Annotated in this window: 40 protein-coding genes, 3 tRNA genes, 3 rRNA genes and 1 other annotated feature; of the genes, 27 read left to right on the top strand and 19 right to left on the bottom strand. The window is 44.5% G+C overall.

Going from position 1 to position 57671, the window contains the following annotated elements; all coding sequences use genetic code 11:
- The first annotated feature begins 229 nt into the window (after positions 1-229).
- The 6 genes from murJ to ispH all read left to right on the top strand — a co-directional run bounded on the left by murJ (position 230) and on the right by ispH (position 8180).
- Positions 230-1792, top strand: a complete 1563-nt coding sequence (gene murJ, locus AACU28_RS21950; RefSeq protein WP_054542819.1) for a murein biosynthesis integral membrane protein MurJ — start codon at positions 230-232, stop codon at positions 1790-1792.
- 70 nt (positions 1793-1862) lie between these two features.
- Positions 1863-2798: a bifunctional riboflavin kinase/FAD synthetase gene (gene ribF, locus AACU28_RS21945; RefSeq protein WP_017077722.1), complete on the top strand. Its 936-nt coding sequence runs from the start codon at positions 1863-1865 to the stop codon at positions 2796-2798.
- A 63-nt stretch (positions 2799-2861) separates the two neighbouring features.
- The gene (ileS, locus tag AACU28_RS21940; protein ID WP_121603592.1) at positions 2862-5720 is read left to right on the top strand and encodes an isoleucine--tRNA ligase; all 2859 of its coding nucleotides are present in this window, start codon (positions 2862-2864) and stop codon (positions 5718-5720) included.
- A 160-nt stretch (positions 5721-5880) separates the two neighbouring features.
- A complete protein-coding gene (gene lspA, locus AACU28_RS21935; RefSeq protein ID WP_004735054.1) occupies positions 5881-6381 on the top strand; it encodes a signal peptidase II in 501 nt (166 codons plus the stop codon).
- 194 nt (positions 6382-6575) lie between these two features.
- Complete coding sequence (gene fkpB, locus AACU28_RS21930; RefSeq protein ID WP_012603277.1) at positions 6576-7007, top strand: FKBP-type peptidyl-prolyl cis-trans isomerase; 432 nt, start codon at positions 6576-6578, stop codon at positions 7005-7007.
- A gap of 216 nt (positions 7008-7223) precedes the next feature.
- Entirely contained in the window at positions 7224-8180 is a 957-nt protein-coding gene (gene ispH / locus AACU28_RS21925; protein ID WP_012603278.1) for a 4-hydroxy-3-methylbut-2-enyl diphosphate reductase, read from the top strand.
- Positions 8181-8337: 157 nt separating this feature from the next.
- Here ispH and btsR read toward each other — a convergent pair whose 3' ends face one another.
- The 3 genes from btsR to AACU28_RS21910 all read right to left on the bottom strand — a co-directional run bounded on the left by btsR (position 8338) and on the right by AACU28_RS21910 (position 12634).
- Positions 8338-9069 carry a two-component system response regulator BtsR gene (btsR, locus tag AACU28_RS21920; protein WP_017077726.1) on the bottom strand — a complete coding sequence of 244 codons (732 nt, stop codon included), beginning with the start codon at positions 9067-9069 and terminating at the stop codon, positions 8338-8340.
- 105 nt (positions 9070-9174) lie between these two features.
- Positions 9175-10845 (bottom strand): sensor histidine kinase, encoded by a 1671-nt coding sequence (locus tag AACU28_RS21915; protein WP_017091340.1) that lies wholly within the window; start codon positions 10843-10845, stop codon positions 9175-9177.
- Positions 10846-11143: 298 nt separating this feature from the next.
- The gene (locus AACU28_RS21910; RefSeq protein WP_017077728.1) at positions 11144-12634 is read right to left on the bottom strand and encodes a carbon starvation CstA family protein; all 1491 of its coding nucleotides are present in this window, start codon (positions 12632-12634) and stop codon (positions 11144-11146) included.
- A gap of 252 nt (positions 12635-12886) precedes the next feature.
- Here AACU28_RS21910 and AACU28_RS21905 point away from each other — a divergent pair, with 252 nt between their 5' ends.
- On the top strand, positions 12887-13237 hold the full coding sequence (locus tag AACU28_RS21905) for a DUF2799 domain-containing protein (protein WP_004735048.1): 351 nt from the start codon (positions 12887-12889) through the stop codon (positions 13235-13237).
- A 94-nt stretch (positions 13238-13331) separates the two neighbouring features.
- Here AACU28_RS21905 and murQ read toward each other — a convergent pair whose 3' ends face one another.
- Positions 13332-14252 (bottom strand): N-acetylmuramic acid 6-phosphate etherase, encoded by a 921-nt coding sequence (murQ, locus tag AACU28_RS21900; RefSeq protein ID WP_121603591.1) that lies wholly within the window; start codon positions 14250-14252, stop codon positions 13332-13334.
- Positions 14253-14297: 45 nt separating this feature from the next.
- Entirely contained in the window at positions 14298-15413 is a 1116-nt protein-coding gene (locus tag AACU28_RS21895) for an anhydro-N-acetylmuramic acid kinase (RefSeq protein WP_054542814.1), read from the bottom strand.
- A gap of 121 nt (positions 15414-15534) precedes the next feature.
- Here AACU28_RS21895 and nagZ point away from each other — a divergent pair, with 121 nt between their 5' ends.
- The 3 genes from nagZ (at position 15535) to tyrA (ending at position 19089) form a co-directional block, all read left to right on the top strand.
- Positions 15535-16524, top strand: a complete 990-nt coding sequence (gene nagZ, locus AACU28_RS21890; RefSeq protein ID WP_004735045.1) for a beta-N-acetylhexosaminidase — start codon at positions 15535-15537, stop codon at positions 16522-16524.
- 246 nt (positions 16525-16770) lie between these two features.
- Complete coding sequence (locus tag AACU28_RS21885) at positions 16771-17844, top strand: 3-deoxy-7-phosphoheptulonate synthase (protein WP_017077736.1); 1074 nt, start codon at positions 16771-16773, stop codon at positions 17842-17844.
- 117 nt (positions 17845-17961) lie between these two features.
- Positions 17962-19089 carry a bifunctional chorismate mutase/prephenate dehydrogenase gene (tyrA, locus tag AACU28_RS21880; RefSeq protein WP_017084805.1) on the top strand — a complete coding sequence of 376 codons (1128 nt, stop codon included), beginning with the start codon at positions 17962-17964 and terminating at the stop codon, positions 19087-19089.
- A 144-nt stretch (positions 19090-19233) separates the two neighbouring features.
- Here the strand turns inward: tyrA and AACU28_RS21875 are convergent, their stop codons facing one another.
- The 3 genes from AACU28_RS21875 to ettA all read right to left on the bottom strand — a co-directional run bounded on the left by AACU28_RS21875 (position 19234) and on the right by ettA (position 22419).
- A complete protein-coding gene (locus AACU28_RS21875; protein WP_121603590.1) occupies positions 19234-20244 on the bottom strand; it encodes a M23 family metallopeptidase in 1011 nt (336 codons plus the stop codon).
- A 48-nt stretch (positions 20245-20292) separates the two neighbouring features.
- Positions 20293-20661, bottom strand: a complete 369-nt coding sequence (locus tag AACU28_RS21870; RefSeq protein WP_004735041.1) for a PilZ domain-containing protein — start codon at positions 20659-20661, stop codon at positions 20293-20295.
- 90 nt (positions 20662-20751) lie between these two features.
- Entirely contained in the window at positions 20752-22419 is a 1668-nt protein-coding gene (gene ettA / locus AACU28_RS21865) for an energy-dependent translational throttle protein EttA (RefSeq protein ID WP_004735040.1), read from the bottom strand.
- 264 nt (positions 22420-22683) lie between these two features.
- On the opposite strand from ettA, the gene sltY reads away from it, so the two are divergent.
- Together sltY and trpR are read left to right on the top strand one after the other, a co-directional pair.
- Positions 22684-24633, top strand: coding sequence for a murein transglycosylase (gene sltY / locus AACU28_RS21860; protein ID WP_121603589.1), 1950 nt, complete (start codon positions 22684-22686; stop codon positions 24631-24633).
- A gap of 172 nt (positions 24634-24805) precedes the next feature.
- Positions 24806-25099, top strand: a complete 294-nt coding sequence (gene trpR / locus AACU28_RS21855; protein ID WP_121603588.1) for a trp operon repressor — start codon at positions 24806-24808, stop codon at positions 25097-25099.
- Between the two features lie 123 nt (positions 25100-25222).
- On the opposite strand, the gene yjjX is transcribed toward trpR, so the two are convergent.
- The 6 genes from yjjX to AACU28_RS21825 all read right to left on the bottom strand — a co-directional run bounded on the left by yjjX (position 25223) and on the right by AACU28_RS21825 (position 33008).
- Positions 25223-25744 carry an inosine/xanthosine triphosphatase gene (gene yjjX / locus AACU28_RS21850; RefSeq protein ID WP_017087561.1) on the bottom strand — a complete coding sequence of 174 codons (522 nt, stop codon included), beginning with the start codon at positions 25742-25744 and terminating at the stop codon, positions 25223-25225.
- The gene (locus AACU28_RS21845; protein WP_061024580.1) at positions 25707-28085 is read right to left on the bottom strand and encodes a putative bifunctional diguanylate cyclase/phosphodiesterase; all 2379 of its coding nucleotides are present in this window, start codon (positions 28083-28085) and stop codon (positions 25707-25709) included. The genes yjjX and AACU28_RS21845 overlap by 38 nt, the downstream gene beginning before the upstream one ends.
- Positions 28086-28521: 436 nt before the next feature.
- Positions 28522-29697, bottom strand: coding sequence for a prephenate dehydratase (gene pheA, locus AACU28_RS21840; RefSeq protein ID WP_004735035.1), 1176 nt, complete (start codon positions 29695-29697; stop codon positions 28522-28524).
- 12 nt (positions 29698-29709) lie between these two features.
- Positions 29710-29831 (bottom strand) — a sequence feature (Phe leader region).
- 110 nt (positions 29832-29941) lie between these two features.
- Positions 29942-30277, bottom strand: coding sequence for a ribosome hibernation-promoting factor, HPF/YfiA family (gene hpf / locus AACU28_RS21835; RefSeq protein WP_004735034.1), 336 nt, complete (start codon positions 30275-30277; stop codon positions 29942-29944).
- A gap of 440 nt (positions 30278-30717) precedes the next feature.
- Positions 30718-32142: an MltF family protein gene (locus AACU28_RS21830; protein ID WP_310794056.1), complete on the bottom strand. Its 1425-nt coding sequence runs from the start codon at positions 32140-32142 to the stop codon at positions 30718-30720.
- Positions 32143-32279: 137 nt separating this feature from the next.
- Positions 32280-33008 (bottom strand): outer membrane protein assembly factor BamD, encoded by a 729-nt coding sequence (locus AACU28_RS21825; RefSeq protein WP_004735032.1) that lies wholly within the window; start codon positions 33006-33008, stop codon positions 32280-32282.
- Positions 33009-33145: 137 nt separating this feature from the next.
- On the opposite strand from AACU28_RS21825, the gene rluD reads away from it, so the two are divergent.
- The 11 genes from rluD to AACU28_RS21770 all read left to right on the top strand — a co-directional run bounded on the left by rluD (position 33146) and on the right by AACU28_RS21770 (position 45392).
- Positions 33146-34120, top strand: coding sequence for a 23S rRNA pseudouridine(1911/1915/1917) synthase RluD (rluD, locus tag AACU28_RS21820; RefSeq protein ID WP_009848467.1), 975 nt, complete (start codon positions 33146-33148; stop codon positions 34118-34120).
- 8 nt (positions 34121-34128) lie between these two features.
- Positions 34129-34863: a peptidoglycan editing factor PgeF gene (pgeF, locus tag AACU28_RS21815; RefSeq protein ID WP_121603587.1), complete on the top strand. Its 735-nt coding sequence runs from the start codon at positions 34129-34131 to the stop codon at positions 34861-34863.
- Positions 34864-35005: 142 nt separating this feature from the next.
- Entirely contained in the window at positions 35006-37579 is a 2574-nt protein-coding gene (gene clpB, locus AACU28_RS21810) for an ATP-dependent chaperone ClpB (protein WP_017077748.1), read from the top strand.
- Positions 37580-38215: 636 nt separating this feature from the next.
- Positions 38216-39770, top strand: a 16S ribosomal RNA gene (locus AACU28_RS21805).
- 77 nt (positions 39771-39847) lie between these two features.
- Positions 39848-39923: transfer RNA gene (locus AACU28_RS21800), tRNA-Ala, on the top strand.
- Between the two features lie 370 nt (positions 39924-40293).
- A 23S ribosomal RNA gene (locus AACU28_RS21795) occupies positions 40294-43187 on the top strand.
- A gap of 102 nt (positions 43188-43289) precedes the next feature.
- Positions 43290-43405: ribosomal RNA gene (rrf, locus tag AACU28_RS21790) — 5S ribosomal RNA — on the top strand.
- Together the 16S, 23S and 5S rRNA genes with 3 tRNA genes alongside form the textbook arrangement of a ribosomal RNA operon.
- Positions 43406-43472: 67 nt before the next feature.
- Positions 43473-43549, top strand: a tRNA-Asp gene (locus AACU28_RS21785).
- Between the two features lie 34 nt (positions 43550-43583).
- Positions 43584-43660 (top strand) — tRNA-Trp (locus tag AACU28_RS21780).
- A gap of 308 nt (positions 43661-43968) precedes the next feature.
- Positions 43969-44808, top strand: coding sequence for a penicillin-insensitive murein endopeptidase (gene mepA / locus AACU28_RS21775; RefSeq protein WP_017095424.1), 840 nt, complete (start codon positions 43969-43971; stop codon positions 44806-44808).
- Positions 44809-45083: 275 nt separating this feature from the next.
- A complete protein-coding gene (locus AACU28_RS21770) occupies positions 45084-45392 on the top strand; it encodes a hypothetical protein (protein WP_017079848.1) in 309 nt (102 codons plus the stop codon).
- Between the two features lie 42 nt (positions 45393-45434).
- Here the strand turns inward: AACU28_RS21770 and AACU28_RS21765 are convergent, their stop codons facing one another.
- The 3 genes from AACU28_RS21765 to rdgC form a co-directional block, all read right to left on the bottom strand.
- Positions 45435-45689 carry a YfhL family 4Fe-4S dicluster ferredoxin gene (locus AACU28_RS21765; RefSeq protein WP_004735061.1) on the bottom strand — a complete coding sequence of 85 codons (255 nt, stop codon included), beginning with the start codon at positions 45687-45689 and terminating at the stop codon, positions 45435-45437.
- 32 nt (positions 45690-45721) lie between these two features.
- Complete coding sequence (gene trhP / locus AACU28_RS21760; protein WP_121603586.1) at positions 45722-47140, bottom strand: prephenate-dependent tRNA uridine(34) hydroxylase TrhP; 1419 nt, start codon at positions 47138-47140, stop codon at positions 45722-45724.
- Positions 47141-47346: 206 nt separating this feature from the next.
- Positions 47347-48261: a recombination-associated protein RdgC gene (gene rdgC / locus AACU28_RS21755; RefSeq protein ID WP_004735063.1), complete on the bottom strand. Its 915-nt coding sequence runs from the start codon at positions 48259-48261 to the stop codon at positions 47347-47349.
- A 193-nt stretch (positions 48262-48454) separates the two neighbouring features.
- On the opposite strand from rdgC, the gene phoB reads away from it, so the two are divergent.
- The 3 genes from phoB to AACU28_RS21740 are packed head-to-tail and all read left to right on the top strand — an operon-like array spanning position 48455 to position 51450.
- On the top strand, positions 48455-49144 hold the full coding sequence (gene phoB / locus AACU28_RS21750; protein WP_004735064.1) for a phosphate regulon transcriptional regulator PhoB: 690 nt from the start codon (positions 48455-48457) through the stop codon (positions 49142-49144).
- Positions 49145-49177: 33 nt separating this feature from the next.
- Complete coding sequence (phoR, locus tag AACU28_RS21745; RefSeq protein ID WP_004735065.1) at positions 49178-50476, top strand: phosphate regulon sensor histidine kinase PhoR; 1299 nt, start codon at positions 49178-49180, stop codon at positions 50474-50476.
- Positions 50473-51450: a PstS family phosphate ABC transporter substrate-binding protein gene (locus tag AACU28_RS21740; RefSeq protein ID WP_061023898.1), complete on the top strand. Its 978-nt coding sequence runs from the start codon at positions 50473-50475 to the stop codon at positions 51448-51450. Before phoR ends, AACU28_RS21740 begins: the two co-directional genes overlap by 4 nt.
- Positions 51451-51539: 89 nt before the next feature.
- Here the strand turns inward: AACU28_RS21740 and ppx are convergent, their stop codons facing one another.
- Together ppx and ppk1 are read right to left on the bottom strand one after the other, a co-directional pair.
- Complete coding sequence (gene ppx / locus AACU28_RS21735) at positions 51540-53051, bottom strand: exopolyphosphatase (protein WP_121603585.1); 1512 nt, start codon at positions 53049-53051, stop codon at positions 51540-51542.
- Positions 53042-55138 carry a polyphosphate kinase 1 gene (ppk1, locus tag AACU28_RS21730; RefSeq protein WP_102487363.1) on the bottom strand — a complete coding sequence of 699 codons (2097 nt, stop codon included), beginning with the start codon at positions 55136-55138 and terminating at the stop codon, positions 53042-53044. Before ppk1 ends, ppx begins: the two co-directional genes overlap by 10 nt.
- Positions 55139-55338: 200 nt before the next feature.
- On the opposite strand from ppk1, the gene AACU28_RS21725 reads away from it, so the two are divergent.
- Positions 55339-57555, top strand: a complete 2217-nt coding sequence (locus tag AACU28_RS21725; protein ID WP_065682641.1) for an ABC transporter permease subunit — start codon at positions 55339-55341, stop codon at positions 57553-57555.
- The last annotated feature ends 116 nt before the right edge of the window (positions 57556-57671 follow it).

The following is a 57671-nucleotide window of genomic DNA, read 5'->3' as shown; positions in this document are numbered from 1 at the left end:
TTCGGTGACAATTTAAGGGCGAGGACTATCCCTCATAGGCGCTTAATTGTCAAATGATTTGTGCAAAAACCAATCTCAGCCAAAACAAATTTTGGTATGGAAAGGTCATCGCGGTTAAGATGGCGGGGATTCTAACAGCATTTTTAGACCAATGCTAATAATTATGCTTCTAAGGACAGGATAGTATTTATCCTTGCTTGAAAGTAATCAACCAGTGTCAGAGGTTTCTGTGAGTAAACGACTATTAAAGTCAGGCCTGATTGTCAGTGCAATGACTTTTGTTTCCCGTGTGTTGGGGCTAGTACGTGATGTAGTAGTAGCAAATTTGATGGGAGCAGGAGCGAGTGCCGACGTATTTTTCTTCGCTAATAAAATTCCTAATTTCTTACGTCGACTTTTTGCAGAAGGTGCGTTTTCTCAAGCGTTTGTTCCTGTATTAACAGAATATCACGCCGCAGGTGATAAAGATAAGACACGAGATTTAATTGCTAAAGTGTCGGGTACGCTCGGGGTTTTAGTGTCTATAGTGACCGTTCTCGGAGTCTTGGGCTCGGGCGTGATCACTGCGATGTTTGGTGCAGGTTGGTTTATCGATTGGTTGAATGATGGCCCAGCAGCCCCTAAATTCGAGCTGGCGAGCTTTATGCTCAAGATTACCTTTCCTTATTTATGGTTTATTACCTTTGTTGCCTTATCTGGTGCAATCCTCAATACCATGGGTAAATTTGCGGTTTCGTCATTTACACCTGTTTTCTTGAACGTAATGATCATTGCTTGTGCTTGGTTTCTTGCTCCTAATTTAGAACAGCCTGAAATTGGCTTGGCAATTGGTGTGTTTCTTGGTGGTTTAGTCCAATTTCTTTTCCAAATGCCTTTCTTGATAAAAGCGGGTGTTCTGGTTAAGCCGAAGTGGGGCTGGAGAGATCCGGGTGTGGTTAAGATCCGCACGCTAATGATCCCAGCTCTGTTCGGTGTATCGGTCAGCCAAATTAACTTATTGTTTGATACCTTTATTGCTAGCTTCCTAGCGACCGGTTCGATCAGTTGGTTGTATTATTCAGACCGACTGCTTGAATTCCCACTAGGTCTATTCGGTATTGCGATTGCGACTGTCATTCTTCCTGCTTTGTCTCGTAAACACGTTGAAGCTCAAGGTGAAGGGTTTGCGCACACCATGGACTGGGGTGTGCGTATGGTGTTGCTGCTTGGTATTCCTGCGATGTTAGGCTTGATAGTTTTAGCTAAGCCGATGCTGATGGTGCTCTTCATGCGTGGTGAGTTTTCGCCACATGATGTACAGCAGGCATCAATGTCATTAGTTGCTTACGCATCGGGTTTGCTTAACTTCATGCTGATTAAAGTGTTAGCTCCGGGCTATTACTCTCGCCAAGATACTAAAACCCCTGTGAAGTACGGCATTATCGCCATGGTCACCAACATGGTGTTCAACGCGATTTTTGCGTATTTCTATGGTTATGTTGGTTTGGCGATAGCGACGGCATTATCTGCCTTTGTGAATATGGCCTTGTTGTATCGTGGATTGCATCTTGCAGGTGTGTATCAATTATCTAAGACAACCTTGTTGTTCAGTGCCAAATTGATTATCTCAGGCGTAGTGATGGTTGCGGCGATTTTATGGCAGTTGGATAATATGCAACATTGGCTTGAATGGAGCTTTAGCCAGAGAGCACTAACATTAACAGGCTTGATTGGACTTGGTGGCTTTGTTTATATTGTTTCGGTACTGATTTTAGGTATCCGAGTAAAACATTTAAAAGCAGCGACAGATTAATACTGATTAGTATATAATCCGTCGGTTTCACACAATAAATGATGCAAATAACAGGTTTTAGCTGATCATAATGGAACTGATCCGAGGTATACACAATATTAAAGCGCAGCATCATGGCTGTGTATTAACCATAGGTAACTTCGATGGTGTTCATTTAGGACATCAAGAGGTTCTGAGTCAGGTTTCTAAACAAGCTGCAGCATTAGGGCTCCCTTCTGTTGTCATGACGTTTGAACCACAGCCTATGGAGCTGTTTGCCCGAGGTAAAGCGCCAGCACGTTTAACTCGCTTACGAGATAAATATGTGCAACTGAGTAAGCTAGATATCAGTCGGTTGTTGTGTGTGAATTTCAATCAGTATTTTGCAAGCTTATCCGCAGAAGCATTCATTAAGGATCTTTTGGTTGATAAGCTTGGTGTGAAATTCTTGGTGGTTGGTGACGATTTTTGCTTTGGCAAAGGTCGAACAGGTAATTTCGCGATGCTTAAAGAAGCGGGCGAAAAATATGGTTTTGAGGTGGTAAGCACCCAAAGCTATTGCTTAAATCAATTACGAGTAAGCAGCACTGAGATACGGAATGCACTAGCGGTCGATGATTTGGCTGCAAGTGCTACCATGTTAGGCCGTGACTACAGTATTAGTGGTCGTGTGTCTCATGGTCGAAAACTAGGGAGAACTATCGGTTTCCCTACCGCTAACATTCCATTGAAGCGTTGTGTTTCTCCTGTATCGGGAGTGTATGTTGTTGAAGCATTGGATATCGACGGTGTTCCTGTCGGTGGCGTTGCTAATATTGGACAACGACCAACGGTTAATGGTGTAAGGCAGCAATTAGAAGTGCACTTTTTTGACTTTAAAGCCAATTTATATGGTAAACAGTTAGAAGTACGACTTTTGCACAAACTGCGCGACGAGATAAAATTTGAATCGTTCGACGCACTAAAGAATCAAATAGAATTGGATGCTGAAGCCGCAAGGGTGTGGCTGCTTCAGCTAAAGAATTAGTCGGATGATTCCACCGATTAACATAATGTCTAACTTCGCCCAATATAACGGAATTAAGAATCGATGAGTGATTATAAAGATACCCTGAACTTACCAGAAACAGGGTTCCCAATGCGCGGCAATCTGGCAAATCGTGAACCAGAAATGCTGAAGCGTTGGTACAAAGAAGATCTTTACGGCGAAATCCGTAAGGCAAAGAAAGGTAAAAAATCTTTCGTGCTGCATGATGGCCCTCCATACGCGAACGGCGACATTCACATTGGCCACGCGCTGAATAAGATTCTTAAAGACATTATTATCAAATCTAAGACCCTTTCTGGTTTTGATGCACCGTACATCCCAGGTTGGGACTGTCACGGTCTTCCAATCGAGTTAATGGTTGAGAAGAAGAAAGGTAAGCCTGGTCAGAAGATTTCGGCTGCTGAATTCCGCGAAGAGTGTCGTAAGTACGCTGCGGGCCAAGTTGAAGGTCAGAAAGAGAGCTTCAAACGTCTTGGTATCATGGGCGAGTGGGATAAACCTTACCGCACTATGGATTTCGGCACTGAAGCGAACATCATTCGTTCTCTAGGCAAAATCGCAGACAAAGGTCACCTTCTTAAAGGTTTTAAACCCGTTCACTGGTGTACTGACTGTGGTTCTGCTTTGGCTGAAGCTGAAGTTGAATATAAAGATAAAGTTTCTCCATCTATCGATGTGAAATTTACAGCAGCTGACGAAGCGGCGCTTCTAGAGAAATTTACTCTAGCGGAAGGTCACGCGGGTCAGGGCGAAATCTCTATCGTTATCTGGACGACAACACCGTGGACTCTGCCTGCTAACCGCGCAGTATGTCTACGTGATGATCTTGAATACGTACTTATCCAAGTTGAAGCGAATGGCGAACAGCCAGCTCAACGTATCGTTGTTGCTTCTGAACTAGCAAAAGACGTAATGGATCGTACAGGTATCGAGCACTTCCATAACCTTGGTTTTGCGACTGGTGCTGATCTTGAGCTTTCTCAGTTCAACCACCCGTTCTACGATTTTACTGTTCCTGCTGTTCTTGGCGACCACGTTACAACGGATTCAGGTACTGGTGTGGTTCACACTGCGCCTGGTCATGGTCAAGAGGATTTCGTGGTTGGTAAGAAGTACGACCTAGAAATCGCTAACCCAGTAGGCTCAAACGGCGTTTACCTGCCAGATACTGAGCTATTTGCTGGTCAGCATGTATTCAAAGCGAACGATTCTGTTTTAGAAGTTCTAAAACAGAAAGGTGCACTACTGCATCACCACGCTTACGAGCACAGCTACCCACACTGTTGGAGACATAAAACTCCAATCATCTTCCGTGCAACACCGCAGTGGTTCATCTCTATGGATCAAGCTGGCCTACGTGCAAAAGCACTAGAGTCAACGAAGAGTGTTGAATGGATGCCAGAATGGGGTCAAAGCCGTATCGAAGGTATGATCGAAGGTCGCCCTGAGTGGTGTATCTCTCGTCAACGTACTTGGGGTGTGCCAATTGCTCTGTTCGTTCATAAAGAAACATCAGAACTTCACCCAGATAGCCCAGCTCTTATTGAAAAAGTAGCGAAGCTTGTGGAAGAAAAAGGTATTCAAGCTTGGTGGGATGTAGATGCTGCTGAACTTATGGGTGCTGAAGACGCTGACAAGTACGAGAAAGTACTTGATACGTTAGACGTATGGTTCGACTCAGGTGTAACGCACTTCTCTGTTGTGGATTCTCGTGAAGAGTACAACTTCCCGAATGAAGAAAGAACGCACAGTGCTGATCTGTACCTTGAAGGTTCTGACCAACACCGTGGCTGGTTCCAGTCATCTTTGATTTCATCTATCGCGATGAAAGACGAAGCACCATACAAGCAAGTGCTAACGCACGGTTTCGTGGTTGATGGTAACGGCCGTAAGATGTCTAAATCTATCGGTAACGTTGTTGCTCCTAAAGATGTAACCAACAAGCTAGGCGCAGATATCCTACGTCTATGGGTTGCTTCTACGGATTACACTAACGAAGTTGCGGTTTCTGACGAGATCCTTAAGCGTTCTGCTGATGCATACCGTCGTATTCGTAACACGGCTCGTTTCTTCCTAGCGAACTTGAACGGTTTCAACCCTGAAACTGACCTAGTGCCTGCTGAAGAAATGGTAGCACTTGATCGCTGGGCTGTTGGCCGTGCTCAAGCTGCACAAGAAGAGATTGTTAAAGCATACGGTGAGTACAACACTCACGGTGTGACTCAGCGTCTAATGCAGTTCTGTTCTATCGAAATGGGTTCTTTCTACCTAGACGTAATTAAAGACCGTCAGTACACAGCGAAACAGGGCAGCCATGCTCAACGTAGCTGTCAAACGGCGCTTTACTACATCGTAGAAGCTCTAGTTCGTTGGATGGCGCCTATCATGTCGTTCACTGCAGATGAAATCTGGAACGAGATGCCTGGCGAACGCGACACGTTTGTATTCACAGGCGAGTGGTTCGAAGGCCTATTTGGTCTTGCTGACGACGAAGAGCTAAGCAACGAATTCTGGACTGAAATCCAGTCTGTTCGTGGCGCAGTGAACAAGCTTCTTGAAGATGCTCGTAAAGAGAAAACGATCGGTGGTGCATTGCAGGCTGAAGTGACTCTATACGCTGACGACGCACTGGCTGCTAAAATCAACAAGCTAGAAGATGAGCTACGTTTCGTACTTATCACCTCTGCTGCTGTTGTTAAGCCGCTTAGCGACAAGTCTGATACAGCTCAAGCGACAGACGTTGCAGGTCTATACGTTGAAGTTGCAGCAACTGAAGCTGAGAAGTGTGACCGTTGCTGGCACCACACTCCAGATGTAGGCACAATCGAAGGTCACGAGAAAATTTGTGGTCGTTGTGTGTCGAACATCGACGGTGAAGGCGAAGTGCGTAAATACGCATAACGACTCAGAGAAAGACTGAACTTTTTGTAAAAATCATAGCCCCAGTATCAACTGGGGTTATTTTTAATTATAGGAAATGTGTTTAACCGAGTTGAGCGCTCATCATCTCTTAAACAGGATGATTAAATGGGTACTGGCTTCGTAAATACTAGGAATAGAAATGAGTGAAGTTTCGTTAAAACAATCTGGTGTGCGTTGGTTATGGCTGGCTCTGTTGGTCTTCCTTGCCGATATTGGCATCAAGCTATTCGTCATGGACAATATGGGTTATGGCTGGGCAAACCGTATTGAGGTGTTGCCATTCTTTAACTTTTTGTATGTCCATAACTATGGTGCAGCATTTAGCTTTCTGAGCGATCAGAGTGGCTGGCAGCGTTGGTTATTTACGGGTATCGCTTTTGCGGTAACGGGCATGCTGACATACTGGATGAGTAAACTACCTGCGGCAGAGAAGTGGAATAACATTGCTTATGCGATCATCATTGGTGGCGCTGTTGGTAACGTATTTGACCGAGTAGTACACGGCTTTGTTGTCGATTACTTAGATTTCTATTGGGGTACTTACCATTGGCCTGCGTTTAACTTAGCGGATATGGGGATCTGTATCGGTGCTGCGATGATCATCCTAGATGGCTTCCGCAAGAAAGATGAAAGCAAATAGGCGACTCAGGTATTAATGAGTATTAACTAAATCGCTTTGAATTAGATTGCTCTAAAGTCAGTCTATGACTCACAGAATAGAATAGCCCTAAGCGCTGTCGGTTGATTCCGGCGGCGCTTTTTTTTATGCTTCAGTCAACAAGGAAGCAAAGCACAGCGCATCCTCAAATAATAAAGAAATCTAAGGAAAGTAACGTGGCAGCAATTAAAAATGATTCAGCAGTAACTCTACATTTTACGATTAAAATGAAGGATGGTTCAGTTGCCGATAGCACCGAAAATATGGGTAAGCCTGCGAAGTTCGTTATGGGTGATGGCAGCCTAAGTGAGAACTTTGAACAGTGCCTGATTGGTCTTGAAACGGGGACTGAAAAGTCTATCGAATTGAAGGCGCAAGACGCGTTTGGTATGCCAAATCCAGATCACATTCATCATATGGATCGTGCTAAGTTTGTTGGCGACTCTGAAGTCGAAGTTGGCACTATTATGGCTTTCTCTGGTCCTGATGGTATGGAAATTCCAGGTATTATCACTGAGATCGCGGGCGATTCAGTGACGGTTGATTTTAATCATCCATTAGCAGGCCAAGACGTTACGTTCGACGTTAACATCTTAGCGGTGGACTAACTATTTTAGCGGTGGATTAACTATCTTAGCGTTAGAATAGCTATCTTAACGTTAGAATCGCTATCTTGACGTTAGAATCGCTATCTTGACGGTTGAATAACATCACCTTACAGCTGTGATGTAACCCAGAGCTTCACTGTCTAGGCGCTTCACTGTAGAATGCGAGCCTCGCTGACAGCGAACTCTATAGAAGCAACCTTAGTACCGCGGTAAATGATGAGCAATGAAATGAAAATAATGTTAGCTAACCCTCGTGGCTTTTGTGCCGGTGTCGATCGTGCGATCAGTATTGTTGAGCGTGCACTCGAAATGTACCAGCCACCGATCTATGTTCGTCATGAAGTGGTACACAACCGCTTTGTTGTTGAAGGGCTAAAGCAACGTGGTGCTATTTTTGTCGAAGAGTTAAGTGAAGTGCCAGACGATAACATCGTGATCTTCTCTGCTCACGGTGTTTCTCAAGCCGTTCGTAAAGAAGCGAAAGAGCGCGAACTCACCGTATTTGATGCAACGTGTCCTTTGGTAACCAAAGTTCATATGGAAGTTGCTCGTGCGAGCCGCAAGCATATGGAAGTGGTTCTGATTGGTCACGCAGGTCACCCTGAGGTTGAAGGCACCATGGGTCAGTACGCTAGCCAAACTGGTGGTATGTACTTGGTTGAAAGACCAGAGGATGTACAGAACCTCGTGGTGAATGATCCAAGTAACTTGCATTATGTTAGCCAAACCACTTTGTCAGTTGATGAAACGGCGGATGTGATTGAAGAGCTGCGTCGAGTGTTCCCTGAGATCCAAGGCCCACGTAAAGACGACATTTGCTACGCGACTCAAAACCGTCAGGATGCTATCCGTGAGATGGCCGGTGATGTTGATGTCGTGATAGTTGTTGGTTCTAAGAACTCATCGAACTCAACACGTTTGAAAGAGCTAGCTGAAAAGCTAGGCACGCCAGGTTATCTAACAGACTGCCCTGAAGACATTCAAACTGAATGGGTTGAAGGGAAAAAGAAAATCGGTGTAACAGCCGGTGCTTCTGCTCCTGAAGAGTTGGTAAACCAAATCTTAGATCGTATTCGTGAGCTGGGTGCTACCGAGGTTGAAGAGATTCAAGGTCGTGAAGAGAACATGTTCTTCGAAGTGCCGAAAGAGCTGCAGATTAAGCAAGTCGACTAATCGCTATTGATTGGTGACAAGATCGATTCGTAACTCTATCGATTCGCAAACACTATCGATTTGTAAACACTATTGATTTGTAAACAGCAGGAAGCCAACGTTGATGCGTTGGCTTTTTTGATCGTGCTTTGGAACAAGGCGTCGAATTTCTAACAGGTTACTGGAGACCGAGTTGCTCTTTTAAAGTCTTTAAATAACGACGACTGACAGGTACTTCAAAGCCAGTCAGCGTGATGATCTCCGCTAATCCATTTTCCAACAGTTTGATCTCTTGGATCGATTTTATGTTGATCAAATACTGTCGATGACAACGGATCAAATCGGTTTTTTCTTCCAAGATCTTCAGGGTTAACTGTGAGGTCGCCGTTTGTGAGGAGCTACGAACATGCACACCACTGATATCTGAATAAGCGCACTCGACCGTTTGGCTTGCCATGATCACAATGCGGTTGTGGCCGATACACGGGATCTGCTCTAAACGGCACGGAGCAATCGCTGAGATGTCTTGTTCCGGTGCTTTGTGGTTCTGCTTGATGACCTTATTCAGACGACAAACACTCTTGTTTAACCGACAAGGTTCAACCGGTTTGAGTAGGTAGTCAAAAGCGTTATCTTCAAAGGCTTGAATCGCATATTGGTCGTAGGCGGTGACGAATACCACGTAAGGCATGGTGTCAGGGTCAAGCATGCTTAACAGTTCAATTCCGGTAACCTGCGGCATTTGGATATCCAAATACACCACATCAGGCTTGAGCAGATTGATCTGTTTAAGTCCTTCGATCGCGTTACTTGCTTGGCCGATGATTTCCACTTCTCCTGTTTCGGTCAGTAGTTCAATCAGTTCTTCGCGAGCAAAAAGCTCATCATCGACAACTAATGCCTTTAACATCCTACAATCTTCATCTTGGTTCTATCCCTGCTTGATTCACGCTTATCTTTTAAATGTCAGCTTCTAAATGTTTCAACTCGGAGCGATTCGTCTCCGAAAATACCTTTATTTTAGTATAGGTATGATAAAACTCATTCGAGTGAATTGCTGTGGTTGAGATTCTATTTTTAGTGCTGAATCTTGTCCAAAGAAATTAGTGAGTCGTTTATCAACAATTTCCATACCTAGTCCAACATGATCTTTCGATGGCTTTTGATAATTGCCCGCGTTGTCTTCAACGGTCAACTTAACCCCACCCTTGAAAGCCTCGCTATAGATCTTCACTTTGCCACCTTCCAGCATGTTAGAAATCCCATGTTTGATGGCATTTTCTACTAGCGGTTGTAGGGTAAAGCTTGGCAGCTGCGACTCATACAGTTGTGGGTCAATATCCCATTCCACTTCTAATCGATCGGTAAAGCGTGCCTTCTCTATGGTTAGATACGCATTAACGTGTGCTAGTTCGTCTTTGAGTTTTACCGTGTTGATGTTCTGCTTCAGGTTACTTCTAAAGAAGTGAGACAGATGTTGAATGAGCTCACGTGCTTTATCAGGGTCACGACGTGTAACGGCACTGATGGTGTTAAGTGCATTAAACAAAAAGTGTGGGTTCACCTGTGCATGCAGCAGTTTGATTTCCGCTTGGGTGAGCAGCGTTTGCTGTTGTTGATAATTACTAAACAGGATCTGGCTCGACAATAGCTGAGCGATACCTTCACCCATCGACATATTGATGGTCGAGAATAGTTTCAGCTTTGGCTCATACAGTTTGATGGTTCCGATGACTTCGTTTCCTGCTCTTAACGGGATAATTAGCGCGGAGCCTAACTTACAATCCTGCGACAAGGAGCATTGGTATGGATTCTCTTTGCCATCAAGGTAGATGATGTCGTTCTGTTCCATCGAAGTGAGCGTGCTCTGCGATGAAATAGGGGTGTTCGGAATATGGTGTTCATCACCAATGCCGATGAACGCGAGGATTTTTTCTCGGTCGGTGATCGCCACCGCACCAACGTTGGTCTCTTCGTAAATGATCCGCACGATTTTTTGCGCGTTATCCGAATTGAACCCTCCATGCAAAATACCCACTGAACGCTCGGCGATGGTTAATGCGCGGCGTGAGAAAGTTGCCGAATACTTCTCGAAGATGGTTTTCCGATCTTGGATGATGCTCATGAACAGCGCCGCACCGACCGAGTTAGCAATGATCATTGGTGCGGCAATATCGGACACTAAGGCATAAGATTGCTCGAATGGTTTCGCGACCGCTAACAGAATTAGCATCTGAATAATCTCTGCAAACAGGGTTACCGAGAAAACCACCAATGGATTAAACAGCTGGCTGGCTTTGTTCTTTCTCACTAGGTAAACGTGTAATAGGCCGCCAATCAAGCCTTCTGCTGTTGTTGAAATCGCGCAAGCTAGATCGGTGAATCCACCCAAAGAGTAACGATGGATTCCGCCAGTAAAACCGACCGCAAAGCCGACAACCGGACCACCAAACAGGCCACCCATAACGGCACCCATCGCACGAGTGTTGGCGATCGCGTCATTAATCTGCAGTCCAAAATAGGTGCCCATAATACAGAACAGGGAAAACAGAACGTAGCAGCTTATCTTATGACTTAAGCGTGAAGAGATGCTCAACAAAGGAAGAATCAGTGGAGTCTTGCTGAGCATGTAAGCAATCACTAAGTAGACACAGGTTTGTTGCAGCAGAGAGAGAATGAGTTCCATATTTTCACCTATTGAGACGCTGGTTAAGTGTAAAGCTCATTGCGTAGTAACGGTAGCTTTGCTTGTGTTTTCATTGGTTATATCGAGTTGCGATTGCTTGTCAGGCGGAGATACCAATATTGATGTACGAATGTTGATGTACCAATGCTGAGATACAGTAAAGCCCATCACAGAGGACGGGCTTTAGTCTTAATTTCCACGAATCACTGGGTGATTACGGGAGCAAGCGAAGTGTGTTTGGCTTGTTCTTTTGTCTCTCTATGAAGACGTGTCTCTTGTTATCAAGAGTCTGAAAGAACTAGGCGGTTTTGGTGACGCCTTTTGCTTCTTTTTCTTCTTCATCAGCAAGGTCGATATCGCCTTTGCCTTTTGAAATTTTGATAACGTAAGCTGCAATTCCGAATGCACTCACCACGCCGATGATGGTTGAAAGCTGCATTGGTAGACCAAAGCCCAGTTGGCTGTTGTTCAGGATGAATGTGATACACACAGATGTCATGAACACAGCTGGAACCGTTGTTACCCAGTGCAGTTTATTGTGACGAAGTAGGTAAGCCGAAGCTGTCCATAGCATCATGACTGCTGTTGATTGGTTAGCAAAACCGAAGTAGCGCCAGATGATGCCGAAGTCTACTTGAGTCAGGATGCCACCGATAACGAACAGTGGTAGAGCCATCAGTAGGCGGTTACGCAGTGTCTTCTGTTCCATGTTGAAGTATTCAGCAAGGATAAGACGGCTTGAACGGAACGCTGTATCACCAGAAGTGATAGGCAGGATAACCACGCCAAGGAAAGCAAGGATACCGCCAAATACACCCAGTAGGCCAAATGAAGCGCTGTATACCACGTTACCAGGGCCGCCGTTTGCAATCGCGTCAGATAAAGATTCAACTGAACCGAAGAATGACAGAGCAAGCGCACACCAGATTAGAGCGATGATGCCTTCACCAATCATTGCACCGTAGAATACGAAGCGACCGTTTTTCTCATTTTCCATGCAACGCGCCATTAGTGGAGACTGAGTTGCGTGGAAGCCAGAGATAGCACCACAAGCGATGGTGATAAATAGAGCAGGCCAAAGCGGTAGATCGTTAGGGTTCATGTTAGTGAACATGTCTTTCATCTCGAAGCCACCCATGATTTGGTGCTCATCAGACAGACCAATCGCAGTGATTAGGCCAACAGACATAAAGATAAGCAGTGCACCGAACAGTGGGTAGAAGCGACCAATGATTTTATCGACAGGGACAATCGTTGCGATGATGTAGTAAGCAAAGATGATGACAACCATGGTGCTCGTAGACATTACGAAATCAGTTTGGTCGTTCACTAGGTTAGTGATCATGCCTGCTGGAGCCGAAACGAATACCACACCAACAAGAAGCAGTAGAACAATGGCAAAGATGTTCATAAAGTGTTTTGCGCCATTGCCTAGGTAACGTCCAGTGATGGTTGGAACTGAAGCGCCACCATTGCGGATAGATAACATACCTGAGAAGTAGTCGTGTACGGCACCTGCGAAGATACAACCTAGCACGATCCAAAGCATTGCTGCTGGGCCGTAAAGGGCACCCATGATAGGGCCGAAGATTGGACCTACACCTGCAATGTTAAGCAGTTGAACTAGGTAAACCTTTGGCGTCGACATTGGAACGAAGTCCACGCCGTCTTGCTTGGTGTGAGCGGGTGTTTGACGCTTTTCATTGATACCGAAAATCTTCTCGATAAAGGCACCGTAAATAAAGTAGCCACCAATGAGTGCTGCAACACAGGTAAGAAACCACATCATAATTTGTTATCCCTGAATGTATTAATTAAGTCAGGGTGTATATTAAAGGAGTGTATGAGAAGAAACTTCCGCTATGAGAGTGAGTGGTCGAATAGCTAATTAAGTGGTGTTATAACTGATTGAGCGGTTTGTTCTCTTGCTTAAGAGGGCAACAACATACAATGAGTGGACATCAGTACGTGTTCAGCGGAGAATCGCCACAAAGGCAGCGCTTCGTCAGGAAGTGGTGAAGTAACAATATAAAGGATTGAAATGAAAAAAATAATAGCACTATTCGCCGTGGCATTTAGCCTTGCAGGATGCAGCGCCAATGTTCAAGATTTAGCGGCCGAAGGCAATTGGCAAGAGATTGGCTATCGTGACGGTATCAAAGGTAACACTCAACGTTCTTACCAAGAGATGACTAAGCTTGGAACGGTAGATCAATCAAGCTACAGCAAAGGTTACTATCTAGGTGTTACAGAATACTGCAACCCAAACCATGCTTATCAAATTGGTTTATCTGGCCAGGTTTATGAAGGCGTTTGTTCAGGTACGGAAGACGCTCAACGTTTCCGTATGGAATGGCAGCGCGGCTGGGATGAGTTTTCTAACGACTACTAAGCTCAAGCTAGCGATTAGAAATTAAAAAGACCAGTGCCGTATGTGTACTGGTCTTTTTTTTGTAGCGAGAGTAACGCTCACAGCAGAACCTAGATTACTGATTATTCTCGACTGCTTTTCTCAAGAAGCCATTTTGTTGATCAAGTTGAGCCTTGGCCAGTTCTAAATCTAGCCCTGTTAGAATCATCAAAATAGACAATTTCACATCGTAATCAGTCGTTTTTAGTGTTGATACTGCCAGTGCTTTGTCACACTCCGTTGCTTGGATAACGATACGAGCAGCGCGGGCAACCAATTTTTCATTGGTCGCTTTTACGTCGACCATCAAGTTCTGGTAGCTCTTACCAATACGAATCATGCTGGCAGTAGTCAGCATGTTGAGCACCAATTTTTGCGCGGTACCTGATTTGAGGCGTGTGGAACCGGTTAAGGCTTCTGGGCCAACCACTGGGCTTATCGCGATTTGAGCAATCTCAGCAATCGGAGAGCCAGGGTTACAAGACAGCGCAACCGTCACCGCACCAATCTGATTGGCGTAGTTGAGTGCACCAATTACGTAAGGTGTGCGGCCACTAGCCGCGATGCCTACCACGACATCATTTTCTGTAAATTGAATGGCTTTCAGGTCTTCAATTCCGAGAGTCAACGAATCTTCCGCTCCCTCTTTGGCTTTTAAAATCGCTTCTGGTCCGCCAGCGATTAAGCCGATAACCATTTTGTCTGAAACACCGAAAGTCGGAGGGCACTCTGAGGCATCTAAAACACCTAGTCGACCACTGGTGCCTGCGCCCATATAGATCAGTCGGCCACCGTTTTGAAAGGCATGAGCGATCTTATCAACCGCTTTCGCGATCTGTGGTAATTCGGCTTCGATCGCCAGTGGTACCTGTTTGTCTTGTTGGTTAATCTTTTCAACCACTTCGAGAGAGGTGAGTAGATCAATATCCATAGTGTCAGGGTTTCTCCCCTCCGAAACGAGGTGCGAGAGCGCTGATATGAGAGCGTCGTTACTCATAATGATCCTTAAATGGTGATTCTAAAATGATGGTTCTAAAATTGTTTAGACAGCACGATAGAGAACGCCTAGAGAGGCAGCTCTGCTTGCGCCAGTCACTTCTGGTAAATTGCTTGGCAGTTGATGAACATGACGTTGAGCAAGCCACGCAAAGGCCATGGCTTCCATGTAGTCGGCATCAACGCCTTTACTGGTGGTCGACTCAACCTCCCAGCCAGGAAGCAGTTCAGACAGTCTTTTCATCAACAATGGATTTCTCGTACCACCGCCACACACATACAGTGCAGGTTGGTTACCCAAGCGATAAGTTTCCACTTCATTGGCTATCGTCAATGCGGTGTATTCACAAAGTGTGCGCTGAACATCTTCTGCTGCAAGGTCTTTAAATTCTGTAAGTTGTTGTTCTAGCCACGGTAGATTAAACAGCTCTCTGCCAGTGCTTTTCGGTGGTAATTGAGATAGATAAGATTCATTCAACAGCTGTTCGAGTAAGGCTTGATTTAGTTGGCCTTTAAGTGCGAATTGCGCATCACGGTCAAACTTCTCACCCGTGTGTTTATCTACCCAAGCGTCCATTAACATATTGCCTGGGCCAGTATCATAACCAAGAGTAGGCTGATTCGGGCGCAGCACTGAAATATTCGAGATACCACCAATGTTCAACACCACAACCGAGCTGTCTCGCGGGTGAAAAATCGTATGGTGAAACGCTGGTACTAATGGCGCACCTTGTCCGCCAAGCGCCATGTCTTTGCGTCTGAAATCAGCGACTGTTTGAATCTCTGTTTTTGCGGCAATGATATTGGCGTCACCCAACTGCATGGTAAATGGCGAATCACCGGTTGGCTGGTGGAATACTGTTTGGCCATGGTTACCAATCGCAGTCACAGAAGATGCAGGCGTACCTGACTTGTCGAGAAGTTGTAGAACCGCATCAGCAAATAGATGACCAAGCTGGTGGTCGAGTTCGCCAATGGCAATCAAATCGGTTTTCTGACCAATACAAACTTCAAGCAAACGCGCTTTAATATCATCTGGCATAGGGAACTCATCATGAGCGAGCAATGTAATACCAGTGTCTTCAATCGAAACTAAGGCCGTATCAACGCCGTCCATACTCGTTCCCGACATCACACCGATATACAGTTCTTTATGATCCATTCCTAAGCACTTGCCCTGCATTCTTAAAGTCTTCCACAGATTGGTTTAAAAACATTGTAAAGCAAATTTAAAGAGAATAATCTCGGGAAGTTTATGAAATTAGGTTTAATAAGGGATAAATATGGGACCGTTGTGGGTAGATGTTGCGGGCTATGAGCTAACAGCTGAAGACAGAGAAATTTTAGAGCACCCAACTGTTGGTGGTCTCATCTTATTTGCTCGAAACTACCACGATAGCAAACAGCTTTCGGCGTTAAACAAAGAGATCCGCAAGGTAGCGAAACGTCCTATTTTGATTGGTGTTGACCAAGAAGGCGGCCGAGTTCAGCGCTTCCGCGATGGATTTTCAATTATCCCTGCCGCTCAAGAATTCGCGACTAAGAATAATGGTGAGCAGTTAGCAGAACAAGCCGGTTGGTTGATGGCGGCGGAATTGATTGCCCATGATATCGATCTGAGCTTTGCGCCTGTATTAGATAAAGGTCACGACTGTAAAGCGATTGGTAGCCGGGCGTTTGGTGAAGATATTGATACCATCGTTCGCCACAGTAGTGCTTTTATTAAGGGCATGAAATCGGTTGGAATGGCGACAACAGGCAAGCACTTCCCAGGACACGGCGGTGTGATTGCTGATTCGCACCTTGAAACGCCTTACGATCCTAGAGACGACATCTTTGAAACCGACATGGCCATCTTCAAGGCTCAAATTGAAGCTGGAATATTAGATGCGATGATGCCTGCGCACGTGGTTTTTTCGCACTATGATGATCAGCCAGCGAGTGGCTCTGAGTATTGGTTGCAGAAAGTATTGAAGCAACAGCTTGGATTTAAAGGCTTGGTGTTCTCTGATGACCTAACTATGGAAGGTGCTGCGATTATGGGTGGGCCAGCCGATAGAGCGAAGGCTGCTCTGAATGCAGGGTGTGACATGGTGCTGATGTGTAATAAGCGAGATGCACAAATTGAGGCTCTTGATCACTTAGCGATTCAAGAGGTGCCTTTAGCCAACTCATTGCTTAAAAAGCACAGCTTTGATTTATCGACGCTTCACTCGGATAGTCGATGGAAAAAGGCCTCAGAGCAAATTAAGCGAATGTTAAACGCTGGGTGATAAATAAACACTCTATAAGTTTGAAGAAGGCGATATGAGAAATATCGCCTTTTTTGTATGTGTGGGGCGCGGTTTAAACTGGTTTGTGTATCAGAGTGAATTAAAGAGGCTGTGTAAATTTTAATTTACAGTAAATGTTTTTTATTGTTTACACTTGCAATCGTTTTTGTAGCTGTTATTGTGTTTTTAAAGATTGTTAGCCCAAATGGAAATGTTGGGTGTAAAAATAAATATACAGGTTGAGTTATGCAGAAAAGTGAATTAAGCAATGTCAATATCATCGACGAACAGGTACTGATTACTCCAGAGGAGTTAAAAGCAAAACTGCCTTTGAGTGATAATGCTCGTCGTTTCATTCAAGAGTCTCGTGAAACTATAGCAAATATCATTCATAAGAAAGATCATCGCATGCTTGTAGTATGTGGCCCATGTTCTATCCATGATATTGAAGCTGCAAAAGAGTACGCGAAACGCTTAAAAGATTTATCTGAGCAGCTTAGCGACCAACTGTATATTGTAATGCGTGTTTACTTTGAGAAGCCTCGTACCACTGTTGGTTGGAAAGGCTTGATCAATGACCCACATCTAGATGGTACGTTCGATATTGAGCATGGTCTGCATGTTGGTCGTGAGCTTTTAGTTGAGTTAGCTGAGATGGAAATCCCACTAGCGACCGAAGCGCTAGACCCAATCAGCCCACAATACCTAGCAGATACATTCAGCTGGGCTGCGATTGGCGCACGTACTACTGAATCTCAAACTCACCGTGAAATGGCAAGTGGCCTTTCAATGCCAATCGGCTTTAAGAACGGTACTGACGGTAACTTAGGTACTGCAATTAATGCGATGCAGGCTGCTTCTTCTAGTCACCGTTTCATGGGTATCAGCCGTGAAGGTGAGGTTGCACTGCTAACGACTCAGGGTAACCCAAACGGTCACGTTATTTTACGTGGCGGTAAGCAAACGAATTACGATTCAGTATCAGTACATGAATGTGAACAAGAATTGGGCAAATCTGGTTTAGAAGCTGCGTTGATGGTTGATTGCAGCCATGCGAACTCTCGTAAAGATTTCCGCCGCCAACCGTTGGTTGCTGAAGACGTTATCCACCAAGTGCGTGAAGGCAATAAATCGATTATTGGCCTGATGATTGAGAGCCACATTAACGAAGGTAATCAGCCGTCAGATATTCCTCTAAATGAGATGAAATACGGCGTTTCTATTACCGACGCGTGTATCAATTGGGAGTCAACTGAGGCACTATTGAAACATGCACATACGGAGTTAGTCCCGTTTTTAGAGAACCGCCTGAAAGGTTAGTCAGAGTTTAAATTTAAGTGCCTCATCTAATGGGGCATTTTAAGATCTGTTGCTAACGAACTTGCATCAGTGCAGGCTTTTAGATTAGTACGGGCTTATAGATTAGTAAGGAATAAAATGGCCGTTGAACTGAACGAATTACGCGACCAAATCGATGCTGTCGATAAACAAATGTTGGATTTACTCGCTCAACGACTAGCTCTAGTAGAGAAAGTCGGAGAAGTAAAAAGTGAACATGGTTTACCTATTTATGTACCAGAGCGCGAAGCTGCGATGCTGGCGTCTCGTCGTCAAGAAGCCGAGAAAATAGGGGTTCCACCGCAGTTAATCGAAGATATTTTGCGTCGTACGATGCGTGAGTCTTATGCCAGTGAAAAAGATTCTGGTTTTAAGTGCCTTAACCCAGAGTTACGTTCAGTGGTTATCGTTGGTGGTAATGGTCAACTTGGTGGTCTGTTTGGCCGTATGTTCAAGCTTTCTGGTTACGAAGTGAAAATCCTTGGCAGCCAAGATTGGGATAGAGCCGACGAGATTTTAGATAATGCTGGCCTTGTAGTTGTAACGGTTCCAATTCACCTGACAGAAGGTGTGATTGCGAAGCTGGGTAACCTACCAAGCGATTGTATTCTGTGTGATCTGACGTCGATTAAATCAAAGCCTCTACAAGCAATGATGAACATGCACCAAGGCCCAGTGGTTGGGTTACACCCAATGTTTGGCCCTGATGTTCCAAGCCTTGCGAAACAAGTGATTGTTTACAGTGATGGACGTGGTTCTGAAAGCTACCAATGGTTGCTGAATCAATTTGGTATTTGGGGCGCGAGCCTTTGCCAGATGGATGCTGCTGAACACGACCATGGCATGACTCTGATTCAAGCACTACGCCACTTCACCTCTTTTGCTTACGGCTTGCACCTAAGTAAAGAGAACCCGAACATTGATCAGCTTCTGAAGCTAAGCTCGCCAATCTACCGACTTGAGATTGCGATGGTTGGTCGTCTGTTCGCTCAAGACCCGAACTTGTACGGTGATATCATTCTTTCTTCAGATGAGAACATTGAGATGATTCGACGTTTCCATAGTCGTTTCGGTGAAGCATTAGAAATTTTGGATGGGAAAGATAAAGCCAAATTCGTTGATAGCTTTAATCAAGTCAGTGATTGGTTTGGTGACTACTCACAGCAGTTCTTGCAAGAGAGCCAAAATCTTTTAAAACAAGCACATGACTCGATTCATCGTGGCTAATCACTATTTGAAATTATAAAAAAAGAGCGACCTGATGGTCGCTCTTTTTGTTTGTGCTGAACGCTATAAAAGCATTTGGCCTACAGTAGGCTAAAAGCAATTAGATCATCATAGGCCAAATCAACATCTCCTAATAACCAACAACTAGTTAGTCGTGATAGGCTTTTTGTTCTCTTCACTCGATACGGTGTCGATAGTCGAGCTAATGTAAGGCACATTCGTCAGGTTGATCTGCAAGCGAACTACATTATCAATCAGTTGAACCAATGGACCCCACTTAACCTTTTTCTCTTTCTCGAACACGTAGTTGAAGTTTTCCGGTGTCCAATCCATCAAGTATTGAGGATTCAATGAACGACCAAGGAAGCGTACTTCGTAATGCAGGTGTGGCCCGGTTGAGTTACCTGAGTTACCACAGCTTGCAATCACATCACCTTTACTCACAAACTGACCGCTGCGAACTTTGAATTTTTGTAGGTGCGCGTAAGAACTCATGAAACCAAACGAGTGACGCATAGTAATAAAGTTACCGAAGCCTTTTTTACTTGGGCGTACCGTTTCAATGACTCCATCTGCGGGCGCGACAATATCTTCACCACGCTTACACGTTAGATCGATACCAGTATGTACATGGCGTTTACCTGAAATAGGGTTAGTGCGGCTACCATAAGAAGAAGAGATACGTTGATAAGCCATAGGACTGTCGTTTGGAATCAAACGGAACATCGTCGCTCTTACTGCTGAATCTACCGCCGCAGCATCAATGCGATCTTCTAAAGAGATATCATCGGTAAGCAGTTCTTCATCAGCAAGACCCAGCACGGATTCCACATCAAATACACGCTTACCAAGCAGTTGAATGGTGCCTTCTTTTTCTGTCAGTGTTTGCGATAACGAGTGATTGGTTTCTACCTGCTCAGCGTAAAGAAACTCGGTTTGCTCTTTTTCAACAATCAGCGTTTCAATCAACTGTTGTGCATCGCCTGCTTGCATCGCGAGCTCTTGTTTACCTTCGAAGTACATGTATGCAGCTCCGCCAATTAACAGTGGCACTGAAAAAATGGCAGTGGTGCACATGAGCACGGCTTTTCGGCCGAAGTAAAACGTCTGTTCCCCTTGGTTAGAGGGAATAGTAATGGAAATTTTTTTAGACATGGTTCTGTATTAACTAAATGCTTCTAATAGAAAAAGGTAATGGAGATATTATTCCTTACCCAAATCGGTAAGGTGTTCAATCTCTCTGTAAAGCAGTTCATCGTCGCCGACATTAAGCTCAACAAGGCGCTTAAGGTGGCTAATACTATCAATATCTAAATGCTCTATGCGTAAACGCATTGAGGTATTGATGGTAGAGACTATCGTTGCTTCTAACTGAATATTGATATCACTGTTGGTGAGCTTAAAGCTGACTTGAACAGGAGCATCGTGGCTGAGTTGCTGCCATTTATCACACTGAATGAGTAAACCATGAAGAGATAAGTCTTGCACCGAGCCTGATACATTTACTTGTCCTTGTGAGATCTCAGTCGGGACTTGATAAATAACTCGTGAAAATTGACGTCTTTCAAGCATAGGTAATTTCTCTATATCAATAGGTAAATAGTAAGCCAGATATATCAAAGGCCGCTATTATCGCGGCCTTTGTTCAAAATACAAGCTAATTTACTTAGCAATACGCTTGTACTTGATACGGTGCGGTTCAGCCGCTTGTGCGCCCAGAGTCTTTTTCAGCCACTCTGTGTATTCAGTATAGTTACCTTCGTAGAAGTTAACTTGACCTTCATCACGGTAGTCTAAGATATGGGTCGCAATACGGTCAAGGAACCAACGGTCATGCGAGATAACCATTGCACAGCCAGGGAACTCAAGCAGCGCTTCTTCAAGTGCACGTAGAGTTTCGACATCAAGGTCATTGGTTGGTTCATCGAGTAGCAGTACGTTGCCGCCCGCTTTCAGCAGTTTCGCAAGGTGAACACGGTTACGTTCACCACCAGAAAGCTGACCGATGATTTTCTGTTGGTCGTTGCCTTTGAAGTTGAAACGAGAACAGTAAGCACGTGCAGGGATTTCGAAGTTGTTGATCTTAATGATATCAGCGCCTTCAGAGATCTCTTGGAATACTGTTTTGGTGTCGTCCATGCTGTCACGGAACTGATCAACAGAAGCAAGCTTAACCGTTTCGCCTAATTCAACTGAACCTGAATCTGGCTGTTCTGCGCCGCTTAGCATCTTGAATAGTGTTGATTTACCTGCACCGTTGGCACCTACGATACCCACAATAGCGCCTTTAGGCATGCTGAATGATAGGTCATCGATAAGAACGCGATCACCAAATGACTTCGTTAGGTTCTTAACTTCAAGTACCTTGTCACCTAAACGCTCACCTGGCGGGATGAACAGTTCGTTGGTTTCGTTACGCTTCTGGTATTGGCCAGTTGTGAGTTCTTCAAAACGAGCCATACGAGCTTTAGACTTAGCCTGACGGCCTTTAGGATTCTGACGAACCCACTCAAGTTCTTTCTCGATTGTCTTTTGACGTGCGCTTTCGCCTGATTTTTCTTGTTTTAGACGCTCATCTTTCTGTTCTAGCCAAGATGTGTAGTTACCTTCCCATGGAATACCTTCACCACGGTCAAGTTCTAGAATCCAGCCAGCAGCGTTGTCTAGGAAGTAACGGTCGTGGGTAATTGCCACAACAGTACCGCTGTAATCAACAAGGAAGTGCTCAAGCCAAGCAACTGATTCTGCATCCAAGTGGTTAGTTGGTTCATCAAGAAGCAGCATGTCTGGCTTCTCTAGAAGTAGACGACAGATCGCAACACGACGACGTTCACCACCGGATAGGAGTTCGATTTTCGCATCCCACTCAGGAAGACGAAGTGCGTCAGCTGCGCGCTCTAGAGCTGTCTCTAGGTTGTGGCCGTCTTTCGCTTGGATCAGTGCTTCAAGCTCGCCTTGTTCTTTAGCAAGCGCATCGAAATCTGCATCTGGTTCAGCGTAAGCTGCATATACTGCATCGATACGTTTAAGTGCGTCTGCAACATCAGAAACCGCTTCTTCTACGATTTCACGCACTGTTTTTGATTCGTCTAGTACAGGCTCTTGCGGTAGGTAACCGACTTTAAGACCTTGTTGTGCACGAGCTTCACCATCAATATCAGTATCAATACCAGCCATGATACGTAGTAGGGTAGATTTACCTGAACCATTTAGACCCAAAACACCGATTTTAGCGCCAGGAAAAAAGCTAAGAGAAATGTCTTTAAGAATTTGACGCTTAGGTGGAACAGTTTTGCTCACCCGAGACATGGTATATACGTATTCAGCCATTGCCGATCGATCCTAATTTATTGTTCAAAATTGTCGTCTATTTTATACCAATATCCCCAAAGATGTTACTCCTAGGACAGAAAAGCCATTCTTGAACTAATCCTTACCTATTATTGTCACATTGGTCATTAAAACTATATTTAATAAGCTTCTGAGGCGAAGTGTTAAATATTAATAATATTTACACTCAATCTCTTTACATTTGATGTGATGTCGGGCGTAAATAGACTTCACGTATTCATACACGCACTAAGGAAAGAGCGAATGTTTTTCCGCATTGGTAATACGAAAATTGCTGTGGCTGCATCGGCAATTTTGTCTTCATTTTCACTGGCTCCGATGGCTATGGCTAGCAATGCCTCCAAGCTTGAAATGCAGCGTGATGTTTATGACAGAGCGCAAGAGGTTTTAGACAACCGTGATCTAGAAGCTTACGCTGCGCTACGTAACAAAATTCAAACATATCCGTTAACGCCTTACACTGATTATCGCGCCTTCTTATTAGGCTTAGGTGATCGCACACCTACTGAAGTGGATGCCTTTATTGAAGAGAATAAAGCCCTACCATTTTCGAATCGTATGCGTGCGCCTTATTTAGATTTATTGGCGGCTCAAAAACAGTGGAAGACGATCCTTGAGTTTCAAACCAAAGAGCCTGTTGGTGAAAAATATCAATGTATCTACTACCGTGCGAATTATGAGCAAGGAAACAAAGAGCTCGCCTTCAAAGGTGCGAAGCAGCTTTGGTTGAGTGGCAGTGGTGTCGATGATAGCTGTGATCCGCTCTTCGAAAGTTGGGATGAAGCGGATTTAAGAACGGATGAGCTGATATTACAGCGAATGCTATTGGCGTTTGATAAACGAAACGGCAAGTTAATGACCTATCTGATCAAGCAATTGGATCATGATGAGTCAATTGCTCAAGCTAAGCAGATGAAGGCGTTGTACAACAAGCCTGAAAATGTACTCGCGTTTGCTAAGAAGCACCCAGCGAATGAATTCTACCAAGCTCAAACCGAATTTGGTTTTAAGAAGCTCGCAAGGAAATCAGCAAGCAGCGCTCAAGAGGTTTTTGATGATGTAGTGAAAGCTCAAAAGCTATCTAAAGAAAAATCTCAAGAGTTAGCGGATTACCTCACGTTCCGTTTGATCAATACCGATTCTGAAGAGCTGATGGCGTGGCGAGACAAAATGCTCGCGAGCTCATCAAAACAAGTTTTGTTGGAACGACGTGCTCGCTTAGCGATTCAACATGCCGATTGGACTGGCTTGAAAGAGTGGATTGCGCGCTTAGATGATAAACATCAAGCTTCGCTTCGTTGGCAGTATTGGCAGGGCAGAGCTGAGATAGCGCTAGGCGAGACTGCTGAAGGTAACAAACGACTGTCAGACATTTTGGGTCAGCGTAATTTCTACAGTGTGGCTGCCGCTAAGCAATTAGGTAAGCCAGTTCAGTACCCAACATCGACACTCAAATACAACGCTGAAACAGTAAAGCCATTTGAGACTTCTTTGGTTCGAATCGGCGAGCTGATTGACCGAGATAAAATAGCGGCAGCGAAGAGTGAATGGCGTTGGTTGTTAACCAATGCTGATAAAGAGCAGAAATCAATGCTTGCCGCTTATGCCGCGACACAGCGTTGGAATCACTTTACAGTGACAGCGAGTATCTCGGCGAAGATGTGGGACAACATTGCGTTACGTTTCCCTGTCGCCCATAAGTGGTGGTTTAACTTCTACGCTGAAAAGCACGATATCAACCCAATCACTTTGATGTCTTTAGCGAGACAAGAGAGTGCAATGGATTCAGAAGCTCGCTCTCCTGTTGGAGCTCGCGGTATCATGCAAATCATGCCGAAGACGGCTCAATATACAGCGAAGAAGCATCAGATTAAGTACCAGGGTAGTGATGATCTTTACGATGTGAGCAAGAACATTGAGATTGGCAGTCACTACCTAGATGGACTGCTGTCTCAATATGATAACAACCGCATTTTTGCTTTCGCTGCATACAACGCAGGTCCGAGCCGAGTAAAACAGTGGCGTTCACGCAGTGATGAAAAGTTAGATGCGTACGCCTTTATCGAAATGATCCCATTCAAGGAGACTCGTGGCTATGTTCAGAATATCTTGATGTTTGAGACCTACTATCGAGATATCTTGGGCGAGAAAGGGATGTTTTTAGCGCCCCATGAGGCCGAAACGAAATACTAGGGGTTCGGTACTTTCTCCGAAACTGAGTAATATTAAAGGCAGTGAGTGCGAACCAGTTCCACTTGCTGCCTTTTTACATTGGATCAAAGTAAGTGTTTCGGTATAAAGTGTTAAACGCTTTCAATCATTAAGCGGCTACTTCAAGCCAAAATTTAAAAGTAAGTGTAGAAATATGGCATCACAACCTGAATATGAGAATTGGCAACAACTAATGGATTTGGTAAAAACAGCGGCTGAGAAAGATCAGCATGAACTGTTGTTGACCATGATGATGACACCTGATGAGCGAGATGTTTTGGTCGCTCGAGTGAATATTCTTTGTGAACTCATGAAAGGGGACATGTCACAAAGACAGGTGAGCCAAATGTTAGGTGTGGGTGTGGCTACGATCACGCGAGGCTCTAATGAGCTAAAGGCTAAATCTGAGCAAGAGAAAGCGGCAATTGCAGAGCTGTTACTTAAGTAAGCATTTAAACAGTAAGCCTAAGAGCTTGATAAAAACGCTAACCATAGGTTAGCGTTTTTTGTTTTTATCCCGCTCAATGATATTACCTCTAGAGAGGCGAAATATCGTGTTTCTTAAACAAGACTAAGCAGGGAAGTGCTTAGGGTTAACAAATGGGATCAGCGCTAGGATTAAAGCTTGGCTATATACAGAACTGCGAGATAGTTGGTTATGTGTCAATAAGCCAATCGCACCGCCTTTTTGCTTTATGTTGTCGGTGCCGAATACTTCATCCATCACATCACCTAGCTCATTCGCATGCTGGAGTTTATCAAGCACAACGGGTGGCAGCATCAAGCTTGCTGAGCGAGATTCTCCGCGCTGACCGTTTGCTTCAACGACCATCCAAGCAAATGTAACCTTTCCTTCTATTCCAGACTCTAATCCAACATAAAAATCCGCATCAGGTTGAGCTTGAGTTGCGTTGTGAACGCGATTTACCGCACCTTGATAGGTCTCGTCGTTGCTCATCGGTTGATCAGAGACACCGCTAGGGACGCTGATGCCTTTGAAATCAAATTCAGTATCAGGAAAAGCAGATAAGAATGCACTTTTAACGGCGTTAATTTTAGCTGGGTTCAGCGATGCGATGATTACAGATTTCATGTATTGGATTCTTTTTTTTATCGATTAAATTGAGTTGATGTTGTCGGTACCAATCACTCAGTTCTTCTAATGGCATAGGTTTACCGAAGTAATAGCCTTGCAGCATATCGCACTGTGCTTCTTGCAACCACTGATGCATGCTTTCAGTTTCGATGCCCTCGGCTGTGACCTTCTTACCCTGAGCATGACATAACCCGATAACCGGTTTCACTATGTTCTGATTATCGGTCTCAATTAAGGTGTCTAAAAAGGCTTTATCGAGCTTAATTTTTTGAGTTGGATACTGCACCAGTTGAGTGATGGAGGTGTAGCCAGATCCAAAGTCATCAATGGCTAATCGATATCCCATATCAGAGAGTTCGTTAAGCAGCGGAAAACCTTCAGAGTTTGAGTAAAAGGTTTCGGTAATTTCAAAATCAATCAAACTCGGCGGAATTCGATTTAAATCGGCGTGCTCTTTGATGAAGTCAGCAAGATCAGTCGTTTCAATCCCAGCAGAAGATAAGTTAATCGACAATTGAATTGAGTGATCAAATTGAGCCTGAAGTCGGTGAAAAGAAGCAAATGCATTCTGAATGACCCACTGATCAACCTGATCGAATAATCCTGTTTGCTCGGCAATTGGAATGAATTCATCAGGTGGAACCAAGCCTAGTTGCTCCGAATTCCAACGTAATAACACCTCAACACCAATAACATGGGTTCCTGTTGAATCCATGTACGGCATATAAACGAGCCTAAATTCATCATCAAAGTTCTTGTCTCTGAGTGCGCGTTCAATGTTTGCTTGGCGTTGAATCGCTTTGTCTAAATCTCGTGAATAGTCAGCAAATTGGTTTTTACCTGCACGTTTGGCTTGGTACATCGCGGTATCAGCGTTCGACAGTAGCTTTTCGATGGAGTGGCCATCATTGGGGTAGGTCGCAATACCAATACTGACCGTGATCGGAAAGCTCCCTGATTCTGTGATAAAACCTTTTTGTAGTGGCGTCAGTAAGCTATCAGAGAATCTATGCGCGATATTCCCTTGGCGAGTAGGAGCGTTAATGTACACAACGAACTCGTCTCCAGAAAGTCGGGCTGGCATACAATGAGCGTCAAATTCTGTTTTATAGTGGCTACAAATATCGGAAATACGCTGAGCAAAACTGACCAGAATGGAGTCGCCGATTTGATGTCCATATTTGTCATTCACAAACTTGAAGTTATCTAGGTCAAAGTAGAGAACCCAGGTTTCGGTATTCGAGCTAGGCTTGGGTAATGATTGCTGAACGAAGGTTTGAAATTGATGCCTATTGGCTATTTGGGTTAATTGATCATTCTCGGCCAATAGCTTGGTCTGTTGGTAGGTGTTATCTAACTCTTGGTACATGTCATAAAAACGCTGTGATAGGCGGCCAAGCTCATCACGAGTGCCTAAACGTTCGATGTTCTTACGTTGTTTTTTCTCGACTTGCTGCAGTTGTCGGTCGAGTCGTGTTATCGGGGATATCACACTGCGAGACAAAAGCATGAGTAGCAGAGCAACCGTCACAAACGCGGATAGTGCAAAAGACAAACTCAGCTTATTCCAAATTGATTCGAGCTTGTTTTCCAATAGGAATGGCGCCGGGTCAACGGTGGCGTAAAGTTCTGGCGCAAGCTTGACTGAGTGGGTGACATTATTTTCCAGAGAAACCGCTATAGATGTGAAGAATAAGCTGGTTTGGTAGTCGAACTCTATCTGTTTTCTCAGCGCATTAAATTTATCGAGAGAGACTGACACAACAACAAAGAACACATCGTCGGGGTGATTGTTTGCAGTTGGGAAAATCGTTTTCTTGTCTACCTTCTCGTAGTGAACCAACATCCCTTCACCTTGAGAGTTTTGAATATAGTTGGTACTTGATGCTGCTAAGGTGTCTTGATAGTACTGATCCACAAAATCCAATATTTTGCTGTCAATCTGAGTGCGTGAGTCGCTGTTATTATCAGCGTAATAACTCAATTTTCGCTGACTATTGAGAAGCGCTAACCCGGTATAGCTTTCATCGTCATCTTGCAAGAAGTGTATGGCTTCTCGAAGGTTACTAACCAGTTCAAGATCGCGAGATAGGTTTTGTTCAGTGAGAAAGTAACGCTTCACCATGTCACTTTGGGTCAAGGTGTAAGAGTAGCTATTTAGGAACGAGCGAGACTGTCGAAAATATCCTGCCAACTTTTCCATGTTTAGCTGAAGTGCGTTGTCTTCGCGTTTGATAAAACTGCTTTTCTGCGTTGAATAAATAATATAGCTAGAAGCTGCGGTACTGATCAGTATCACAGGGGTTATCAGTAGTAAGATTTTAGTACTTAGCTTCATAGTTAATGACAACACTATTTATAATTTAAGCGCGTAAGTTTATGTTACTTAATACTTACTCGCTATTAATTACACGTAGTTCGATGATTTCCTGTGAAGGGGGTAAGGTTTTGTCTTTATTGATAAAAAAGCCACTAATGAGTTTTTTGTTAAGAAGGTGTTGAATGGTGTGGGTTAGAAGGCATGTACAGCCAGTGAAATAATCGAGTCATGTCTCAGGAATGCGTAGTGTGAGTATTCCTGAGTACGAGTTATTCCACTAGCCGCTGGTTTTAGCATTTGGCCTACTGTAGGCCAAATGGTTATAGCAGATTTAAACTTATGCCAGCTTTAAACGTTTGTTCGTTAAAAACTTATGTTTGCCAAAAGCTTATGTTCACCAAAGCTTATATTCGCTGAAAACTTATGTTTGTTAAGAGCTTATGTTCGTTAAAAGCTATGACAACTTAACCTGCGTGGCTTTGATGTTTTCACTTGGATAACAACCCAACACTTTAAGGTGACGAGTAATGGCAGTTAGTTCCGTTATCGCTTGCTGCATATTATCTGCATCCAAATGTGCTTCTAAATCAACGTAGAACATCTCTTCCCATGGGTTGCCCATGATAGGACGAGATTCCAGCTTAGTCATGTTGATGCCCAAGCGTTGTAGGATTAGTAGAGTTTCTACCAAAGAACCCGCCTCTTGAGAAGTCGACATGATCAGTGTCGTTTTAGCTGGGATTTGAGTTGATACTTCTACCGGTTTACGCGCCACAACGATGAAACGAGTGTGGTTCTCAGTTTGGTTTGCAATGTTGCCTTGGATTGGCTGAAGCCCATAAAGCTTGCCGCTCGATGCATTGCCAATTGCTGCTACATCATCGCCCTCCAGATCTTTAACCTTCTTCATTGCATCAGCTGTACTTGCGCAAGACTCAAGGCTTACACCTTTAAGACGACTCAAAAACTCACTGCACTGTTGGTGAGGTTGTGGGTGTGAATAGAGGGTTTTGATGTCTTCTAAACGAATATCATTTTTCGCAACCAAGCAGTGTTCGATTGGTTGAGACAGTTCACCTACGATATAAAGCGTTGTGTGTTGCAGTAGGTCGTAGACCTCGTTGATTGAACCTGAACTGGTGTTCTCAATCGGCAACACACCGTAATCTGCATGACCAGATTCCACCGTCGATGCCACTTCTTTGAAATGATTGCAGTTAAGCTCTATCAATTCCATATTCTTACGGCTGAAATATTCACGGCTAGCAAGATGAGAATATGATCCCTTAGAGCCTAAGAATGCAACGCGAGCCAGAGGTTTACGGCTTTGCGGGTTCGCTAGGTTTTGTAAGTATGACTGCTGTAGTAAAACGGAATCTTCGATGATGGTGTGAAACAGTTTAGTAATGTACTGCGCATCAAGCTCATATTTATCTTTGCCGTTGTTGATCAGCTTAACCAGAAGCTGCTGCTCACGAACGGCATCGCGTACAGGCTTTGATGTTTCTACCTTGCTTTTCGCAACTTCGATACTGAGTTTGCGACGTTCGGAAAGTAAACTCAGCAGTTCGTCATCTAAATCATTAAGACGAAGGCGGATATCATCCAGTGAAATTGAGCGGTCAGTCATAAATGTGTCCTTATAAAAAAGCCTCCCTAGTGTGGGAGGCTTCTTGTTCGTTTTTGACTTGTTTTTCTAAAACGACTCAGCCTCCGATTTACGGAAGAAAAAAGAAGTCAAAAATAAACAAAGATTGAGTGTGCATAAAAAGTGATTGTTTTATGAATGTTTAAACACAATAAGCAAGCGAGCTACGAGCGTCAAGCAAAAAAATAGCGCCCTGAGGCGCTATTTTTTAATCTGTTCTCTTTCCTTATTCTACTTCAGCTTCTAGCTCTTCGATTTCAGGCTTTTCAGCGCGGCGCGCTTCAGGTTTATGGCGTAGCTTGTTGAGTTGACGCTCTAGTTTTTGTTCTACTTCGTTGATAGCTACGTAGAGGTCGTCATGGATTGATGAAGCAACAAGTTGGCCTTTTGGTACGGTTAGAACCGCTTCAAATTTTTTCTTCTTGTTTGGTTCTTCGCTAAAGCTCGCTTGGCAGCCAATGATGTCTACTTGCCATTTATCCAGCTTTTTAAATTTGCTTTCTATGTGATCACGGATTGCAGAGGTAATGTCGATGTTTTTACCAGTGATGTTCATTTTCATAGAAGTTTTCCTCTGTTGTATCCCTCATGGGTTAACTTCAGATTACGACTTTTAGGAATAAAGAATGTGATCTAGATCTTGTTTTGGTTGGGTGGGATAAGCATTAAAATCAAATGTGATCTCACGCAAGTCTTAGTATCTTTTTGGCGAAAAATGCTTGTTATCTCTATGAAAAACGATAACTTGGAGGCAAGGCTTCGCTAAAAATTAAACCAGTTTTTAGGGGCGTCTTACAGCTTATTGAAAGTGTTTGATTGAAATTTACTCAATAGTGTTTTGTGATGTAGATCTCGTGATATATATCGCTATATAAGCTTTCTCTGAATTTGATAAGCAAAAGCCGCATAAGTTTTCTTATGCGGCTTTTGTGTTTTTAATTTGCCTTAGTGCCTTAGTGCCTTAGTGCCTTAGTGCCCCTGGCTCTTAGGGTTGAAGACAAACTAATCGTTGGTTTTGAGTAGTCTGGCTGTCCCATTTTCTCGGATAGCATTGATAGCTTGTAGCTGCTTATAGATTACAAAGTAACGGTTGATGTTGGCGACATAGGTCACCGGTTCTTTGCTCACGTATTTACGAGTGATGATTTCTACGTTTTTAAACCAGATGTTTGGGTTGTAACCTTTCTGCTTGGCAATGCGCCTCATCTTTCTGATCTTAGCAGGACCAGCGTTGTAAGAAGCCAAAGTGAAGTAGATTTGGTTATCTGGCGTAATCGCAGGGTCGTCAAAATACCTGTCCTTAATGAAACGCATGTATTTCACACCCGCATGGATGTTGTTATCCACCTTATGTATGTTTTTGATGTTGACGTTTTTGTCTTTGGCGGTACTTGGCAACACCTGCATCACACCAATAGCTCCACGATGAGAAACTCGGCTTTGATCCAGTCCAGACTCTTGGAATCCTTGTGCAGACATCATCAAAGGGTCGAATTCGTATTGACTCGAATACTTTTCAAAAACATCTGACAGCTTAGCCACTCGGTCTATTTTATTTGGGTTGAGCGCTCTACCTAACCAGCGAGTGTTGTCGATGTATTTCTGATAGATAACATTTCCAAGTAGGGTACCTGTTCGTGCCGTCTTGACGTATTTGTTGATCTCTTTTGTTAGTTGAGGGCTGTTTTTTCTTAATGCCCACGCTATTTGGCCATTTTCACGTAAGGGGAAATCGTGATGGACCTGAATGTTTTCCATTACGTCAGTCCATAACTTTGCTTTATGGCTATCTAGGATTGTGCCTTGTATATAGCCTTGGTTGACCAACTCTATCAGCTCGTAGTCTTGTAATGACTCCTCAATAAAGTGGACATGCAGCGGTGGTAAGTCTAATTCATTTAGTTCTTTATTGACTCTTTGTACACTCTCGAAGTAACTCGAACTTGCACGGATCCATACCTCTTTACCGCTCAGTTGCTTGATTTCGGTGATAGGGGCTGAATTCTTTCCTGTGATAATCAGTTCTTTTCCATCTTTAATCATTGGCTCGGAAAAATCGATGATTCGTAATCGCTTGTCGGTGATCGTCAGGTTCGCGACAGCGACGTCGCCATAACCAGATTCTAATGAGGGAAGTAGATCATCTCGCTGCACTGGGATGATTTGAACATTGAGGTAAGGGTGTTTCTTACGAAGGCTCTTCTCAAAGTGGTAGAGCATTTCAGCCACGATGCCTTTTGGTTTGCCATCCTCGATATAATAAAAACCAAGATCAGCAGACACGAGCACTCTAACTGTTCCTTTGGTTTTGAGCACATCTAAGTCACCCATGTAAGGCTCGTTGCTTAACGGGGACAGTTCTAATGCGTAGGATAATTGGCTAAATAGCGATATCCAGATAAATAATAACAACCTACTCACATCCACACTCCATGTTGATGTTTTGTTAAAAGTTATCTTTTGAAGATACCGTGTATTATGCGATTCATCAAGTTTACGAAATTAAGTTCAAAAAAAACGCGCTAATAAATTAGCGCGTTTTCGAATGAATATGACAACGTTGGTTAAGGCAGTGGGTTTAACTCAATCAATTTTTCTGTTCTTGAAGCTGCGTCTTCTAAACCTAGTTGTTTATAAGCTTCTAACTGAATATCCAAAGACTTACGTGCAGCAATTGTGTCTGGGTAAGTCTTCTGCAGCTCTTGTGTTCGGTTTACAGCTGCAATCCAAGCTTCACGGCGTAGGTAGAAATCAGCGGTTGCTAAGTCATACTCTGCGAGGCGGTTCTTAAGTGCGAACATGCGTTTTTGCGCATCTTCTGCATAAGGGCTGCTAGGGAAGCGTTCCAGTAGTCGTTTGAAGTCAGCAAACGCGAGTTTCACTGGTTCTGGATCTCGGTCACTACGGTCGATATTAAAAATGTCGTGCATGAAGTTTCGGTCTTGTGCCATGTGCGTTAGGCCGCGCATGTAAAGCACCCAGTCTTGTTTTTCATGAGTCGGGTTTAAGCGTAGGAATCGAGAAATGGTGGCAAGGCCTAACGCCAAGTCATCATTTTTGTAGTACGCGTAAATCAGATCTAGCTGTACTTGTTCCGAATAGGCGCCGAATGGGTAACGAGAGTCTAAGGCTTCGAGCTTTTCGATTGCAGAAAGCCAGCTACCGCTCTGTAGGGACTCTTGAGCGTCAGAGTAAAGAACCGATGGTGGTACATCCGGTACTATTTCTTCAGTACTTGAACAGCCAACTAAGAGTGATACGGCTAATAGACCCGATAAAGTAAGGTGTTTCATGTCAGGCGTCGATTCCTTGAATTAAATATTTCGTAAGCTTCCGTTACTTTCTAACCAGTAACAGATACAATGATGCAATTATTCTATTTTATCCATACTAATGGGTATTAGTCTCACGGTTTTTAAAAAAGTTCGATATGGCTCAGCAGATAACATTAACAGACACAGTAAAAAGCAGCCAGTTAGGTCAACGTTTAGACCAAGCTGTCGCTGAACTATTTACCGATTTTTCTCGCTCTCGTATTAAAGAGTGGCTTCTTGACGGCAAAATCCAAGTGGATGGCGAAGTTATCACTAAACCGCGCACCATAGTTTTGGGCGGTGAAGCGATCATCCTACAAGCGGAGCTTGCGGATGAAGAGCGCTGGGAAGCACAAGATATTCCGTTAGACATTGTCTATGAAGATGATGATTTATTGGTTATCAATAAACCTCGCGATCTGGTTGTACACCCAGGTGCAGGTACGCCGGATGGAACCATACTAAACGCATTGCTTTTCCATTACCCTCAAATTGCTGAAGTACCTCGTGCGGGTATTGTGCACCGTCTGGATAAAGACACAACTGGTCTTATGGTTGTGGCTAAAACGGTTCCAGCTCAAACTCGCCTTGTGCGAGCTCTTGCTAAACGTCGTATTACTCGTGAATATGAAGCAATTGCTATCGGTAAAATGACAGCAGGTGGTGTGGTTGAGAAAGGCATTAGCCGTCATGCAACTAAGCGTACGTTAATGGACGTAAATGAACTGGGTAAGCCTGCGGTAACTCACTACCGTGTTGCGGAGCACTTCCGCGAACATACTCGTATTCGTCTGCGCCTAGAAACGGGTCGTACTCACCAAATCCGTGTTCACATGTCATACCTTCAGCACCCTCTGTTAGGTGATATCGCGTACGGTGGTCGTGCACGTATTCCAAAAGGTGCATCTGAAGAGCTAACGACAATGATTCGTTCTTTTGATCGCCAAGCGCTACACGCGGTTATGCTTAAATTTGTTCACCCGATTACTGGTGAAGAAGTAGAGTTCCACGCACCTGTGCCAAATGACATGGTTGTGATGGCTGAAGCGTTGCGTGTTGATGCTCGTGAAAACATAGAAGACGACATTTAATCGTGTCAATGATCATCCCTGACTGGAACGCTCTTCAAAACGTGAAAGCATTTGCTTCGACTCGTTTCGATGGTTGTTCTACAGGTGCTTATCAAGGGTTAAACCTCGGTATGCACGTTGGGGATGATACTTCGCTTGTTGAAAGCAATCGAATATGGCTAAAGCAACAATCTAAGATGCCCACAGCTCCAGTATGGCTAAATCAAACTCACTCAACGGATGTCGTTACAGTTTTAGAACCTGTGGCGAATGTGCTTGATGCGGATGGTGCATTTACCACTGCAAAGGGTGTTGTGTGTTCTGCGATGACAGCCGATTGCTTACCAGTCATCCTTACCGATACCAAAGGCACTCAAGTTGCTGCCGTTCATGCGGGTTGGCGTGGTCTTGCTGGTGGTATTCTTGAAAATGCCGTCGCAAAGTTTTCAAACCTAGATTCAGATAATCAGATCATTGCTTGGCTTGGTCCTGCAATTGGTAAAGATGCATTTGAGGTTGGCAACGATGTGTTGGACGCTTTTGTTCGTTTTGACCCTCAAGCGAAATTAGCATTTAAAGCTAAATCTGAACCTGGCAAGTGGTTAGCAAACATGTCTCAACTTGCGACTCAACGACTAATGAAAGTTGGCGTGACTTCGGTTACAGATTCGAATCTATGTACATACGCAGATTCAGATGCTTTCTATTCTTATCGTCGTGATGGTATTACTGGACGTCAGGCGACATTTATTTGGTTAGAGTAATCTCTGACTAGCACAACCACTCATCCAGTTCATTTATATTTTCATATCAGCTCTATTCTTCATCCTTATCCCTTGAAAATCTGCGTTACCGTATCCATCTTCTAACCATAAGATAAACATATCTAAGAGTAGGAAGGTTGGCATGCGTCTCGATCGATTCACTAGTAAATTCCAAATTGCGATATCTGATGCTCAGTCGCTCGCATTAGGTCGTGATCACCAATATATAGAACCTGTACACCTAATGGTGTCTTTGCTTAATCAAGATGGCAGTGCGATTCGTCCATTGCTCACTATGCTGAATATTGACGTTGTTCAATTGCGTTCTAAATTAAGCGAAATATTAGACCGAGTGCCGAAAGTAAGCGGTATCGGTGGTGATGTTCAGCTCTCTAACGCAATGGGAACGCTATTCAACCTATGTGACAAGGTCGCGCAAAAGCGTCAAGACAGTTACATATCTTCAGAAGTATTCCTACTCGCTGCAATAGAAGACAAAGGACCTCTAGGTAACTTACTTAAAGAGTTAGGCCTTACTGAGCAAAAACTATCTCAAGCTATCGAGCAAGTTCGTGGTGGTCAAAAGGTTGATGACCCGAATGCGGAAGATAGACGCCAAGCTTTAGAGAAGTTCACCATTGATCTGACCGAAAGAGCAGAGCAAGGCAAACTAGATCCTGTGATTGGTCGAGACGATGAAATCCGTCGTACTATCCAAGTACTTCAACGCCGTACTAAGAATAACCCCGTTATTATTGGTGAACCTGGTGTCGGAAAAACGGCAATCGTTGAAGGCTTGGCGCAGCGCATTATCAATAATGAAGTACCGGAAGGCTTGAGAGGGCGACGAGTTCTTTCATTAGACATGGGCTCTTTGATTGCTGGTGCTAAATATCGTGGTGAATTTGAAGAGCGCTTGAAATCAGTTCTCAACGAATTATCGAAAGAAGAGGGCAACATTATTCTCTTCATCGATGAAATTCACACAATGGTCGGAGCCGGTAAAGGCGAAGGCTCTATGGACGCCGGTAATATGCTGAAACCAGCATTGGCTCGTGGTGAGCTGCATTGTGTAGGCGCAACGACACTCGATGAACATCGTCAATATATAGAGAAAGATCCTGCATTAGAGCGTCGATTCCAAAAAGTAATAGTCGATGAGCCAACCGTTGAAGACACAGTTGCGATTCTTCGTGGTTTGAAAGAGCGCTATGAACTTCACCATCATGTAGAAATTACTGACCCAGCGATTGTAGCGGCGGCAACGTTATCTCATCGATACGTTTCAGATCGTCAGTTACCAGATAAGGCGATTGATCTCATTGATGAAGCGGCTTCGAGCATTCGCATGCAGATCGATTCAAAACCTGAGTCGCTAGATAAGCTCGAGCGCAAAATCATTCAATTGAAGATCGAGCAGCAAGCTCTGACGAATGAAAATGATGAAGCCAGTGAAAAGAGGCTTCGCACGCTGCAAAGTGAACTTTCTGAGAAGGAGCGGGATTTTGCTGAGCTTGAAGAAGTTTGGAACGCTGAAAAAGCGGCGCTTTCCGGGACGCAACATATCAAATCAGAGTTAGAACAAGCTCGTATGGATATGGACTTTGCACGACGTGCTGGCGATCTTAACCGAATGTCTGAATTGCAATATGGTCGAATCCCAGAGTTGGAGAAGCAGTTAGACCTCGCGACTCAAGCTGAAATGCAAGAAATGACCTTATTACGTAATAAGGTAACTGACGCTGAAATTGCCGATGTTCTTTCAAAGCAAACCGGCATTCCGGTTTCTAAAATGCTAGAGGCAGAAAAAGAGAAGCTTCTGAAAATGGAAGGTGTTCTGCATAAGCGGGTTATTGGGCAAGCCGAAGCGGTAGAAGTGGTATCGAATGCGATTCGTCGTAGTCGTGCTGGTTTATCCGATCCAAATAAGCCGATTGGTTCTTTCCTATTTCTTGGTCCAACGGGCGTAGGTAAAACCGAACTGTGTAAAACATTGGCTAACTTCATGTTTGATAGTGACGATGCCATGGTTCGTATCGATATGTCTGAGTTTATGGAGAAGCACTCAGTGGCTCGTTTGGTTGGTGCTCCTCCAGGTTACGTTGGGTATGAAGAAGGTGGTTACTTAACTGAAGCTGTTCGTCGAAAACCTTATTCTGTGATTCTGCTTGATGAGGTAGAGAAAGCGCACCCTGATGTTTTCAATATTCTATTGCAGGTTTTAGATGATGGACGATTAACCGATGGACAAGGTCGCACGGTCGATTTCAGAAATACTGTAGTGATCATGACATCTAATCTTGGCTCTTCGAGAATTCAAGAAAACTTCAATACGCTCGATTACCAAGGAATAAAGAATGAGGTGATGGAAGTGGTAGGTAAGCATTTCCGCCCTGAGTTTTTGAACCGTGTTGATGAAAGTGTCGTGTTCCATCCATTAGGCCAAGCTCACATTGAGTCAATAGCCGCTATTCAGCTTGAGCATTTGAAGAAACGAATGGAAGACAATGGCTATGAGCTTGAAGTGTCGGACAAAGCACTGAAGTTGATCTCTCAAGTCGGTTTTGATCCTGTCTATGGTGCGAGGCCTCTTAAAAGAGCAATTCAGCAGAGTGTTGAGAACCCATTAGCGAAAGCGATACTTGCAGGGAAAATCAATCCGGATAAGAAAGTGCAGCTATTAGTGAATAACGACCGAATTATTGCTCACCAATAATTAAGGTAAGAACGATAGGTACGATTAGTCGAAATTAAGACGTAATCGTACCTATTTTGAACGCTTTGTGTGAATAGTGTCCGAACGATCGCCTGCTGCGGTGTTTTTTCATTTTTGGCCTTGTGCAAAGGGGGATTCTCTCTATAATGCGCCTCCGTTGCCAGGGATAACTAAGCGGTTTGAACTAAGTAACGAGACGACATTAAGCATTTAAGATGCTTTGAAAAATTAGCTGGAAAAAGTGTTTGACACTGGAACCCAATTCGCTAGAATGGCCGTCCACTTAGAGAGGCTCCTTACTAAAAGGAACGCTCAATAAGTAAAGCTCTTTAACAATTTAAACCTATCAATCTGTGTGGGCACTCGTTGATGAATATCAAAACGTTTTATCTTCCCTTTTAATTAAGAGAAGTAAAACAGATTCCTCGGAATCAACTTTGGTTTCAATGAACTGAGTGACCTGAGCTAGAAATAGTTCGAATGCTTTTTGGTTTTGCTTTTTATTAAAAAGTGAAAACAACAAGCGGCACAGTCAATTCATTACCATTCTGTTGGAATGGTAATAGCTTTAAAATTACATTCTTTATTTATAAAGAATAGTTTTGAAGTCAGTATTCATTGAGCCGACAAAATCTTAAATTGAAGAGTTTGATCATGGCTCAGATTGAACGCTGGCGGCAGGCCTAACACATGCAAGTCGAGCGGAAACGACACTAACAATCCTTCGGGTGCGTTAATGGGCGTCGAGCGGCGGACGGGTGAGTAATGCCTAGGAAATTGCCTTGATGTGGGGGATAACCATTGGAAACGATGGCTAATACCGCATAATGCCTACGGGCCAAAGAGGGGGATCTTCGGACCTCTCGCGTCAAGATATGCCTAGGTGGGATTAGCTAGTTGGTGAGGTAATGGCTCACCAAGGCGACGATCCCTAGCTGGTCTGAGAGGATGATCAGCCACACTGGAACTGAGACACGGTCCAGACTCCTACGGGAGGCAGCAGTGGGGAATATTGCACAATGGGCGAAAGCCTGATGCAGCCATGCCGCGTGTATGAAGAAGGCCTTCGGGTTGTAAAGTACTTTCAGTTGTGAGGAAGGGGGTAACGTTAATAGCGTTATCTCTTGACGTTAGCAACAGAAGAAGCACCGGCTAACTCCGTGCCAGCAGCCGCGGTAATACGGAGGGTGCGAGCGTTAATCGGAATTACTGGGCGTAAAGCGCATGCAGGTGGTTCATTAAGTCAGATGTGAAAGCCCGGGGCTCAACCTCGGAACTGCATTTGAAACTGGTGAACTAGAGTGCTGTAGAGGGGGGTAGAATTTCAGGTGTAGCGGTGAAATGCGTAGAGATCTGAAGGAATACCAGTGGCGAAGGCGGCCCCCTGGACAGACACTGACACTCAGATGCGAAAGCGTGGGGAGCAAACAGGATTAGATACCCTGGTAGTCCACGCCGTAAACGATGTCTACTTGGAGGTTGTGGCCTTGAGCCGTGGCTTTCGGAGCTAACGCGTTAAGTAGACCGCCTGGGGAGTACGGTCGCAAGATTAAAACTCAAATGAATTGACGGGGGCCCGCACAAGCGGTGGAGCATGTGGTTTAATTCGATGCAACGCGAAGAACCTTACCTACTCTTGACATCCAGAGAAGCCAGCGGAGACGCAGGTGTGCCTTCGGGAACTCTGAGACAGGTGCTGCATGGCTGTCGTCAGCTCGTGTTGTGAAATGTTGGGTTAAGTCCCGCAACGAGCGCAACCCTTATCCTTGTTTGCCAGCGAGTAATGTCGGGAACTCCAGGGAGACTGCCGGTGATAAACCGGAGGAAGGTGGGGACGACGTCAAGTCATCATGGCCCTTACGAGTAGGGCTACACACGTGCTACAATGGCGCATACAGAGGGCAGCAAGCTAGCGATAGTGAGCGAATCCCAAAAAGTGCGTCGTAGTCCGGATTGGAGTCTGCAACTCGACTCCATGAAGTCGGAATCGCTAGTAATCGTGAATCAGAATGTCACGGTGAATACGTTCCCGGGCCTTGTACACACCGCCCGTCACACCATGGGAGTGGGCTGCAAAAGAAGTGGGTAGTTTAACCTTTCGGGGAGGACGCTCACCACTTTGTGGTTCATGACTGGGGTGAAGTCGTAACAAGGTAGCCCTAGGGGAACCTGGGGCTGGATCACCTCCTTATACGAAGATATCACGATGAGTGTCCACACAGATTGATTAGGTTTAGAAAGTTTAAGAGTAGAAATACTTTTCCAGATGGGGCTATAGCTCAGCTGGGAGAGCGCCTCGCTGGCAGCGAGGAGGTCTGCGGTTCGATCCCGCATAGCTCCACCATCTTTAAGTGTTTTTCTTTGAAAATATTTAAAAATGGTTCCCTTCTTTTAATAGAAGTTGAATCAAGCTCTTTAACAATTTGGAAAGCTGACTGATTTGATTACTTACGAGTAATTCAATCAAATTTAAAAGTTCTCAATGTTTATCTGCTCTTATTTAATAAGAACGGTATAAACACAACAAACACATTCAAGTGTCTTGTATTCGAATGATCAGAAATGATTGTTCATTTTTTGATTCTACTTTTTATTAAAAAGTGGAAACAAAAAGTAAATTGAGTCCGGCAAACAGTTATCAGGAATTAACCCTTCTTGATGACAACCAAAAACCTTGGTTAGTTGCCATACGCTAAGACCCTTTCGGGTTGTATGGTTAAGTGACTAAGCGTACACGGTGGATGCCTTGGCAGTCAGAGGCGATGAAAGGCGTAATAACTTGCGATAAGCCCAGATTAGGTAGTAATAACCTTTTGAGTCTGGGATTCCTGAATGGGGAAACCCACTTGCATAAGCAAGTATCCTGTTGTGAATACATAGCAACAGGAGGCAAACCGGGGGAACTGAAACATCTAAGTACCCCGAGGAAGAGAAATCAACCGAGATTCCGAAAGTAGCGGCGAGCGAAATTGGATTAGCCCTTAAGCTTTTAATGATGCAGGTGAAGAGTCTGGAAAGTCTCGCAATAAAGGGTGATAGCCCCGTAACCGACACATCATAATCAGTGAAAACGAGTAGGGCGGGACACGTGATATCCTGTCTGAATATGGGGGGACCATCCTCCAAGGCTAAATACTACTGACTGACCGATAGTGAACCAGTACCGTGAGGGAAAGGCGAAAAGAACCCCTGTGAGGGGAGTGAAATAGAACCTGAAACCGTGTACGTACAAGCAGTAGGAGCACCTTCGTGGTGTGACTGCGTACCTTTTGTATAATGGGTCAGCGACTTAATTTTAGTAGCAAGGTTAACCGTTTAGGGGAGCCGTAGGGAAACCGAGTCTTAACTGGGCGTACAGTTGCTAGGATTAGACCCGAAACCAGGTGATCTAGCCATGGGCAGGTTGAAGGTTGAGTAACATCAACTGGAGGACCGAACCGACTAATGTTGAAAAATTAGCGGATGACTTGTGGCTAGGGGTGAAAGGCCAATCAAACCTGGAGATAGCTGGTTCTCCCCGAAAGCTATTTAGGTAGCGCCTCGGACGAATACTACTGGGGGTAGAGCACTGTTAAGGCTAGGGGGTCATCCCGACTTACCAACCCTTTGCAAACTCCGAATACCAGTAAGTACTATCCGGGAGACACACGGCGGGTGCTAACGTCCGTCGTGGAGAGGGAAACAACCCAGACCGCCAGCTAAGGTCCCAAAGTATAGCTAAGTGGGAAACGATGTGGGAAGGCTCAGACAGCCAGGATGTTGGCTTAGAAGCAGCCATCATTTAAAGAAAGCGTAATAGCTCACTGGTCGAGTCGGCCTGCGCGGAAGATGTAACGGGGCTAAGCTATACACCGAAGCTGCGGCTACGTACCTTAGGGTATGTGGGGTAGGGGAGCGTTCTGTAAGCCGTTGAAGGTGGTCTGTAAGGGCTGCTGGAGGTATCAGAAGTGCGAATGCTGACATGAGTAACGATAAAGGGAGTGAAAAACTCCCTCGCCGGAAGACCAAGGGTTCCTGTCCAACGTTAATCGGGGCAGGGTAAGTCGACTCCTAAGGCGAGGCCGAAAGGCGTAGTCGATGGGAAACAGGTTAATATTCCTGTACTTCTTACAATTGCGATGGGGGGACGGAGAAGGCTAGGTGGGCCTGGCGACGGTTGTCCAGGTTCAAGTACGTAGGCGGAAAGTTTAGGTAAATCCGGACTTTCATTAACGCTGAGATACGATGTCGAGCTACTACGGTAGTGAAGTCATTGATGCCATGCTTCCAGGAAAAGCCTCTAAGCTTCAGATTGTAAGGAATCGTACCCCAAACCGACACAGGTGGTCGGGTAGAGAATACCAAGGCGCTTGAGAGAACTCGGGTGAAGGAACTAGGCAAAATGGTACCGTAACTTCGGGAGAAGGTACGCTCTTATCAGTGAAGTCCCTTGCGGATGGAGCAGACGAGAGTCGCAGATACCAGGTGGCTGCAACTGTTTATTAAAAACACAGCACTGTGCAAAATCGTAAGATGACGTATACGGTGTGACGCCTGCCCGGTGCCGGAAGGTTAATTGATGGGGTTAGACTTCGGTCGAAGCTCTTGATCGAAGCCCCGGTAAACGGCGGCCGTAACTATAACGGTCCTAAGGTAGCGAAATTCCTTGTCGGGTAAGTTCCGACCTGCACGAATGGCGTAATGATGGCCACGCTGTCTCCACCCGAGACTCAGTGAAATTGAAATCGCTGTGAAGATGCAGTGTACCCGCGGCTAGACGGAAAGACCCCGTGAACCTTTACTACAGCTTGGCACTGAACATTGAACCTACATGTGTAGGATAGGTGGGAGACTATGAAATTGCGTCGCTAGATGTGATGGAGTCGTCCTTGAAATACCACCCTTGTAGTTTTGATGTTCTAACGTTGGTCCCTGAATCGGGATTACGGACAGTGCCTGGTGGGTAGTTTGACTGGGGCGGTCTCCTCCCAAAGAGTAACGGAGGAGCACGAAGGTGGGCTAAACACGGTTGGACATCGTGTGGTTAGTGCAATGGCATAAGCCCGCTTGACTGCGAGAATGACAATTCGAGCAGGTGCGAAAGCAGGTCATAGTGATCCGGTGGTTCTGAATGGAAGGGCCATCGCTCAACGGATAAAAGGTACTCCGGGGATAACAGGCTGATACCGCCCAAGAGTTCATATCGACGGCGGTGTTTGGCACCTCGATGTCGGCTCATCACATCCTGGGGCTGAAGTCGGTCCCAAGGGTATGGCTGTTCGCCATTTAAAGTGGTACGCGAGCTGGGTTTAGAACGTCGTGAGACAGTTCGGTCCCTATCTGCCGTGGGCGTTGGAAAATTGAAAGGGGCTGCTCCTAGTACGAGAGGACCGGAGTGGACGAACCTCTGGTGTTCGGGTTGTCATGCCAATGGCATTGCCCGGTAGCTAAGTTCGGAATCGATAACCGCTGAAAGCATCTAAGCGGGAAGCGAGCCTTGAGATGAGTTTTCCCTGGCACTATAAGTGTCCTAAAGGGTTGTCGTAGACTACGACGTTGATAGGCAGGGTGTGTAAGTGCTGCGAGGCATTGAGCTAACCTGTACTAATTGCCCGTGAGGCTTAACCATACAACACCCAAGGGGTTTTGTGGACTCAATAGAAATACCAAACGCTTGAATGAGTTTGAAGAGAAATAACTTTTAGATAAGCTTTCCGAATTTTAAAATTTGCTTGGCGACCATAGCATTGTGGACCCACCTGATTCCATGCCGAACTCAGAAGTGAAACACAATAGCGCCGATGGTAGTGTGGGGTTTCCCCATGTGAGAGTAGGACATCGCCAGGCTTTAAATTAAATCTTTAGGTTGACCAACCTGGAGATATGGACGCTCACTTAGTGAGTTGACCACTGCGGAGTGGTAGTTCAGTTGGTTAGAATACCGGCCTGTCACGCCGGGGGTCGCGGGTTCGAGTCCCGTCCACTCCGCCACTTATTCAGAGGTTCAGCTCTTTAAAACTGAAATAGGGGTGTAGCTCCAATTGGCAGAGCAGCGGATTCCAAATCCGCGTGTTGGGAGTTCGAATCTCTCCACCCCTGCCATATACGAAGCCTCAGCAGAAATGCTGGGGCTTTTTTGCGTCTGTTGCTTCTTCGAAGTAATGTTGTGAGCTAGATCGCCAGCCCGGTCTAATCTCCGGAGTGCCGGCTCAGTCCACCCCTGCCATATTTAAGGCTCTAGACTGCGCGTCCCGGCAGAAATGCTAGAGCCTTTTTGCTTTCTATTATTTGGATGTTAACCCTCTCTCCAAATGAAAATTCCTCTTTATCTTCAAAATATCATCCTCGATATGCACCTATTTCCTAATGACGACTAGTATGAAAATAGAGATCATTTATTTGGAATTGTTATGAGGTTATTTTGTACATCAGCTCTTATCTTTTGTTCGTTTTACGTATCGGCAACCCCATGGGAAAAAGAAAAGAGCCCGACAAGAAATTCAACCTCATCTATCGGTAGTTACGCTAATGGCTGTCTAGACGGTGCGCAGGCTTTGCCAATTGACGGTCAAGGTTACCAAGTGATTCGTCCTCAGAGAGAGCGCTACTATGGACATACAGAGGCCATTCAGTTTATTGAAAGGCTAGGTGTGACCGCGAGCGAACAGCTCAACACTAATTTATTGGTTGGTGATATTTCTCTACCTCGAGGAGGGCGCTTTTCGTCTGGCCATTCAAGTCACCAGACTGGCTTGGATATTGATATATGGTTAAGGCTCACTGATAAGAGGCTGTCCGAAAATGAACTCGCTGTTCCTAAGCCAATCAGCGTTGTCGATCTTACCAACTACAAATTGCGCAAATCGAATTGGACTGATGATCACTTCCAAGTCATTCGCTATGCCGCGAAAGATGAAAAAGTGGTGCGTATTTTTGTCCATCCAGTGATTAAACAAGCCCTTTGCGAACAAGAAGATCCTGATGCCAATGATAGAACCTGGTTAGGCAAAATCAGACCTTGGTGGGGGCACCATTCCCATTTTCATGTTCGTTTAAAATGCCCTAAAGGCAGTTCTAACTGTATAGCTCAAGCAAATCCGCCAAAAGGTGATGGTTGTGGCGATGAACTTGCAAGTTGGGCTCCGCAGACCATTCCAGTTCCTCCACCTAAAAAGGTGGCTAAAACTAAGAAAAAAAAGAAAGTTAAAGTGATGCCGAGTCAGTGTTTGGCCTTGATATCGAATAGGTAATGTATTTATCGAGGTGTTTTACAGTGGTAGTGCCACTGGTTTTCTCGACTCTAAAACTGGAGAAATGTCACACTTTTGTCTAGAGTTTATAAACACGTAATTAAGAACATCGTTTGATATCAAAACAAACGAATAACGACAAGAGCAAAAACAACGATCAATTTGATAATGCTTAGTCAGGGATGGCGTGTTTCTTGGGTGAAAGATGCGGCTTATGTGCAGTATATGAAAATCAGAGTCTGATACCCGTCTATAAAAATTCCAAGGATAAGACAATGACTATGATTTGTGCGAGGGAATTCTCTAAATGGTTAAGACATAGATTCAGTAGTGAAAATGTCGGTATTTCAATTTCTAGAGAAGATATAAATCACCTAACAGGTCGACAGCGATTAGACCCTAGCTTTGTGAATGATGTTCATTATGAATTGATGCAGCATGGATTGGCGTTTGTCACTGATACCAGTCGGGAGCACTTTTATTTGGTACCGGTATCTCAAGCTAAAAACTGGCGAGAACAACTCGAATATCAATTTGAGAAAGAGATGTTCTGCAACATATATCCCATTGAAAAATCGGGTTAAAAAAAAGGTTCAACTTGATGATTAAGTTGAACCTTTTTTCTTTTAGGTCAAGCCTTGAATGATGACAAACTTTTCTAATAATTCGTCGTCAGTTTCAATATGGTTTGGGTCAGTGATTATGCACTTTGTAATGGGGCACACTGACTGACATGTTGGCTTCTCATAGTGACCTTTACACTCAGTACATAAATCAGGATCGATTTCGAAGATACTGTCACCCATAGTGATTGCGCCATTTGGGCATTCTGGGTCACACATATCGCAGTTTATGCACTTGTCAGTTATTAACAGAGCCATTGCTTTCTTCTCAGTAGAGTTTCTAGGTAAAGTTATTTACCTGAAGCGTTACGTGTATCTTGGCCTGCGCTCAAGTTACGCATTAACAAACCAAATTCTAGGTCAAGATCTGCCGGTACTGGAATAAATACAAAGTGACCGTTACCTTTTGCGTCATCTACTGGCTGAGATTTACGGTTCTCCATAACTTCTAATTTGAAAACGATGTTACCTTTTGGTGTCATCATTTCTAAGCTATCGCCAACTAGGAACTTGTTCTTCACTTCGACTTCCGCTAAGTCACCACGGCGGTTGCCAGTGAATTCGCCTACGAATTGTTGAGTATCTGATATTGAGTAACCGTATTCGTAGTTTTGGTATGAATCGTGAGTGTGACGACGTAGGAAGCCTTCAGTGTAGCCTCGGTGAGCTAGGCTCTCTAGCGTACCCATTAGGCTCTCATCAAATGGCTTACCTGCAACAGCATCATCGATAGCTTTACGGTAAACCTGTGCTGTACGTGCACAGTAGTAGAAAGACTTAGTACGACCTTCGATTTTCAGGGAGTGAACGCCCATCTTAGTTAAACGCTCAACGTGTTGGATTGCGCGAAGATCTTTTGAGTTCATGATGTAAGTACCATGCTCATCTTCAAACGCTGCCATTTTCTCTTCTGGCTTGTGTGACTCAGAAAGCAACACGACTTCGTCCGTTGGCTTGCCAAGACCTAGAGTGTTATCTGGACGTTCATTTTGAACTTCAACTTCTTGCGCTTCTACTTCTTGAATAGCGACACCAGTTGGATTAACTTCAACGATTTGACCGTTTTCGTCTTCTTTCGCAGCTTCTGTTTTGTATTCCCAACGGCAAGCGTTAGTACAAGTACCTTGGTTTGGATCGCGTTTGTTCATGTAGCCAGAAAGTAGGCAACGACCAGAGTAAGCCATGCATAGAGCACCGTGAACAAAGATTTCTAGCTCTGTTTCTGGGCAGTGCTCGCGAATCTCTTCGATCTCTTCAAGTGATAGTTCACGAGACAAAATTACACGTTCAACACCTTGGGTAGACCAGAATTTTACAGTCGCCCAGTTTACAGCGTTTGCTTGAACTGAAAGGTGGATCGGCATTTCAGGGAACGATTCACGTACCATCATGATAAGACCAGGATCTGACATGATAAGAGCATCAGGGCCCATCTCAACAACTGGCTTAAGGTCGCGAATGAATGTTTTTAATTTAGAGTTGTGTGGCTGAATGTTACATACAACATATAACTTTTTGCCTTGAGCATGAGCTTCATCGATACCGATTTGTAGGTTTTCGTGATTGAACTCGTTGTTACGAACACGAAGGCTGTAACGTGGCTGGCCAGCGTAAACTGCATCTGCGCCGTAGGCGAATGCGTAACGCATGTTTTTAAGGCTTCCTGCCGGTGATAATAGTTCAGGTACAAATGGTTTCTGTGTCGTCATTGCTTCGTTCTCTAATCTGATCTCAAGTCAGGTTGATACCACCAAGTGATATCAAAGGGGCGCAAATTTTACGCTAAAATGAGTTTGGTTGATAGCCCTAAAGATAACAATGGTATTAAGAAGCGAGTCGATAGGTATTGATAAGCGGGAGTAGGAAAGAAAATAAGCTCAGGTATCGTCGATACCTGAGCATCAAATCGGAACAATTAAGCGTTAGGTTGAGTTAACCCGCCTAATGATTCAAATAGGTTTGGAAGGAAAACACTGAACTCACCACAAAGTAGAGAGAAGTCTGCATCAAAACGAGCAGCTTGATCTTCGCGAGGAATGTCGTCGTTTTCGTCTTTTAGTTCATCACTGAATTTAAGGCGTTTGATGCTGCCATCTTCTGCAAGAATGAACTCAATGCGATCTTGCCAGTTGATCAGAAGCTTAGTCACAACTTTGTTGGCTTCGATGTGGTTTTTAATCTCATCAGCTTCTAGTTCTTGCTTCTTAACTCGGACAATACCGCCGTCTTCTTGAATAGACTTTAGCTCTGCTTCATCAAGCATGGTGATACCTTGAGGCGTATCACCTGATTTCACCCACTCTGTCAGAGTCGTTTCAATCGCTTGCTCTGGAATAGCGGGTACTACTGGCAGGCTACCCATAGTTTTACGTAGTAATGCCAATACGTCTTCTGCTTTTTTGTAGCTGCTAGCATCAACCACAATAAAGCCTTCTTTCGGCATGATCAGTGCGTAAGTGAAGTTACTGCGGCTGAAAGCACGAGGAAGAAGATCGATGATGATGTCTTCTTTTAGGCTGTCTTTCTCTTTCTTTTTCAGAGGAGTACCAGACTCTGCCTCAAGCGTTTCTACTTTTGCATTCAATGAATCTTTGATCACAGAAGCAGGAAGCATTTTCTCTTCTTTCTTTGCACAGATGAGAATGCGGTTTTCTGATACGTGCGTCATCATATCGCCGTGTCTACCCATCGCATTTACCCAACCAAACTTCTGTTTGTCTTGGCTACCACAAGGGGTAAAACGGAACTCTTCAAGTTGTTTCTCTAGCTGATCTGCGTTGAAGTCTATATCACGATTAAAGCGATAGACGAGGCAATTCTTAAACCACATAAATATTTCTCATACCTTTATCTGAAGACGCTCATCATAGGAGATTTCGATCCATTTGTCTTATACCTGCAATAAAAATTAAAAGTGAAATGTTTGAGACAGTTATATGAAAATTTGTTTTCAAAGGTCACAAAAGTGTCATAATTAAACCAGATAATGCAATGCGTTGATTAAATACTAAGGCTATTCAATTATGTCGAGAAGGATTCTGGTCGTTGAAGATGAAGCACCTATTCGTGAGATGCTGTGTTTTGTACTTGAACAAAAAGGCTACCAAGCAGTAGAGGCTGAAGATTACGATACAGCGGTAAACAAGCTATGTGAACCTTTCCCAGATCTAGTATTACTAGATTGGATGCTACCTGGTGGTAGCGGGATAAACTTTATCAAGCACATGAAGCGTGAAGAGTTAACTCGCAACATCCCAGTGGTGATGCTGACGGCTCGTGGCGAAGAAGAAGATAAGGTGCGTGGTTTAGAAGTGGGCGCTGATGATTACATCACCAAGCCATTTTCACCCAAAGAGCTTGTTGCTCGCCTGAAAGCGGTTATCCGCCGTGTAACGCCTACTGCACTAGAAGATGTGATTGATGTACAAGGTCTTAAGCTAGACCCTGTATCTCATCGTGTTACCGCAAGCGAAGGTCCAGTTGATATGGGACCAACAGAGTTCAAAATGCTGCATTTCTTTATGACTCACCAAGAGCGAGTGTACAGTCGAGAGCAACTACTGAATAACGTTTGGGGTACCAACGTTTACGTTGAAGATCGTACTGTTGATGTACATATTCGACGCCTGCGTAAAGCACTTGAATCTGCAGGTCACGATAAGCTAATCCAAACGGTTCGCGGCGCGGGCTACCGTTTTTCTACAAAGGCTTAGTGTGGCTTCGCTACCCAGTTTACGGAGTCTTGAATGGTTGAAAAGTTAACCTGGAAAAAGCTGGCTTGGGAGCTGGCTTTTTTTTACGCACCTTGGGTTTTAGTCGGTTGGATATTCGGCTACTTACCTTGGTTACTGCTGGCTGCTACGGTATTGCAGCTCGGCTGGCATCTACATTATCAAATGCGTTTGTCCGCTTGGTTATGGGATGAAAAGCGTTTAACACCACCATCAGGTTCTGGAAACTGGGAATCTCTGTTCAACGGTATTTATCGTATGCAGCAGAGACAGCGTCGTAAAAGAAAAGAACTGACTAACCTGATCCGCCGTTTCAGAAATGGTGCTGAATCCTTACCCGATGCCGTTGTGGTGTTCCGTGGTGAAGGAAACATCGTTTGGTGTAACAAGCTTGCTCAATATTTGCTGGGCTTTCGCTGGCCAGACGATTCTGGGCAACCTATCTCCAACTTGATCCGCACGCCGGACTTCATCAAGTACCTTAATAAACAAGATTTCTCAGAGCCGTTAGAGATGCCGTCGCCACTTAATGTGGAGCGTATGCTCGAGCTGCGTATCGTGCCGTATACCGAGGGCGAACACCTCATGGTAGTACGTGATGTTACTCAGCTAAAACAGCTAGAAGGCATGCGTCGTAACTTTTTCGCTAACGTTTCTCACGAGCTACGCACTCCAATGACCGTACTTCAGGGCTATCTTGAAATGACGGAAGATCCAGACATGGTCGTTGGGCCTATGTGGCCTAAGGCTCATGGTGTGATGACCGAGCAGTTGAATCGCATGAACAGCCTAGTGAATCAGCTTTTAACACTTTCAAAAATCGAAGCTGCACCGATGCATGAGCTCGATGAAGTGGTGAATGTTCCGGCTATGCTTGAGGTTCTTGAAAAAGAAGCCGCAAGTTTAAGTGGTGATCGAGAACATAAGCTTGAATTTGATATCGACAAGAGCCTACGAGTTTTAGCTGATGAAGATCAGCTGAGAAGTGCGATATCGAATCTGGTGTATAACGCAGTCAAATACACACCACCGGGCGCAACGGTTAAGGTGCGTTGGTACCAAACCAGTCAAGGCGCGTGTTTGGATGTCTCAGACACCGGAGACGGTATTGAACCACAGCACTTACATCGACTCACAGAGCGTTTTTACCGTGTTGATAAAGCGCGTTCACGCGATACTGGTGGTAGTGGTCTTGGGTTAGCGATTGTGAAGCATGCGCTTAGCCATCATGACTCACATTTAGAAATTCAAAGTGAAGTTGGCGTTGGTAGCCGATTCCATTTCACGCTACCTAACCGATTGACCGTGTCATGAGTTGTTTGACTCGCAGGACGCGTTTACCCGTCAGCTTATTGTTAACATTTGCTTTGGTTAACCCAGTTCATGCCGAACAGGGTGTCGACTCACTTCCTGATTACGCTAAAGTTCCGGGTATTTCAGGGAGCCTATTGTCTGTTGGTTCGGATACCTTGGCGGGTATGACGACATTATGGATGGAAGAGTTCAAGTCTTACTACCCGAATGTGAACGCTCAAGTTCAAGCTTCTGGTTCTTCTACTGCCCCTCCTGCGCTAACGGAAGGCACTGCTCACCTTGGACCAATGAGTCGTCCAATGCGCCTACGAGAAGTCGAAGCGTTTGAAAGAGAGCATGGCTATAAGCCGACAGCACTGAGAGTCGCTATCGATGCGATTGGACTTTTTGTGCATCGTGATAACCCTATTGAAGGGCTCAACTTTCACCAGATTGACAGTATATTCTCAGAGACATTGCGTTGCGGAGCGACTAAGCCGCTAAATAATTGGCAAGATTTGGGCATTGACCAACCGTGGGCAAAACATCGATTCCAACTGTTTGGTCGTAATTCCGTTTCGGGAACCTACGGCTATTTCAAACAAAACGCATTATGCGGCGGTGACTTCAAGAACCGAGTTAATGAGCAGCCAGGTTCTGCATCGGTTGTACAGTCGGTTGCTTCATCAATCAGCGGGATAGGGTACTCAGGTATTGGTTATCGAGTGGCCGGTGTTAAGTTAATTCCTATCGCAGAGCATGGTTCTGACTATGTAGAGCCGACTCGGTCGAATATCTTGAGCGGTGATTACCCTCTATCTCGCTTTCTTTATGTGTACGTGAATAAGCACCCAGATAAACCACTTTCTCCTGTTGAAAGAGAGTTCCTCACTTTTGTGTTCTCAAAGCAAGGGCAAGAACTGGTAGAGAAAGATGGCTATTTAGCGATACCGTCAGAGTTCGCTGAGCAAGAATTGGCAAAAATCGGACTCTGATTTAGGTACTATGAACGTAGAAAGTTAACGTATAAACCTAACGTATGAACAGCTTGCTAGCCGCAGGCTGTTTTTATTTTGTCGGCGCATCATTCAAGCTTCAACGACCATCCAGCATCTTGCCAGCGTCGTTGTTCTTCTTTGAGTTCATAATCAAGCAGTTGATTTTCAGCTAACCAGTCGATGGAATCTCCTTCTAAACACCAATTATCATCTTGCTCAATGGTTAATTTTACATTCGGTATTGGCGATTGGTTTCGCTGTCGATTGAGCAGGATTGCTATCCTCAGTATTCGAATTAACAACGCCATCTGCCCTGTATTGAATAGCGTGAGATCCGGTAAGTCACTAAGCTTAATCGCTTTTCTTTGATAGCGAACTAATGTTGAGATCAGACGCTGCTGCTCAGTATTGAAACCGGGCATAGTCGTATGTTTAAGCAGATAAGCTGAATGGCGGTGATAGCCTTGGAATGCGATGCTTTGTCCCACTTCATGAAGCAATGCAGCCCATCCAATCAGGTCATAAAGTTCATTATTTACCGCAGTACTCACCTGAGGTTGCGCTTGTTTCAGTAATGAAAGGGCGAGTGCTTTGACTTTCTGGCCATGAACTACGTCAACATGGTATCGAGAGACAAGTGTTTCGGCGGTTCTTGTTCGAACATCAATATTTTTAAACCGATCTTCCATGTCATAAAGCACCCCTTCTCTTAAGGCACTATCGGAGAAATGCAATTCATTGATGTTTAGCATATCCATAGCTGCTGAAAGAATCGTGACGCCAGCGGCAAATACCGGCTTTCTTTCATCGCTTAAACCTGAAAGGTCTAATCCCTTAGAAGATGGAAATTCACATAAGTGGTTCTTCAAATAGGATAGGCGTTGCGGCGTAATGAGACCATCGGTGAACCCTAAGCCAATGAGTACCTCTTTTATTGATTTGGCGGTTCCTGATGAGCCAAAGGCAACTTCCCAAGAGATTTGTTTGTATTCTTCAATTAATGGCATCAACAGGCGAGTAGCAGAGACATAAGCATCGGAGAAGTGCTGTGATGTCAGCCCTCCATCGGCAAAGAAGCGCTGAGTAAAACTGACGCATCCCATTGGTAAGCTACGCATTATTTGGGGTGTAAAGCCTTGCCCTGCGACGAGTTCGGTACTCCCGCCACCTATATCAATAACTAATTTGGATTCGGAAGCGGCTTGAGTGTGCTCTACGCCGTTATAGATAATTCGAGCTTCTTCTTGACCTGAGATGATCTCTATTGGAAAAGGAAACAATGGTTTAGCTTGCTCTAAGAAGTCTTTGGTATTTTTGGCCTTTCTTAGGGTATGAGTCGCGACGACTCTGACATCATCAAGTTCAAAATCCGCTAGTCGTTCTGCGAATACCTTGAGGCACTCCAAACCTCGCTCGATAGCGCTTTCGGATAAGAAGTTATGCTCATCCAACCCATCGCCTAATCTCACTTTCTGTTTATGTCTGCTGACTAATTGCAGGTGTTGATCGAATACTCGGGCAACCACCATATGAAAGCTGTTCGAACCTAAATCGATAGCGGCAATACATCGAGAATGTTTGTTATCAATTAGCGGCATGATTTCTTCTCTTGTTTGTACTTCTTGCGAGCAAGTTTCTCCATACGTTTAATATAGTGGTAAGTGGAGAGTTGTGACGTCGGGTATTCGAGTTGGTTTGCTGGTGCTTCTATGTAAGGGTTGCTCATCGCTTGGTCTAGCACTCGAGCTTTGTTGCTGTCATCGAAATGAAATTCGGTGATATCGATAATGGTTTGCTTGATAGTTGGATCTAAAATTGGAGTGGCGACTTCGATCCGATGATCGAAGTTTCGCGTCATCCAGTCAGCTGAGGATATATAGACTTTCGGCTTTCCAGCGTTACCAAAGATCATCACTCTTGGGTGTTCGAGAAAACGATCGACCACACTGACAATCTCAATATGGTCACTGATGTTGGGTATGCCAGGGACAAGAGAGCACATGCCTCGAATGACCATTCTCACTTTTACATTGACTTGGCTGGCCTGATAGAGCTTCTCAATGATATCTCGGTCGACCAAATTATTGAGTTTTAGAGTGATGCTTGCAGGCTTGCTCTCCATCGCGTTTTGTATTTCATTATCTATCAACTGATACAGACGTTTTCTTGTATTCTTCGGTGACACAATCAGTTGTTTGAACTGTGATTTTTGATAAGGGTTTTCAATATACTTAAAGACTTGTCTCACCTCTTGGGTCAAATCTTCATTCGCAGTGAGCAGAGAAAAATCGGTATACACGCGCGCTGTTACTTCATGAAAGTTACCGGTGCCAATATGGGCGTAATGCGCCGTATGCTTGCCTTCTTTCCGTTTAATGAGCAGCAGTTTGGAGTGGACTTTCAAACTTGGGATGCCATGGATGACTTTTATACCGGCTTCTTGAAGTTTCTTTGTCCACTGAATATTGGCTTGTTCATCAAAGCGAGCTTGCAGCTCGACAACCACTGTGACCTTTTTTCCATTGTGTGCCGCATCGATGATTGAGCTAAGGAGTTTGGAGCCTTCTGCAACACGGTAAACGTTTATTTTTATGGAGGTTACTTTCGGGTCAAAGGAAGCCTGCCTCACGAGCTCAGTGATGTGATTAAAGGTGTGATAAGGGTAATGCAACAAGATGTCACGAGCTTTGATCGCTTCAAAATAGTTTGGATGGTGGCTAAAATGCGCGCACTTAATTGCGGGTAACGGGCGATTAACTAAATCACGTCGGTTAAGGCTTGGGAACTCAGAGAAATGTTTGAAGTTGTGGTAGCGACCTCCGGCGATAACACTGTCGTAGTCAGACAGTTTTAGTCTGACTTGTAAGAAACTGAGCATTTCAGCTGGCATTTCTGACTCATAGATAAGACGTATCGGTAGTGCCGTTAAGCGCTGTTCTAAACCTAAAGACATCGATTCTAATAGGCTACTTTCATTGTTCTCTTGAAGGTCATAATCGGCGTCACGAGTCATTTTTATAGCAAAGCAACGCACTGAGTCATACTCAAAGAACCCTTTAAGTAAGTCATCTAAACAAAATCGAACTATATTATCTAATAAGATCAAAGTAGTACGCTGAGAACCCGAGGTGTCTGGTAACTTAACAAATCGAGGGAGTGCTTCTGATGGGATTTCGAGTAATACGTATTGAGAAGATGCCTCACGCTCGATGTCGATGGCTAAGTAACTTTGCTCGTCTTTCATAATATTGAGCAACTGGCTATCTTCGTTCAAGAGAAACGGAGTTAAGTGTGGCAGCACTTTTTTCTTAAAGTACTTTTTGATCCACTCACTTTGCTCTTCGCTGATTTGCTGTTCGTTGACCAAAAAAATACGATTGCGCGCCAGTTCCAACAATAAGTCGTTATACAACTCATGGAATCGAGCATCGAGCTTACTTGCTTTGCTCTGCATTTGAGTGAGTAAGGTTTTCTGCGAGTTGGCAGGTAATTGAGGATCTTGAAGTAAGATCTTTCGTTTCACGTCAGCAAATCGGACTTTGTAAAACTCATCGAGGTTTTTTGAATAAATACCTAAAAAACGAACTCTTTCGATTAAGGGAACTGACTTGTCGGCTGCTTCTTGGAGCACTCTTTCGTTGAAGGATAACCAGCTAAGTTCTTTTGTGACATAGTCTTTTTCCATCGAGATGATAATCCTTGAGTGCTGGCTATAGAGCTGATTACTTTAATTTAGAATGACAAAATTCACAAAATCTATGATCTTACTTTAAGAAATATGGTCAACAAACTTGTTATTAGTTTCAGTTGTTTAACGTAACTTGTAATATAATTGTCATCTAACGTACATATTATGTCAGTAGCTAAAAAAAGGTAGATAAACAGATGGCTTCAGCCCAATTTTCATTGAAAGAGCGTGACAAAAAAAGATGGTTGAAAGATCGTCTCGTCCGTTTTTCAGTGACATGCGGTGCCGTCAGTGTTCTAGCCGCTCTGGTATTGATCTTTGTTTACTTGGCGATGGTCATTTTACCGGTGTTTTCTGATACTGGTTTAGAGACAGACCAAGCCGTAAAGACCGTTGCTGTAGAAAAGCCTATCGCCTTATCTGTTGATGAATACGGTCAGCATGCATTTACTATCGAAAAATCTGGCTTGGTGCAGTTTTGGGATTTAGAGTCTCAAAATACACACTCTTACTTTGAGCGAAATGTTTTAGCCAATCCTGTTGCCTTCTCTCGAAATACCCCATCAGAAAACTGGTTTGCCTTTGCCGATAGTGCAAGCAACCTTACTTTTTTCTATCCTGAGTATAGTGCGCCTGTGCTGCAAAAGGGCAGTGAAGCCGATCCTAAAATTGAGCAAATCGATCTCCCTGAACCATTTTTAAATGATGAATCGTCAAATGGGACGACAATCGAAAAATTCGCGTTCTCTAAGAATGGACGTGGTATCACGGTTGCCGCTCAGTTAAGTGACCAACGAGTCTTAGTGAAGTGGTACCAAAGTGACGTTACGGGTCAGTATGTTTTTCAGAAGAGCCAATGGCTATCGGATAAGTTGGGCTTGCAGCAACAGTTGTTAGTCACACCTGATGGCCAAACCTTATATCTCCGATCTCAATCGGATTTAGTGGTTTTGAAGCTATCAGATAGCGGCTTCAATGTTCGTGAAGTGATTGATCTTAGCTTGAATGATGCGAAGCACTCGGTGAAAAGTATTGATTTACTGTCTGGAGCTTATTCACTGTTGGTTACGCATGAGGACGGACAGGTTTCTCAATGGTTCGATGTACTCAAAGATGAAAAACGTAGCCTGACCCATATTCGAGATTTCCAACTAGCTGAACAAGTGCAATTTATTTTGCCTGATACTTATAGAAAGGGGTTTTATAGCTTCTATAAGAACGGCACATTACAAAGCCACTATACGACCAGTGAAAAGCTGTCGTTGTTTGAACGAGCCTTTGATAAATCACCACAATTAGCCGCTATGTCTGCCAATGAACTGCATCTGGCGACGCTGATTGATGGCACCATCAGTGTGGCTAAAGTCGACAATGAATACCCACAGATCTCATTCTCATCGCTTTGGCAAAAGGTCTGGTATGAAAGTTACCCTGAGCCACAATACGTTTGGCAATCAACCTCGGCGAACGATGACTTTGAAGAGAAATTCAGTTTAGTACCTATCACGTTCGGTACTATTAAGGCCGCTCTGTTTGCGATGATGTTTGCCGTGCCGGTTGCTGTGCTCGGAGCCATTTACACCGCATACTTCATGTCTCCACGCATGCGAAGAGTGGTGAAGCCTTCGATAGAACTGATGGAAGCACTTCCGACCGTGATCATCGGATTCTTGGCCGGGCTTTGGTTTGCTCCAATTGTCGAAACGCATTTAACGGCCGTCTTCTCATTAATGGTGTTATTACCGTTGAGTACATTGTTGACGGGGTTTGTTTGGTTCTGCTTACCGAAGATGGTGACGAGTCGTTTCTCTAACGGTTGGCATGCCTTAATATTGATCCCGGTATTGGTGATTACTGTGGTGGCCGTCTTTGCTGGTGGAAACAGCATTGAAGCCTTGTTGTTTGGTGGTGATATTCGTACTTTCTTGGCTAGTTATGGCATCGACTTTGACCAACGCAATGCGTTGGTAGTTGGTTTTGCTATGGGTTTTGCTGTCATCCCAACGATTTTTACTATCGCCGAAGACGCTATTTTCTCTGTGCCTAAACACTTATCCGATGGTTCATTAGCGTTGGGTGCGACGGCGTGGCAGACCCTTATTTATGTGGTGTTATTGACGGCTAGCCCAGGTATCTTTTCAGCGGTCATGATGGGACTAGGGCGAGCGGTTGGCGAAACCATGATTGTCTTGATGGCTACAGGTAACACACCAATTCTTGACTGGAATATTTTGGAAGGGATGAGGACGCTATCCGCAACGATTGCTGTCGAACTACCAGAATCAGAGGTGGGTGGTTCTCACTTCCGCTTGTTGTTCTTAGCGGCACTCTTGCTGTTTATTTTCACGTTCGCGGTGAACTCAGTCGCAGAGTGGGTTAGACAAAGATTGAGAGATAAATATCGTGCGCTGTAGTTTTAAAGGTTCACCTCAATGTGTCTCAATAGCTTTTCGTTGCGTGACTAGCGTGACTAGCGTATCTCGCGAACTTGGCTGTTTCTTGGTTTCAGCATGTCAACAGCAAGGTCGAT

The sequence above is a fragment of the Vibrio sp. SBT000027 genome, from assembly GCF_963894355.1.
Classification (GTDB): domain Bacteria; phylum Pseudomonadota; class Gammaproteobacteria; order Enterobacterales; family Vibrionaceae; genus Vibrio; species Vibrio splendidus.
The sequence above is the reverse complement of the archived record's forward strand: the minus strand, read 5'-3'. Positions and strand labels throughout refer to the sequence as shown.

What these genes read in the sequence shown, in the direction of transcription:
- rdgC (WP_004735063.1), bottom strand. Translation starts at nt 48,261, where the DNA reads ATGTGGTTTAAGAATTGCCTCGTCTATCGCTTTAATCGTGATATAGAC.
- ettA (WP_004735040.1), bottom strand. Translation starts at nt 22,419, where the DNA reads ATGGCTGAATACGTATATACCATGTCTCGGGTGAGCAAAACTGTTCCA.
- clpB (WP_017077748.1), top strand. Translation starts at nt 35,006, where the DNA reads ATGCGTCTCGATCGATTCACTAGTAAATTCCAAATTGCGATATCTGAT.
- pheA (WP_004735035.1), bottom strand. Translation starts at nt 29,697, where the DNA reads ATGACTGACCGCTCAATTTCACTGGATGATATCCGCCTTCGTCTTAAT.
- phoR (WP_004735065.1), top strand. Translation starts at nt 49,178, where the DNA reads ATGGTTGAAAAGTTAACCTGGAAAAAGCTGGCTTGGGAGCTGGCTTTT.
- ribF (WP_017077722.1), top strand. Translation starts at nt 1,863, where the DNA reads ATGGAACTGATCCGAGGTATACACAATATTAAAGCGCAGCATCATGGC.
- murQ (WP_121603591.1), bottom strand. Translation starts at nt 14,252, where the DNA reads ATGAGTAACGACGCTCTCATATCAGCGCTCTCGCACCTCGTTTCGGAG.
- ileS (WP_121603592.1), top strand. Translation starts at nt 2,862, where the DNA reads ATGAGTGATTATAAAGATACCCTGAACTTACCAGAAACAGGGTTCCCA.
- lspA (WP_004735054.1), top strand. Translation starts at nt 5,881, where the DNA reads ATGAGTGAAGTTTCGTTAAAACAATCTGGTGTGCGTTGGTTATGGCTG.
- hpf (WP_004735034.1), bottom strand. Translation starts at nt 30,277, where the DNA reads ATGAAAATGAACATCACTGGTAAAAACATCGACATTACCTCTGCAATC.
- AACU28_RS21870 (WP_004735041.1), bottom strand. Translation starts at nt 20,661, where the DNA reads ATGCTTGAAAGACGTCAATTTTCACGAGTTATTTATCAAGTCCCGACT.
- ppk1 (WP_102487363.1), bottom strand. Translation starts at nt 55,138, where the DNA reads ATGGAAAAAGACTATGTCACAAAAGAACTTAGCTGGTTATCCTTCAAC.
- phoB (WP_004735064.1), top strand. Translation starts at nt 48,455, where the DNA reads ATGTCGAGAAGGATTCTGGTCGTTGAAGATGAAGCACCTATTCGTGAG.
- AACU28_RS21765 (WP_004735061.1), bottom strand. Translation starts at nt 45,689, where the DNA reads ATGGCTCTGTTAATAACTGACAAGTGCATAAACTGCGATATGTGTGAC.
- AACU28_RS21845 (WP_061024580.1), bottom strand. Translation starts at nt 28,085, where the DNA reads ATGAAGCTAAGTACTAAAATCTTACTACTGATAACCCCTGTGATACTG.
- rluD (WP_009848467.1), top strand. Translation starts at nt 33,146, where the DNA reads ATGGCTCAGCAGATAACATTAACAGACACAGTAAAAAGCAGCCAGTTA.
- tyrA (WP_017084805.1), top strand. Translation starts at nt 17,962, where the DNA reads ATGGCCGTTGAACTGAACGAATTACGCGACCAAATCGATGCTGTCGAT.
- ispH (WP_012603278.1), top strand. Translation starts at nt 7,224, where the DNA reads ATGAGCAATGAAATGAAAATAATGTTAGCTAACCCTCGTGGCTTTTGT.
- sltY (WP_121603589.1), top strand. Translation starts at nt 22,684, where the DNA reads ATGTTTTTCCGCATTGGTAATACGAAAATTGCTGTGGCTGCATCGGCA.
- yjjX (WP_017087561.1), bottom strand. Translation starts at nt 25,744, where the DNA reads ATGAAATCTGTAATCATCGCATCGCTGAACCCAGCTAAAATTAACGCC.
- AACU28_RS21875 (WP_121603590.1), bottom strand. Translation starts at nt 20,244, where the DNA reads ATGTCTAAAAAAATTTCCATTACTATTCCCTCTAACCAAGGGGAACAG.
- AACU28_RS21740 (WP_061023898.1), top strand. Translation starts at nt 50,473, where the DNA reads ATGAGTTGTTTGACTCGCAGGACGCGTTTACCCGTCAGCTTATTGTTA.
- AACU28_RS21905 (WP_004735048.1), top strand. Translation starts at nt 12,887, where the DNA reads ATGAAAAAAATAATAGCACTATTCGCCGTGGCATTTAGCCTTGCAGGA.
- trpR (WP_121603588.1), top strand. Translation starts at nt 24,806, where the DNA reads ATGGCATCACAACCTGAATATGAGAATTGGCAACAACTAATGGATTTG.
- btsR (WP_017077726.1), bottom strand. Translation starts at nt 9,069, where the DNA reads ATGTTAAAGGCATTAGTTGTCGATGATGAGCTTTTTGCTCGCGAAGAA.
- AACU28_RS21885 (WP_017077736.1), top strand. Translation starts at nt 16,771, where the DNA reads ATGCAGAAAAGTGAATTAAGCAATGTCAATATCATCGACGAACAGGTA.
- AACU28_RS21725 (WP_065682641.1), top strand. Translation starts at nt 55,339, where the DNA reads ATGGCTTCAGCCCAATTTTCATTGAAAGAGCGTGACAAAAAAAGATGG.
- AACU28_RS21770 (WP_017079848.1), top strand. Translation starts at nt 45,084, where the DNA reads ATGACTATGATTTGTGCGAGGGAATTCTCTAAATGGTTAAGACATAGA.
- trhP (WP_121603586.1), bottom strand. Translation starts at nt 47,140, where the DNA reads ATGACGACACAGAAACCATTTGTACCTGAACTATTATCACCGGCAGGA.
- ppx (WP_121603585.1), bottom strand. Translation starts at nt 53,051, where the DNA reads ATGCCGCTAATTGATAACAAACATTCTCGATGTATTGCCGCTATCGAT.
- AACU28_RS21895 (WP_054542814.1), bottom strand. Translation starts at nt 15,413, where the DNA reads ATGGATCATAAAGAACTGTATATCGGTGTGATGTCGGGAACGAGTATG.
- nagZ (WP_004735045.1), top strand. Translation starts at nt 15,535, where the DNA reads ATGGGACCGTTGTGGGTAGATGTTGCGGGCTATGAGCTAACAGCTGAA.
- pgeF (WP_121603587.1), top strand. Translation starts at nt 34,129, where the DNA reads ATGATCATCCCTGACTGGAACGCTCTTCAAAACGTGAAAGCATTTGCT.
- AACU28_RS21915 (WP_017091340.1), bottom strand. Translation starts at nt 10,845, where the DNA reads ATGGAACTCATTCTCTCTCTGCTGCAACAAACCTGTGTCTACTTAGTG.
- mepA (WP_017095424.1), top strand. Translation starts at nt 43,969, where the DNA reads ATGAGGTTATTTTGTACATCAGCTCTTATCTTTTGTTCGTTTTACGTA.
- AACU28_RS21825 (WP_004735032.1), bottom strand. Translation starts at nt 33,008, where the DNA reads ATGAAACACCTTACTTTATCGGGTCTATTAGCCGTATCACTCTTAGTT.
- AACU28_RS21910 (WP_017077728.1), bottom strand. Translation starts at nt 12,634, where the DNA reads ATGATGTGGTTTCTTACCTGTGTTGCAGCACTCATTGGTGGCTACTTT.